We start from the raw sequence: 41206 nt of genomic DNA, 5'->3' as shown, positions 1-41206 counted from the left end.
TAAACAAACCGACCTTACTAACTGACGGTTGTATCTAATCCTGGGGGCAGGTCACGGGGACTGGTACCATCATCCATGCTGATGGTACCGGTCGCGGGCCATCTGGCATTGAACTGCAACATCGCGCTGACATACTTCAATATCGGCAATTGCTCGGTAAGCAATGGCCCCGGCCTGGTACGCCGTCTCGATGGCCTCCCAGTCGGGCTTGCTCATACACCATTCCTTATTGTATCTCTACGGTACCAACCCTCAGAGCCCCACCATTACTGCTTTCTTTTCGCCTAGTGGCGTTAGTGAATTTGTCTCCTATAAGAGACAAAGACTACTCAGAAGCTATTAAGACTCACTATAGGAAGGACTTGTCCAACGCGCGGCGGATTCAATAGTGGCGAGTATTGAAGGATAAGTCGCCGCGCAGGAATTTAATGTTACAGGAGTAGGAGCAGTGACAAGGAGACTTAAGTAACACACTAGAGATAACGATATTCACTCACAACCAAGGAGAAACCATGTTGGCAATACTGATTGCTTTATCCCCTTTCGCCATATCGATTAACCGCATCATCTTTCTGATTTGCCTTCTGATCGCAAAACGTTACGGCGTTCTTCAATACTTCTAATCCCCGCCTTATCCATATTGCACTGCCCCAGCGCAGAGTAAAGCTTCGCGTTTAACTCCAGACTAGCCTGCCACGTGAACGGAACCTCCATTCCGGGGATCGGCGTGTCTGCAGTAAGGTCAGTAGCTAAATTGCCACCACGCGGTGGCCTTTTAGTTCATTGGAAGAATGAGAGGACTATCTCAATCAACTTTAAAACCCCGCCCATGCCCATACAAGCAAGCCCAAAAACCATTAACTTTAAGCCTTTGTCTTTGCTGAAAATATCTAAAGGATTTGTGGCCCCAGTGAAACCAAAACTTATGGCGTCTGGATCATTACTAAGACGAATTAGTTTATTAATTGAATCTTCATGAACATTAAGAGCCAATGTTACATGTTTCATTATGATGTATAGGCGAATAGCTAAAATGATGCTGCCCACTGTAGTGAGCAAAGCAGAAAACAGATCTAACATTTTAAACCCCATAATGACTTAAAAAGTCACTCTATCATTATCGAAGCCCATCAATGAAGGGCTTCGATAATGCAGGCTCTTATCTCAGCGCAGCCCCTTGCTGCGTGCCGGATGCTCATCTTCGAGCGCCAGCATTGAGATAATATGGCTGACCTTAAACCAGCCAGGCCTCTCCGACAGTCGACAGAGCCAGATCGACAGGAGAATGAAGAGTATCAGCATCATTACCTCAGACACTGCGTGATGATGTATTACTGCTATTGGCTGATTGCCCGGTAGTAGGCCTGCCAGCGGTACTTATCCAACCGCAGTTGGCGCAGACATTCAGCGGTTTCGACGTCCGATTGCAGGTCTTCGTCGGTATCCTTCCCTGCGTCACTTGCTTTGCACGGAGGGCTCATCAAATCCTGGGATGGTGTTGGCAGCGTCGATAGCTCGCTGGCGCAACTGCACAGCATCATCGTCAAACCGGCACACAGTACGATTCGGAGACTGGACATATTTCACCACGTCGCGGGTTATGGTTCGGTAGATGACCTTGCCCTCTTCTGTAGCGGCAGCGGCCTTTTGCTCAACTGGCTGGATAGTCTTTTCGGCTTTCTCTTTCTTCTTCGCCGCGAGGGCGTTGATATGGTCAGCGTGAGAATTCCAGCCAGAACGCCACGAGAAAAAGCAGGTAAGCAGCAGGATGACTACAGCGCTAATGATTGCGGTTAATCGGCTCATTTCTGGCCCCACTCGCAGACTTCACGCTCAATCTCACGCCTGGTTATCAGCCCCTTCCACTGCTTGCCACCGGCATACGTCCAGCGCTGCAGTTCCTTGCATGCGCCCGGCACGTCTCCAGCATTCAGTTTCTTCAACAACGTGGAGCTGGTGAAAGCGCCAGAGCCAACGTTATAAGTGAATGAGTAAAGCGCGGCGCGGGTAGGATCAGGAATGCGGACTTTGATGAGTGGGTCAACAGCGTTTGCCACCTTTAGCAGATCTGCTTTCAGCAGGCTGTCGCATTCCCTGTCGGTGTAACGGTGGCCGCGGCGAATATCGGCGCCAGTGTGACCATCACAAACAGTCCAGACGCCGACAACATCCTGATAGGCGTAATAACGCCTTCCTTCCAGGCCGTCGGCCTTACCAAGCATGATAGAAGCAATGGCGATCGCGCCAGAACCGCCGGCGATCGCACCAATCAGCTTATTCCTCAGCGTCGGGTTCATCTCGGCTCCTGCTACGTCGGTTGTCTTCGCGAATTTTGAAATACAAATTCGTCAGATACGTAAGTACGGCGATGACAATGCCCACCAGTACGCCGATGGCATTCCACTGCTCGGGGCTGTAGGCATTTAGCATGCCGTTTAGGATGCTCCCGGCTGAAGCGCCACAGGCAGCACCAGTGGTTATCTTTTCCATGCGATACATACTCTCACCTCGCGTTGCTAGCGAGTGCTGTGCGTGTTTGAAAGGGTCAGGCCCGTCGGGCTGGATTTAACAACGAAGCGTGTCGATGATGATTCCCGCGAGGCCTGATAATAAAAAAGCCTGCTGTTAGGCAGGCAATAAGCATGAGGGCAATAGCAATGTCGGTGATGACTGAAAATACCCTGGCTGGGCCTGGTTAGCTTGGCTGGATTCGAAGCAGCGAGCAACCGCTTAGACAGTAGCTGGTCTTACCTCTGAGCTACAGGCAAATAAAAAGCCCCAGCATTTCTGCTAGGGCTCGAAATAATGAGCGGTTTGGAGAGTTTGTCTTGAGAGATAGCGCGCGAGGTCTCGCTTTCCGTTAACTTCCCTCAGTGCTGGCACTTCCATTTTTCATTCGTTACCTCTGTTTCCAGCAGAAGCCATCGACACTCGAATCACGAACTAGCTCGGGGTCACGCACCAGCCAGACATTAAAATCTGGAAATATTAGCAGACACTATGCTGTGTATATCAAGTGGCTCATAGAGACTCTCCTTACACACCAATTGGCGTGGCCTACGATATTAATGCCATCCTGAAACAGAACATTGACCATGATCACTGTTGTGAGCAGTATATTGCCATTCTATGCAATATTGGCAGAATATCAATTTCACACGAAATATACGCCTTTCAGTTCGATTTTTCAAGACTTACATATAAATTTGTCGCTTTTTGTTGTGAACGTGATCGCGTTACTGATATGAGAGCATCGCTGTCAAGTTTCACAAAGCTACTTCGCATCGCCAGCCAATGAGGGAGGTAGGTTTCTGTCCACGTGGATTTTGCTACACCAACCAGCTCCGCCAGAGACTGGTATTCATACGTCTCTCGCCATGCCAATTCGGATTTGACGTCCTGTGCCGCCAGCCATATCAGTTTCTTCAGGCGCTCCATCGTCTTGCCGGCCACTTTCTTAGCGCCGAGCTGGTCACGGAATTCTGCCCATGCCCAATGTGTTATCGATACCTGATACTCAAAGCGGGTGTTCTCGCTGTAGTTCCAGAGCAGCCAGGCTTTCTGGTGGTCTTCCAGCGACAGCAGAGCCCGGCGCCAGCTGGCCGTCGAGTACTCAACAGGCAGAACGAGGGCAATCGAAGAACTCTTGGCGCGGGACTGCTGCCCAGGGATTGGAGGGCTTGATGGGTTAACCATACGACCAGTGACCGGATCGGCGACTTTCTTTCTTCCCCGGCTGCGCGCTGTAGCGGTGAAATGCGCGTTCTCTGCAAAAGCTACCAGTTGCCCTTTCGTCGCACCACTCAGATCAGCGGTGGCCGCTATTAGTTGCTGGCGAACAAATTCCAAATATTGCGCTGTCATGCTGACTCTCCCAGAATCTGATAGATGCGGACGAAATTATTCAAAATGCGGTAGCCGACCAAAAAGGTGCCGCGGTGCCGGAGATCATGTATGTGGCACTCAATGCGAAATGAAATACGGTACTCGTTCACGCTTTAACCATCCCTTCTTCTCGCCAGATCGCCAAAGTACGCATTACACCTTCCGCATGCATCAAGCGCAGTTCGTCGCGGGTGTAATTGTTGGTTTTAATTCTGCCATCGATGAGATCGTGGCAAGCAATGCAGGCAATTGCTCCCTGGGTATCGTCCGGCTTGCATCCAGTTCCGCAGGTACCCGCCAGGCGGTAATGCGCCAGAACACTGGTTTCCGGATTGCCATTGCAATACCCGGGGATCCGTACTGTGCATTCGCGGCCTCGGGCCGCTTTGTGAAGGTTCGCCATACTCACCCCCACATCCTGTTGCGCCAGCGAGAGTCTGGCCGCGGCGGATTTTTGTCCTCCACCAGCTGCGCGCTGACGGTCCATGTCATAAAGTCAGGGTTTAAGCTTCGTTCGACCTTTACGCCCCGCTGGCGATATCTCGCCATTAGTTCGTCGGCCTGCTGCGTTGTGCATTCGAGATGGTGAAACCATGAGTGTTTCATCGGCATCACCCCGCGAAGCTTAAAAGCTGGTTTGCGGCGTTCTCGGCGTCCTGCAGACTGTTGAACGAACGAGAGAGGATCCATCGCCAGAGAACATCGAGCGATGCTTTGTACAGTTCCTGGAACTCGCATTCGTCCATGCTGGCGAAAGAAATACTGCGAGGATGTTTTTTCAGCGTGCCGTCCGGCAGCTGTATGGCGTCATAGTGGCCAGCTTCAACGATGACCCACGCCCGGTAAGCATCGAAAGATTTGCAAATACTGATATAGCCGGATCGCTTCTCGGCTATTCGGTCGAGATATTGTCCGGCGGCATCAAGTAACGCCGATTCACTCCCGCCATATGCAGCAAGGTATTTGGCGTAACCTGTGATAAGCATGCGCTCGTTAGACGAAATCGCCCCGCCGGTAGGTTCCCAATATTCAAAACCGAGATTGAGTAAAGCAAAGTAACGGCGGTGAAACGCCGGATTGCGGACAAGCTTAAAGTCGGCCTCCAGAACGGAACCGAGCTTGCATTTTGATTGCAAGAAATCGCTGGTCTCCTGCGTGGCAGGGATCAGTAAACCTTGTGACTGCTTTATTAAGTGCAATTGCGCCATGGTTTCTCTCCGTGGCGCAGTAGGTCAACGGTTGTTCAGGCCGTTGATTTCATATTATCAGAAGGCGGGATAACCCGGTAGCCGAGGCGATGCAGAAAACTGGTCATTGCGTTGAGATTAAATACTCCCTCGTCCTCAAGCAGTGGTCGCATAGAAGTTATACCATTTGCCGTGTATACCAGAACCCGGCCTGCTGCCCTGATGCTGCCAACAACTTCACCTGTAGAACGTTTAACCAGATCGTAGTACTCATCACTCTCACTGCGCATCCCTACCTCCCGGAAGCAAAATCATATACTGTGTTTTTATACAGTATAAATTAATGTTAAATCACTTACATGTGAAAATTTCACGGTAGCTGAAGATATGATGGCAGATGAAGATCGTCCTACAAGCCCCTATTTTCAAAGGAGATAATCAAAACCGAAACTTTGGTGCTTTTGTTTATTTTTACCGGTTGACGGAGGTAAAAGCTTTGCACGTTGGCCAAAGGCATATTTTGTGTGTTGTACAAGTCCCTATTTGATCATTGCAGTGATGAAATAGCAAAATATGATACTTAGTTAAAATAACAGAAGATTTTGCAGCATTAAAATCCAAATTATTTGGAAATATCCATATGACATATTGCACCGCCCTTCTGACAAAAGATGAGTAATGTTTAATGACAAGGAACAAGTGTTAATAAACACCGGTGCAGGTTTGGATAATTAGGTGGAACTTCTGATGTTCTGACTGGCCTCCTCCTGATAGTGTGCGCCAGGACGAAAGCGACCCCTTATCGCAGGTAAGGTGGAAGTGGAACTTAAGAAATCGTCGTGGTAGTTGTTGTCGCACGCGTCACTTCCTGAAAGCTAAAGTGCTGCATGCAGAGCGCACAGGTCACCGGAATTGCTCAGGCTCCGATAGCATGTGCCATACTCTCAAAATCAATCATTTATCTCAGAGCCTATTGGAAAAGTTACAGGAGTTGATACTTCGCAAGAGTAGCTTTAACCTCCTTGCGCAAACCATCTGAATCCAGCTCGCTCTCTCTTCTCACGGAATCCGATGTATAACACTCAGCAAGAATAAAAAGTTCAGCCGCACACTCTCCAATATCCTTACTGTCTTTTGTAAGTTGACCAGTTCTCCCTTCATTTCGCCACATATTGAAAAAATGGGTTTCGAATTCATCTGCAGAAATTTGTAAGGACACTAGTTTCCTTGCAAGTTTTATCAAATTCATACTCATTACAGAACTCCTTCTTCAATATTGTTAACGTGATATGGACAGCCTTGCATAAAATATCAGTCCGAATGTAATCACCGTTCTTATCTCATACAACTTAATGATCAGTTTTCGGATTATAATACAACCTTAAGCGTTTTCTCATTGGTAAGTGCCCTTTCGATGGCATTTTTCGGCCAAATGAGCTTCAGTTGCCCACTCGAGTGTGGTAATAATTCAGGGAAATACTGGTGGGGGTTATTGGGGTTGTACAGTGTTAAGATAGCCCGGAGATAATATCTCTGGCATATTTCATGTCACGATTCGAGAATCAGTGGGGAGGTAAGGCAATTGGAAAGAAACAACTTCAGGTACTGACCCATAGCTACGAAATTTCCGTTATTCAACCCTTATGCCTTCATGAGGGAAGTTCACTATTTATCTCCAGAGAGGTAAAACGATGAATGAAGAAAATAGCCGGTGACGGAAGCCATCAGTCACAGCCACTGCTTTAAGTTTTGTGCGTCATGTGCACAGTTGGCGCCGAAATCTAGTACTTAGTTTCTCAGGTTGACATGGATATAACGGCTGCTCGATCATGAAAATCAAAGTTTGTTATTGCATTCATTACTGATACCAGGATGTCTGATTTAGCGTTAGTAGTTGCAACCGCCAATTCTGTTTTGGCATATCGCATTCCTTACCTGTATGGCATTTTGCCTGTCGGCCTCTTCTTTTCTTTCCTCTCTATCGTTAGCCGCAGCTATAGCCAGTTGCTGCTGATATTGTGCAATTTCGTTTTGTGCTCGGTTTTTATCAATTTCGAGCTCTGCTTGCGTCATTGTTCCGCTTTTCAGTCGTGAATTCATTTCATTAACACAAATGCCGCTTGTATCCTGATATGAGTTTCCTTTGTCATCAAGCATCGTAATGCCAAGTGAACATTCAACTAAAGACAGATTTGTTGACTCGCTTGCCAAGACCTTGGTCATTGATAACACAGGCTGGCTTTGCGGTTCTGCGCAGGCAGCAAGCAGCAATACGGTTCCAGTTACAACGATTTTCAATATGCGCATGATAGGTTCAAATATAAAATTTGTAACCATACTAACGGAATAAAAAAATGACCGTTAAGTCTTTGGTGCTCAATATAAATATATTAATGATGCTTAAACGACATTGTAGTAAAGGTTACTTTTTATTTTCTTCTTCCATTTTCTAATAACGAGGATCGCTGGCGCATGGGAGTTGGACGCTTCGCTCGCGGTTGTGGCGGACGCGCTCCATGAAAAAATCGCGCAGGTGTTCAGGCTGTTCTCTGGCTACCTGCTCCGCTATCACCGGCATGTTCGGGCGCTCTTTGTACACGACGCCGGACGCTGCGAGGCCGACGTTGACCTTGTCCTGCTCGTCTTTCAGTTTAGCTGTAATGTTCCACTGTGACATAAAAAAAATCCCCTCTAAGCTGAGGGGATTATACAACTATTTTATTCGTTCAGGAGAACACAGACTCATTACAAATGACTGGAGAATACATAATTTGTTTCATCATTTTCGATGAAATATACATCAATGACCTCTCCATTTTTTTGGTCAAGTGTTAATACTTGTCCTTGTGCATAGTTGTTTAACAGTTGATGAGTTGTGCTTGTAATCGGGATTTTAACATCTCTTACAACCACTAACCCACCATTTTACTCTCTCTGAGAAGTTTCAATGAAAGCAAAGAAGAAATTACAGAACTCTTTAAAGATTATCATTTTTAACATGAGCCCCTCAAAACGCATAAATTACCGAAACTGTTCTTCCTCAGGTAACATGCTTATTGACGGCTTATGACAGAAAATCAAAATTAATTAACTTGATTTAAAATATTCTTAAACTCCCAATCATCCTTTTTTGGCACATTAGAAAGGATAGAATGAATTAAATCCCCTGCCATTGTAAGTAGTTCTTCTTGTCCTTTTAGATAATAACGCCACTTTGGTCCGTGGAAGAGATTGTTCCTTAACCTGAAACATACAAATAAGCAGAGTGCTAGCTGGGCTTGAGGATCGGTTGTCTTTGCCTCCATGACAGTATAATACTCAGTCTTGATTTCCTGGGGCGTATGTTTCAATTGCCCACACAAACTATCATATTTAATCCCATCCCCCAAGTAACGTTCAGAGAAAAAATCATAAGTTTTCTTGAGTAAGGCTTTATCTACCACACCCATTTCCAATAATTTTTTAGCATACTGAACACTTTTATATTGGCTACCAGCACAATCAAAAAGTAAAGACTCAAAGAATGAAAAATATAGAAAGAAGCGATTAACAGCCGTAAGTAATGAAGGAGTTATCTTTCCATGAGCGTTAATTAGGGAATCAAACTCTGCTGCAAAATCGAAAACCTGCGTTTCATTTTCCTGCGGTTGTTGCTGTTGCTGTTGCTGTTGCTGTTGTTGCTGCGTTTGATTTTCTTGCATTTAAATCTTCCATTTCAGTGAAAGGTGGTTCGGTTGCTCTGGGATGTTACATGCCCAGCTCAAATTAGTAACAAACGCGCTATACGGTAACTTCATCGGTACTCAAGTTGCTTCATACATCGCAATCATCGGCACATTCAGCCGCTCCTTATTGGCGACGCCGGATGCGGCAAAATCGACGTAGACCCTGTTCCGTTCGCCTTTCTGTTTGTTGGTAATATCTTACTGTAACATAAAAATCCCCTAAGCTATCAAGGGGATTATAGTTTATGCGACGCAGCGTGTCTGAGAAATTTCCGGCATGTTTGCGTAGACCAACGCCTCATCAAACGGCGGCAGCACTGCGTTACTGCAGCGTGCTACTAGAAAGAAAAACCCGCATGAAGCGGGTTGATTACAACCTTTTGAATCAAACAAGTTGAAGTAGGTTTTTAGGATTTGACAGTGGGCGGTTGACCGAGAATAACTCCCTAACCAATTCTTGGCTTAAACCAGTTTTCATGAGAATGTTCACCCATGTTGCATCATCCAGCATTTCGATCGCCTCAGTTAACATACCTGGTTCTTCCGGGCGAATAAACTCATCTCCAGGTTCAACTTTCGTATATCCTTTAGAGTTCAAATGCATATAACCCGTTCTTGCCTGCTCCTGGGTGAGTAGCCCTAGGGTTGTTGCTCGGTAAATGCACATTTTAAGGCTAATCTTCCACCGAAGCTTAAACTCAACTAAGGCATTCCAATCGAACTGTCTTCCTCTTATCCGGGGAAACTCTTTTATAAAGGACAGTCGCGGAATAAGCAATGCGCTCGAAAAACGATCCGCTTGCGATTCGGTCAGTTTATCGCCTGTAGTTATACCTTCATGCATAACCAAGTGCCCCAATTCATGACCTAAATCTGAACGGAATCTACATATACTCTTTTTAACGTTGTTTCGGATGATTACTGGTCTGTTGTTGTGGACAGTAAAAGCATCTACACGATCATCCACTCCTGTCACATGAGCAACAATAACCCCCAAACTCTCAGCCAGTTTGACCATTGACGATATAGGACCCAGTCCTAAATTCCATGCTCTTCTACACTCTTCCGCTACGCGTTCAATATCATTCGGAGTCAGTAATTCAGCACCGGGGTGCTCAGGTATGCAAACATCAGGGAACTCGATTTCAGCCTCAACGGCAGAGATTATTATGTTAAGAATCTCTGCTCTTGCCAGAACACTATTGGTTAATGTTTGGGTTCTTGATTTTTTACTCCGAAAATGGCAAACATCGCTTTCTAAAGCATATTTTCGCTCAGTGAAAAGGAAATCAGGTTTAATCATCAGTGCAGATGAAATTAGTTCTAACAACTGTTCTGATGGTTTGAACCCTTTTTCCATTTTACTAACAAATTGTTTTGTTTTTCCAATTTTCTCCGCTAACTCTTCGCAAGAAAGCCCAACAGCCATTCTGGCTAATTTGAGCTTATCCCCACGATACTCAGCAAAGTCATTCACCTGATGTTCCATTACTGCTCACATCCAAATCTTGATCTTTTTTACGACGGCGAAGAGAGGCCTTGCCAATCTCAGCTTCATCCGGAAGGGAGTTGGTATCAAGAGACATAAGCGGTACTGAAGCAGTAGATTGATGTGAAACCATACTGACTTGGGCGCCATATGCGTTAAACCCAACTAGAGCTACCTCCCAACGAGGCAGTGTTGATTCCAATTCGCCATCTTCTTCATCGGAAATAAATGGCTCTGCGATAATCCGCCATGTAATATCTTGCTCGGCTTCAGATTCACCAAACAATGAAAGTTGCTCATGCTCCACCCTATTTCGGAGAAGACGATACTTCTTCTTAGGGTTATTAATGCAATCTTTGGAAAACTGGAGTGGAACTTTATTTAACGCAACCACATAATCCAGTCCCTTAGAGACCATTTCAAGACCCGGAAGCGTGCCTTCGCTTTGAATAAGATGATTTCTTACCCAGTCATAAGCTCTTACGCCTTCAGACCAATTGCTGTCCAATGTGTGCTTGTGATAGTACAGCTGCTCGAGCACGTTTGCGATCTCTGCTAACAGTTGGCGAACACTGTTTTCAGCGAGGTAAGGCTGAAATTCCCAACAAGGCGCTAGCTGTTTTTCACTCATTTCAAGTTTCGCTTTTTTTTGAATTCGTAAACCATATATTTTCGCATTTTCTTGATTTTGTCAACCAATCTAAAACAAAAATCCGCAACAGCGGGTTCATGCAACTACAACCAGTACAGGAAGTAACCACGAAAATGCTTGCAGCCATTACCGACGAATATAAAGCCAAAGGTAAAGCACGAATGGCACAAACGCTTCGTAGCGTCTGGATCGATTTGTTCAGGGAAGCACAACATGCGGGCGAAGTTGAGCTAGGATACAACCCGGCACTAGCTACCAGAAAAGTCGTTGCTCGAGTAAACCGCTCTCGACTGAATTTTGAAATGTGGCAAGCGATCTTTGAAGCGGCCAGCGATATGGCCCCTTACGTTCAAAACTCCATGCTGTTGGCGATAGTCACCGGACAAAGGCGCGGTGATCTCGCCAAAATGAAGTTCTCAGATGTTTGGGATGGATACCTGCACGTTAAACAGCTAAAGACAGGTGTGAAACTTGCTATTCCACTCAGTTTGCGCAGTGAGGTGCTGGACATTAGCCTGGCACAAGTGATCAAGCGCTGTAGGGATCGGGTTGTTAGCCCGTGGCTTCTTCACCACGTAACGTCCAGCGGGAAAGTAAAAGCCGGCGATCAGGTTGGCGAGAACAGCCTTAGCGTTTCCTTCAAACTCGCAGTGAATAGCACTAACCTTTCCATTGAACGAGGGAAAACAATGCCTACTTTCCATGAGCAGCGCTCACTGTCCGAACGTCTGTATGAGGCTCAGGGAATCAACACCCAACAGCTGTTAGGACACTCATCAGAAAAAATGACAGCACAGTATCACAACGATCGGGGTCTCGATTGGGTGAAAGTAAAGGTGTAGCTACGTGAAAAATTGGGCCGTACCCCCACGCAAATTTAGCAAAATTTAAAAATTTATTTTGGGGAAAAGTTTTGGAGGGATTTTGGGGAAGAAAAAATTGGATAAAAAACCGGGTGCTGCACCCGGTCTTCTTCTACTCTAAAAAACGCTCGACTAGCTCAGCCCACGATTTTCCAGCATCGGCTCAATCTGTGGATCGTGTCCGCGCCACTGGCGATACAGTTCAGCTAAATCAGCGCTATTGCCGCGCGACAGAATCGCCTCCCGGAAGCGCTGACCGTTCTCACGGGTCAAACCGCCCTGCTCCACGAACCACTGATAGCCGTCGTCGGCCAGCATCTGGGTCCACAGGTAGGCGTAATAGCCTGCCGCATAGCCGCCGCCGAAGATATGGGAGAAGTAGCTGCTGCGATAGCGCGGGGGAACGGCCGCCAGATCGAGGTGTTCTTCCCGGAGTACCCTCTGCTCAAATGCATCCACCTCGTCCGGAAACGCGGTGGTCGACAGCGTGTGCCAGCGCATATCGAGCAGCGCAGCAGCCAGCAGCTCGCTCATGTCGTACCCTTTATTGAAGGTTGCCGCACGCAACATATTGTCGCGCAGCGCCTCCGGCATCGGCTCTCCGGAGCGATAGTGCTTCGCATAGTGGGCGAATACCTGCGGATGGCTGGCCCAGTGTTCGAAGATTTGCGACGGAAACTCGACAAAATCCCGCGGGGTATTGGTCCCGGAGAGGCTGGCATAGCGCTGGCTGGCGAACAGTCCGTGCAGGGCGTGGCCAAACTCATGGAACAGGGTGATCACCTCATCCCATGACAACAGCGCGCTCTGTCCGCTCTGCGGCCGGCTATAATTGCAGACGTTATAGATAACCGGGCGCTGCTCCCGCAGGGTCGACTGTTCGACAAACACGTCCATCCAGGCGCCGCCGCTCTTTGAATCGCGCGCGAAATAATCACCGTAAAACAGCGCCATCCCTTCGCCATTGTGGTCGAAGATCTCCCAAACCCGCACATCCGGGTGGTACACCGGGATGTCAAAGCGTTCCACGAAGCGGAGCCCAAAGAGCTGCGATGCCGTCCAGAAGACGCCGTCCTGCAGCACGCGCTCGAGGGCAAAATAGGGTTTGAGCTGCGCGTCATCAATGGCATAGGCAGCCCGCCGCACCTGCTCGCTGTAGTAGAGCCAGTCCCATGCTTGCGCGCGAAACTCCCCGCCTTCGTTGTCGATCACCTGCTGGATGTCCGCCAGCTCACGTTCCGCCCTCGCCCGCGCCGCCGGCGCGATCTGGCGCATAAAGCCCAATGCCTCCGCCGGAGAAGCCGCCATTTGATCGGTCAGCGCCCAGCTGGCGTAGTTTGCCGCCCCCAGCAGTTCCGCTTGCTGCGCGCGGATCGCCGCCAGCCGCAGCACCAGACTACGGGTATCATGCTCATCGTCCTGCTGATTGCGCGTCCAGCCGGCGGCGAAGAGATTCTCCCGCGTTTGCCGGTCGCGCAGCGCAAGCAGCTGCGGCTGCTGGGTGGTGTTGGTCAGCGTCAGCAGCCAGCGATCGCCGAGCCCTTTTTCCCGCGCCGCGTCGGCCGCTGCCGCTATCTCCTCATCGGTCAGGCCATCCAGTTGATGCCGGTCATCGACCACCAGGCCGCCGCTTTTCGCCGCCCCCAGCAGCCGCTGCTGGAACTGACTTTGCAAAGTGGCCGCTTCGGTATTCAGGGCGCGCAGCACCGCCTTCTGCGCCGGGGCCAGCGTTGCCCCGGCGTGAACAAAGCGTTGCCATGTCAGGGTCAGAAGACGCCGGGATTCGCCGTCAAGCGAGAGCGTCTCGCGCTGCTCGTAGACGCTGTTCACCCGCTGGAATAAAGCCTCGTTGAGCCAGATGTCATTCCCCAGCCCGGCGAGCTCGGCGGAAAATTGTTCATCCAGTGATTGCAGATAAGGGTTGGTATGAGCGCTGGCCATGGCGAAAAAGACCCGCGTCACCCGCGCCAGCAGCTGTCCGCTCTGCTCCAGCGCCTCGAGCGTGTTGGCGAAACTGGCCGGCTGCGGATTGTCGATAATGGCGCGGATCTCCTCGCGCTGCTGCCGGACGCCCTCATCAAACGCCGGCCGATAGTGACTGTCTTCAATCAGATCAAACCGCGGCGCCTGGTAAGGCAACAGACTGACGCTAAAAAAGGGGTTTTGTTCGGACATCTTTCTCTCCTGTACAGGCTTATCCTGTAAGATTAGGCTTCTCCTTAAGGGGTCGCAATGATTTCCGTTACCGGTCGCCGCCTGTGCGTGCTATGGTATGAAAACACAAAAAGCGTTGAGGAACAGTAAGATGATTATCATGGTCACCGGCGCCACTGCCGGTTTTGGTGAAAGTATTACTCGCCGTTTTGTCGCTAACGGTCATAAAGTGATTGCGACCGGACGTCGCGAAGAGCGCCTGAAGACGCTGAAAGACGAGCTGGGCGATAATCTTTATATCGCGCAACTGGACGTTCGCAACCGCGCCGCTATTGAGACGCTGATTGCCGACCTGCCCGCCGAGTGGCAGGCAATCGATGTGCTGGTGAACAACGCGGGTCTGGCGCTCGGTCTGGAGCCGGCGCACCGCGCCAGCGTGGTAGACTGGGAAGATATGATCGACACCAATAATAAAGGGCTGGTGTACATGACCCGCGCCGTCCTGCCGGGCATGGTGGCGCGCAATCGCGGCCACATCATCAACATCGGCTCCACGGCAGGCTGCTGGCCTTACGCCGGCGGTAACGTCTATGGGGCGACCAAAGCCTTCGTCCGTCAGTTCAGCCTCAATCTTCGCACCGACCTGCACGGCACCGCGGTGCGCGTCACCGACATCGAGCCGGGCCTGGTGGGCGGCACCGAGTTCTCGAACGTCCGCTTTAAAGGCGATGACGCCAAAGCCGGTAAAACCTACGAGAACACCGAAGCCCTGACGCCGGAAGATGTGACCGAGGCGGTCTGGTGGGTGGCCACCCTGCCGAAACACGTCAACATCAACACCCTGGAGATGATGCCGGTGAGCCAGAGCTTTGCCGGACTCAGCGTTCACCGCCAGGGCTAACCGTCAGCCACCCGGCCTGCTGGCCGGGTATGGGCGGAACCGCAAAAAACGCGTAAAATAGTGCGCATAACCCCATAAAAAGTAACCATCAATGGCCGCAGAATCGCAACTGAATCCGACGCAACCCGTCAATCAGCAAATTTACCGCATCCTCCGCCGGGATATCGTTCACTGCCTGATCCCGCCTGGCACGCCGCTGTCGGAGAAAGAAGTCTCCGTGCGTTTTGCGGTATCTCGTCAGCCGGTGCGCGAGGCCTTTATTAAGCTGGCGGAGAATGGACTTATCCAGATCCGTCCCCAGCGCGGCAGCTACGTCAACAAAATTTCCCTGTCTCAGGTGCGCAATGGTTGCTTTGTCCGCCAGGCGATTGAATGCGCGGTGGTCCGCCGTGCCGCTGGTATGATTAACGATGAGCAAGTCTATCAGCTGGAGCAGAATCTTCATCAGCAGCGTATTGCCGTCGACCGTCAGCAGTTAAACGACTTTTTCCTGCTTGATGATGAATTTCACCAGAAGTTGTCAGTTATTGCCGATTGTCAGCTGGCCTGGGATACGGTGGAAAACATCAAAGCCGCTATTGACCGCGTGCGCTACATGAGCCTCGACCATGTCTCCTCACCGGAGATGCTGCTGCGCCAGCATCATGAAATTTTCACCGCGCTGGAAAAACGCGACGCCGAGGCGGTCGAGAAAGCCATGAGTATTCATTTGCATGAAATCAGCGAATCCGTGCTGTTGATCCGCCAGGAGAATCGCGACTGGTTTAGCGAAGAGTAAGGACCAGACGGCTGCGAAATAAGGCAGACGCAGCCGTCGTAATGGAAAGGATTATCTGACCACCAGCACCGGCGTTTTGGCGTAGCGCAAAATGGATTCGGCGTTGGAGCCCAGCAGATGGGTGGAGATCCCCGGTTTGCGGGAGCCAATCACTATCACATCGAACGCTTCGTTGTTACTGATAGCCAGAATTTCATCGCGCACGTTACCAAAGACGACCCGGGTATGGATCCGCGACATCGGCATGTCGAACAGTCGCGCCACCTCGCGCATCTTTTTCTCCGACTCTTCCTGCATATAGGCTTCGAATTTACGAATATCCGCCGTAAACCCGCGTAATAACGAACGGCTGCTGTTCGGCAGAACGTTGAGCAAGGTGATTTCGCCATTTTCCGCCGACGCGAGAAATTCCGCGTGACGCACTGCCTTATCGCTTAAATCCATTTCAAAAACATCAACAGGCAATAAAATCTTTTTATACATGGCCCGCACTCCTTTTCCAGAGAAAGTGATTTTTCAATAACTTAACTATGCCATTTTTGCGGTGAATGACCAGCCTTTATTCGGAAAAATAACAGCTAATTATCTTTAGTAAATCAGGGAAATATAGAGTTATGTAAGGACATTGCGTTCGATCATATTTTTAGTCTGCTAAAAGCGATCGACAGCAAAAAAAGAAATATCGGCGGAACCGTGAGGAAACAGCAGAAGAGCCAGTGTCGATCCCATGACCGACACCGGGAATAAACGATTATTGCGCCGCAGCCCATGCGGCAACGGTGGCTTTGGCCCCCTGACGCTGCAGCGCAACATAAGCGCGGGTCACCGCCGAAACGAACCGCGCTTCCTGCGGCAGCTCACGGCCGAAGATGGCCTCAATGCCCAACAGCGTTTTGACGCGCTCTTCGCCATCGGCGCTGGCGGCTACCGCCTCCTTGATCACCGGCAGCAGCGGATCGCAAATTTCGATCGCCTGACCGGCGTCGGCAACACCGCCGACATAGCGCATCCAGCCCGCCACGCCCAGCGCCAGCAGCGTGAAGTCATGCTGGTGCGCCAGGTGCCAGCGTACCGAGTCCAGCATGCGCTGCGGCAGCTTCTGGCTACCGTCCATGGCAATCTGCCAGGTACGGTGTTTGAGCGCCGGATTGCAGTAGCGGTCAATCAGCAGACTGGCATAGTGTGACAGATCCACCCCCTGCACTTTCAAGGTCGGAGCCTGCTCGTCCAGCATCAGCGCCAGCGCCGCGCGGCGGTAATTGTCATCCTGCATACAGTCGTTGATATGCTGATAACCGGCCAGATAGCCGAGATAGGCGAGGAACGAATGGCTGCCGTTGAGCATCCTCAGCTTCATCTCTTCGAAAGGCACCACATCGGCGACCAGCTCCCCCCCCGCTTTCTCCCACTGTGGACGTCCGGCGACAAAGTTATCCTCAATCACCCACTGGCGGAAAGGCTCGCAGGCCACGCCAGCCGGGTCGCGCACGCCGGTCAGCTGTTCAATTTTATCGAGGGTTTCCGCCGTCACCGCCGGGACAATACGGTCCACCATGGTCGACGGAAAGGTGACATTCTGTTCTATCCATGCGGCGAGGTCCGCGTCCAGCGCCCGGGCGTAGGCGCAGACGACGTTGCGCATCACATGACCGTTTTCCGGCATGTTATCGCAGGACATCACGGTAAAGGCCGACAGCCCTGCCTCCCGGCGACGCGCTAAGGCCGCCACCACCACGCCCACTGCCGATTTCGGCTGGCGCGGGTTAGCAAGATCGGCGGCGATCAGCGGGTGATCGAGCTGCAGTTCGCCACTGGCTGGCGAATGGCAATAGCCTTTCTCGGTAATGGTCAGGGAGACAATGGCCACCTGTGGCTCACACATCGCCGAAAGCACGGCCTCGAGACCATCGACCTGGGCGTGCAGCGCCTGCTTCACCACCCCGACCACGCGCGCGGTCCACGCGTCGGCGGACATTTCTGCCACGGTGTACAGCAGATCCTGCTGCCGGAGATCGGCGATCTGCTGCTCGCCGCCAATCAGGTTGACTTCAGTGTAGCCCCAGTCGCTGCCGTGCTCGCTGGCCAGTATATCGGCGTAGACCGCCTGATGGGCGCGGTGGAACGCGCCAAAACCCAGATGGACGATACGGGGGACCAGCGCGCGGCGATCGTAGTCCGGCTGTATGGCGTTAGCGGTTAAGAGGGTGTTTTCCATGATGACTCTCGTTGTTATGTGGCTCATCAACCATTCTCTGGGAGAACTCTCGAGGAGAATGCCTTTGTGCCTCAACCATCTCACGCAATTGGTATAACATCTTTGATTTCTGTCAACTACCATACAAGAAGCTTTTACCGGGTTGTGGTCGCTGGCGAGCGATCACAAAATCTCTGGGATGGCAGGAGAAAATCCGCCGCGAAGCGGTAAGAGAAGATGAAGCATGGCGCAGGCCGCGCCTCCCTGCGGGCCTGTGGCTTCCTGGTTGGTTAATCGATGCGGGTTTTGACGATAAAGAAGTAGCACAGCGCCCCGGCGAAGGTCACCCCGGCGGCGATCACCAGCGCCAGATTGAAAGAATGGGTGGTATCCACGACCCAGCCGGTGACTATCGGCGCGAAGGAGGCAAACACAAAGCTGCCAAAGTTCTGGATCGCCGCCACCGACGCCACTTTATGCTCCGCCACCAGCACCTGTACCAATCCCCAGGCCGAGGTGCCAGCGAAATGGACGCAGAACAGCGCCATGGAGATAAACGCCACCGCCTGGGTCGGCGTGGACGATTGCACCACCAGCAGCGTTCCCAGCGCCGACAGCACCAGACCGGCAACGATCGCCGTTTTGCGGGTTTTCGCCAGATCGTAGCCTCTGCGCGCCAGGGCGTCGACCACCAGACCATTGACCCACATACCCACCGCCGCGGCGAGGAACGGGATCGCCGCCACCCAGCCGGTGCGCGCCAGGCTTAACCCCTGCTGAGCCTGCAAATAGCCGGGCAGCCAGGCGATATACAGCCAGCCGGTATAGTTCACCCCGGAGAAGCCGAGGATCATCCCCCAGGTGGTACGCCGTTTAAACAGCGCCAGCCATTCGCTCAGTTTCAGCGCCGGCCGGGCCGCCTCCTCGCTGGCCAGATAGCGTTGCTCCTCCTCCTGGAGAGTGAATTGCCGCCGGTTACGGTATCCCACATACCAGCACAGGCCGACAAGAATACCGGTCAAACCAATCACCACAAACATTGTCCGCCAGCCCCAGGCCAGCTGCATGATGACCAGGGCCGGCGGGGCAATGGCTTGCCCCAGCACCGTCGAGGAGTTAAATATCCCCACCGCCGTGCCGCGCTCTCTTTGCGCATACCAGTCGTTGATCGATTTCACGCCGGCGGGCATAAACGGCGCTTCACCGATCCCGAGGCCAATGCGCAGCAGAATAAAATGCGAGAACGAATTAACCATCCCGGTCAGGGCCTGCATCGCAGACCAGAATACCAGCCCGGCGCCCAGCACAACCCGCGGTCCGAGGCGATCCAGCAAAATGCCCGAGGGCAGTTGCGCGAAGCCATAGGAGAGCGAAAAAGCGGAGAGCAGCACCCCGAACTCGGTGGCGCTCAGACCCAGATCGGCGCGTATCGCCTCCCCGGCGACGCTCAGGGAAGAGCGGTCAAGAAAGTTAACGATCCCGGCGATAAACAGCAGCGTCAGGGTGATCTTCTGCACCCGACGGATGCGCAGCGGCGTCGCGCCCGCCTGTGGGGCAAATGTCTCAATAGCCATCGTGATTCCTTAGAGAGTCATAACCCAATATGATGTCTGATAAGTAAGGCAACAGGTCGACTACCATACAAGAATTAGGGTTTAAAAAAGTGGCAGGGATCACATAAGACGGGCTTACGCTCGTCCCCAGCCCGCCACGATAATCAGCATGCCGCACAGGGCGATGGCCGCGCCCGCCCAGTCATAATGGGTTAATTTGATCCCATCAACGACCCGCAGCCAGAGCAATGCGGTACAAACGTAGACGCCACCGTAGGCGGCATATACCCGCCCGCTGGCGGTCGGATGGAGCGTCAGGAGCCAGACGAACAGCCCCAGCGCCAGGCCGGCGGGGATCAGCAGCAGCGGCGTGGCCCCGCGCTTTAACCATAGCCACGGCAGATAGCAGCCGACGATTTCACACAGGGCGGTGGCAAAGAACAGCAGCGTTGTTTTGAGCATTAAAAGATTCGTAAAAGAGACAAAGCGTTGAACTATTCTACGCGATAATAGCCCTTTCCCTACGCTGTTTCGTCGGCTATGCCCGGCAAAAGAGCTGTAGTAAACTGAACCTGAGGGTTAACCCATCACTTAAAGGAAATCGTGATGAACATGACACTGAACAAACGCTGGTGCCTGACCGCCATTCTGGCGTTAAGCGCCGTCGTCTATACCTCCAGCTCGTTCGCGGCCACCGACCGGCTGGTGATTGAGTCCGGCGACAGCGCGCAAAGCCGTCAGCAGGCATCGATGGAAAAAGAGCAATGGAACGACACCCGCAGCCTGCGCCAGAAGGTGAACAAACGGGCGGAAAAAGAGTGGGACAAAACCGATGTCGCCTTTGACGCGCAGGATAACTGCCAGAAGAGCGCCAACGTCAATGCCTACTGGGAACCAAACACCCTGCGCTGCCTTGACCGCCGCACCGGCCGGGCGATCAATCCCTGAGCACGCTGGCGCCTGCGGGCGCCGCCTTTCAGTCCCCTCTTTTCCGCTTTGACCACAGGAATTCCCATGACCGACGCGCTACACGTCAGACTCCGCCCCCTTGAGCGCGAAGATTTGCGCTTTGTTCACCAGCTCGACAACAACGCCAGCGTGATGCGCTACTGGTTTGAATAGCCCTATGAAGCCTTCGTTGAGCTTTCCGATCTGTACGACAAGCATATTCACGATCAAAGCGAGCGTCGCTTTGTGATCGAATGCAATGGCGATAAAGCCGGACTGGTGGAGCTGGTGGAAATCAACCATGTGCACCGCCGGGCCGAATTTCAGATCATCATCTCAACCGACTTCCAGGGAAAAGGCCTTGCCACCCGCGCCGCACGGCTGGCGATGGACTATGGCTTTACCGTGCTCAATCTGTATAAGCTGTATCTGATTGTGGATAAAGAGAATGAAAAAGCGATCCATATTTACCGCAAGCTCGGCTTTATGGTCGAGGGTGAACTGATCCATGAGTTTTTCATTAACGGCGAGTACCGCAACACCATCCGCATGTGTCTGTTCCAGCATCAGTATCTGGCGGAACACAAAACGCCGGGCCCGTCTCTGCTGAAGCCGACGGCTCAGTAATAATCAATGCGGTTTTTAATCGTGTAGTGACGGGTCAGCGGCGGCTGGACGCTTTCATCGATCACCTGCAGCTCACAGCTCAGCGGATTGTCATGGCGATCGTAGTCGCAGGTCTGGCGCACCGTGCCCAGCGTGCGGTCGTTGAAGGTGCTGATGGCGGTATAGTCCATTTTCTTGCGCGGATCCTTCGACGGCGTGGAGGCGACGGTAAATCGCTCCTCTTTGGCGGTGGTGGTTTTCCCCAGCGGATAGCCATCGCTGTCGTAACGGTAGGTGGCGGTAGTCTCTTTACCGCGGGCGCTGATAATAAAGCCGTTATCATCCGTTTCCCAGCTCACGCCGGTGGCGGGCATCTCCGCCAGCTGACATTTCCCCTGCAGACGCAGCCGCTTCTCATGGGTGCGGCCATCGACGTAATAGTTGGCGTCCAGCAGCAGCGTGGCGCCGGTGTTATTCTCCACATCCTCCAGCGTCAGCAGATCGAAACATCCCTCTTTTGACAGCTGCGCGCTCACCTTCTTGACCACCACATCGTGTTCGTCCAGTAACGTCTGGCTAAAATCCTTCACCGGACCGCGCAGCGGATCGAACTCAAACTCATTGGAAAAACTCGCCATCTCCGGGGTGAAGGCTTCCGGGGCGCTTTCGCGGTCGCACGCCGTCAGCAGCAGCGCGGTCGGGATTAGCCAATACAGTCTTTTCACAGATGATTCCTTTTGTGTACATCCAATCATATTAGCAAATACAATTGTTTACACCAGTTCTGCTATGCTTAAATCTGGATACCATCGATAAGGAGCGTAAGATGAAACTATCCCTCTGGACAGGCGCCGCGCTGCTGCTGTGCTCCACGACCGTGCTGGCGGCCCCCGACTCCTGTGAACGGGTCAAAAATGATATTCAACAGAAGATCATTAACAATGGCGTACCGGAAACGGCCTTCAGTCTGGCCATCGTGCCAAACGACCAGGCGGACCAACCCGGCGCTCAGGTGGTGGGTCATTGCGCCAACGACACCTTCAAAATCACCTACACCCGTAACAGCGACAGTCCCGCCGAAAACGACGCTCAGTAAACCCGCCTCGCTTTCAAACGAAAGATCTTATCCCTGCATTGACCAGGGATAAGATCTGCCGGCTACCCATAACGTATTATCGCTCACCCCGGCGTCTGTTAATGACGCGGCGGCCCTTCTCCGCCCAGCATAACTATCATGGAGTGAGCAATGTCGAATCAGGAATCTTCCGGCGGCGTCACCCGACGCGCGCTACTTAAATCCACAGCCCTCGGTACTCTGGCGCTGGCCGCCGGCGGGCTTCCCCTGCCCTTTACGCTGCGCAACGCCGCGGCGGCGGTCCAGCAGGCTGCCGGCGACAACACCCGGATTGTCTGGGGCGCCTGTTCGGTCAACTGCGGCAGCCGCTGCGCCCTGCGGCTGCACGTGCGTGATGATGAAGTGGTCTACGTGGAAACGGATAACACCGGCGACGACCGCTACGGCGATCATCAGGTCCGCGCCTGCCTGCGCGGGCGTTCGATTCGCCGGCGCATCAACCACCCGGATCGCCTTAACTATCCGATGAAGCGCGTCGGCAAACGCGGAGAAGGCAAATTTGAGCGTATCAGCTGGCAGGAAGCGCTGGATACCCTTGCTGACCGTCTGAAACGCGTCGTCGCGCAATATGGCAACGAAGCCGTGTACATTAACTACTCATCAGGAATCGTCGGCGGGAACATGACCCGCTCCTCGCCTTCCGCTTCGCCGGTGGCGCGGCTGATGAACTGCTACGGCGGCTCGCTTAACCAGTACGGTACCTACAGCACCGCGCAGATCGCCTGCGCCATGCCCTACACCTACGGCAGTAACGACGGCAACAGCACTTCGGATATTGAAAACAGTAAGCTGGTGGTGATGTTCGGCAACAACCCGGCGGAAACCCGCATGAGCGGCGGCGGCATTACCTGGTATCTGGAACAGGCCCGCGAGCGCTCCAACGCGCGGATGATCGTTATCGATCCGCGCTACACCGATACCGCCGCCGGTCGCGAAGATGAGTGGATCCCCATTCGCCCCGGCACAGACGCCGCGCTGGTCGCCGGTATCGCCTGGGTGTTGATTAACGAAAATCTGGTGGATCAGCCGTTCCTTGATAAATACTGCGTCGGCTACGATGAGAAGACGCTGCCGGCCGGGGCGCCGGCAAATGGCCACTATAAAGCCTATATCCTCGGCGAGGGCGACGACGGCGTCGCCAAAACGCCGCAGTGGGCTTCGCGTATCACCGGCATCCCCGCCGATCGCATCATTAAGCTGGCGCGCGACATCGGCATGAGCAAACCGGCCTACATCTGCCAGGGCTGGGGGCCGCAGCGCCAGGCCAACGGCGAACTCTCCGCCCGGGCGATCGCCATGCTGCCGATCTTAACCGGCAACGTCGGCATCAACGGCGGCAACAGCGGCGCCCGCGAATCGACCTACACCATCACCATCGAGCGTCTGCCGGTGCTGGAAAACCCGGTGAAAACCGCCATCTCCTGCTTCACCTGGACCGACGCCATCGCTCGAGGCCCGGAGATGACCGCCACCCGCGACGGCGTGCGCGGCAAAGAGAAGCTGGATGTGCCGATCAAGTTCCTGTGGAACTAAGCGGGCAATACCCTCATCAACCAGCACTCCGACATCAATAAGACCCACGAGATCCTGCAGGACGAAAGCAAGTGCGAAACCATCGTGGTCATCGACAACTTTATGACCTCGTCAGCGAAATACTCCGACCTGCTGCTGCCCGACCTGATGACCGTTGAGCAGGAAGATATTATTCCCAACGATTACGCCGGCAATATGGGCTATCTGATTTTCATCCAGCCCGCCACCTCGGCGAAGTTTGAACGCAAACCGATTTACTGGATCTTAAGCGAAGTGGCGAAACGGCTCGGCGACGATGTCTACCAGCGTTTTACCGAGGGACGTACTCAGGCGCAGTGGCTGCAGCATCTGTACGCCAAAATGGTGGCGAAAGATCCGGCGCTGCCGGCCTACGATGAGCTGAAGCGAATGGGCATCTACAAGCGCAAGGACCCGAACGGCCACTTCGTCGCCTATCGCGACTTCCGCCGCGATCCTGAAGCGCATCCGCTCAAAACCCCGTCCGGCAAAATTGAGATCTACTCCAGCCGGCTCGCCGAAATTGCCGCCCGCTGGCAGCTGGAGAAAGACGAAGTCATCAGCCCGCTGCCGGTCTATGCCTCCACATTTGAAGGCTGGGACGATCCGCTGCGCAGCCAGTATCCGCTGCAGCTGTTTGGATTTCACTATAAGGCGCGCACCCATTCCAGCTACGGCAACGTGGACGTGCTGCAGGCCGCCTGCCGTCAGGAAGTGTGGATCAACCCGCTGGACGCGGAAAAACGCGGGATTAAAAACGGCGATCTGGTGCGGGTGTTCAACCAGCGCGGCGAAGTCCGGCTGCCGGCGAAAGTGACGCCACGCATCATGCCGGGCGTGTCGGCGATGGGCCAGGGCGCGTGGCACGACGCCAATATGGCCGGGGACCGGGTTGACCATGGCGCCTGCATGAATACCCTGACCACCCATCGCCCCTCGCCGCTGGCGAAAGGGAATCCGCAGCATACCAACCTGGTCGACATCGAGAAGGTTTAAGGAGTAAACCATGAGCACGCAATATGGATTCTTTATCGACTCCGCTCGCTGTACCGGGTGCAAAACCTGCGAGCTGGCCTGTAAGGACTATAAGAACCTGACTCCGGAGGTCAGCTTCCGTCGCATCTATGAGTACGCCGGCGGCGACTGGCAGGAGGACAACGGCATCTGGCAGCAGAACGTGTTCGCCTATTACCTCTCCATCGCCTGTAACCACTGCGCCGATCCGGCCTGTACCAAGGTCTGCCCGAGCGGAGCGATGCACAAGCGCGAAGACGGTTTTGTGGTGGTGGATGAAGAGGTGTGCATCGGCTGCCGCTACTGTCATATGGCCTGCCCGTACGGCGCGCCGCAATACAACGCCGATAAAGGCCATATGACCAAGTGCGACGGCTGTTATCAGCGCGTCGCCGAGGGGAAAAAGCCGATCTGCGTCGAATCCTGCCCGCTGCGGGCGCTCGATTTCGGCCCCATTGCCGAACTGCGCGCTAAGCACGGCCAGCTGGCGGCGGTGGCCCCGCTGCCCTCGGCGCACTTCACTCAGCCGAGCATCGCGATCAAACCTAACCGCAACGCCCGGCCGTGTGGCGATACCACCGGTTATCTGGCAAATCCGAAGGAGGTGTGAGATGGGAAGCGGATGGCAGGAATGGCCGCTGGTGCTGTTTACAGTACTGGGGCAATGCGTGGTCGGCGCGACCCTCGTCAGCGGTCTGGTCTGGCTGGCGCTGGCTGACCAGCGCGAAGCGCGGCAGCGGCTGGTGCGCAGCATGTTTTTTATCTGGCTGCTGATGGGGATCGGTTTTCTCGCCTCAGTGATGCATCTCGGTTCGCCGCTGCGGGCGTTTAATTCGCTGAACCGCGTCGGCGCCTCGGCGCTGAGCAACGAAATCGCCAGCGGCGCCTTGTTTTTCGTCGTGGGCGGATTCTGGTGGCTGCTGGCCGTGCTGGAAAAAATGCCGGCGGCGCTGGGGAAAGTCTGGCTGGCGATCGCCCTGCTGTTGGGGCTGGTGTTTGTGCTGGCGATGACCCGGGTTTATCAAATCGATACCGTGCCGACATGGTACACTGGCTACACCACCAGCGCCTTCTTCCTGACGGTACTCCTCAGCGGGCCGCTGTTCGCCGCCCTGCTGCTGCGAATAGCGAAAGTTGACGTTAACGTCTGGTTTATTGCCGGGCTGAGCGTGGCCGCGCTGGTCATCAGCGCCGCGATTATCGTGATGCAAAGCGCCGGGCTCGGCGCCATTCACAGCGCCGTTCAGCAGGCGGCCACCCTGCTGCCGGATTACGGCAGACTGCAGGCCTTACGTCTGATCCTGCTGGCGCTGGGACTTGGCTGCTGGCTGTGTCCGCTGATCCGCCGTCAGCCGCCGCGCGCTGCGGGGCTGCTGGCCGGTCTGTTGCTGGTCCTGATCGCGGAATGTATTGGCCGCGGCCTGTTTTATGGGCTCCATATGACCGTCGGTATGGCGGTTGCCCGTTAATGAGACGGCGCGCCGGCGCGCGCCGCAGAAAGGAATAAGTGATGATGCCGTTCCCTCACCGCGACGCTGTCGCCTTAAGCGCCCGTACCCTGGGCGCGTTGTTCTCTTATGCGCCGAATAGCCCGCAAATCGCGCCGCTGGTGGCCGCCTTCCAGGACGGCAGCTGGCAGCAACAGTGGCCCTTCCCGGTTGCCGCCCCGCTGGCATCGGGGTTTGCCGCGTCGGTTGAAGAGTCGTGGCCGGAAGCCTGGCAGCGCCTGTTTATCGGACCGTGGGCCCTGCCGGCGCCGCCATGGGGATCCGTCTGGCTGGATAAAGAGTCGGTGCTGTTCGGCGAATCCACACTGGCCCTGCGCGAATGGATGCGCACGAACGGCATCGCACTGGACGCCGAACGCAACGAGCCGGAAGACCATTTCGGCACCCTGCTGCTGCTGGCGGCGTGGCTGTGCGAAACGGAGCAGGAGGCGCTGTTTGCCCAGCTGCTGGCCTGGCATCTGCTGCCGTGGTCCGGGCGCTTCCTGAGCGTCTTTGTCGAACATGCCGCCCACCCCTTCTACCAGGCGCTGGGCCAGCTGGCGCAGGCGACCCTGGCGCAGTGGCAGGCAGGTCTGCCCCTCGCGGTGGCGGAAAAGCCGCTCTATCGCTAATCCCTTTGCCGCGCCGGGAGTCGGCGCGGTTTCCTTGCTGGCTTCGCTCTCCGTAACCCGCACTTATCGCTTTTGCATATAAGTTTATTCCCTATCACAATAAGGCCATGTTTTCCCAATCTCGCTGTGACCGATGCATCGTCTTCATCCCTATCCTGATGTGCAGGTGATTTTTCGTCGCCTGCTGATCGCCACGCTGATTGGCCTTCTCGCCGCCCTGGCGGTGGCCCTGTTTCGCCATGCCATGGTGGTGCTGGAAACGCTGTTTCTCGGTAACGACAGCGGGAGCCTGGTCAACGCCGCGCAGTCGCTGCCGGCGTGGCGACGGCTGATTACCCCGGCGCTGGGGGGACTGGCGGCAGGGGCACTTCTCTGGCTGTGGCAACGACGCCGCGTTGCCCGTCCGCATGCCGCCACCGATTATATGGAAGCCCTGGAGACCGGAGACGGTTGCTTCGATACGCCGGCAAGCCTGGTGAAGTCGCTGGCCTCGCTGCTGGTGGTGGTCTCCGGCAGCGCGATTGGCCGGGAAGGCGCCATGATCCTGCTGGCCGCGCTGGCGGCCTCACTGTTCGCCCGCCGCTTCACGCCGCAGGCCGAATGGAAACTGTGGGTCGCATGCGGCGCCGCCGCCGGGATGGCCAGCGCCTATCATGCTCCACTGGCCGGCAGCCTGTTTATCGCTGAAATTCTGTTTGGCACGCTGATGCTGGCCTCGCTTGGGCCGGTAGTGATCTCGGCAGTGATCGCCCTGCTGCTGACCCAGTTTCTCAACGGCGGCGCCGCGCCGTTGTACCATGTCGTCCTGCAGCAGGATCTCAGCGCGCTGCACTATGGCCTGATGCTCGCCACCGGACTGCTGGCCGGACTGTGCGGGCCGCTGTTTATCTGGCTGATGGAATACAGCCACCGCGGGTTCGTCAGGCTGAAACTGGCGCCGCCGTGGCAGCTGGCGCTGGGTGGTCTGATCGTCGGCGGCTTATCGCTCATCACTCCGGCGGTGTGGGGCAACGGCTACAGCGTGGTGCAAAGCTATCTGCTGCTGCCGCCGCCCGGCGCGCTGCTGGTGGCGGTATTCCTGTGCAAACTGCTGGCAGTGCTGGCCAGCAGTGGCTCCGGCGCGCCGGGCGGGGTGTTTACCCCCACGCTGTTTGTCGGCCTGGCGATGGGCATGCTATTGGCCCGCTTCAGCGGGCTGTGGCTACCGGGGGGGCAGGAGATGGCTATGATGATGGGACTGACCGGCATGGCGGCGTTTCTTGCCGCCACTACCCATGCGCCAATCATGTCGACTCTGATGATTTGTGAGATGACCGGGCAGTATGTGCTGCTGCCCGGCCTGCTGATCACCTGCGTGGTGGCGTCGGTGCTGTCGCGGACGTTACGCCGGGATTCGATCTATCGCCATCACGTTGCCGAGCATGTCTAAGTCGACGTAGCGGCTTAGCTCACGCTGTTCGGCGCGCGGCAGATACGGTAGCTCGCCAATGAGCGGCGCCGGCAGCTTTTTGCTGAGCACATCGATGATTTCGGCGTAGTGCGCCAGACCGGGGTTGATGCGGTTGGCCACCCAGCCGATCAGCGGCAGCCCGTCATTGGCGATCGCCTGGGCCGTCAGCAGCGCATGGTTGATGCACCCTTCCTGGATCCCCACCACCATCAGCACCGGGAGCTGCTCCTGTACCACCCATTCGGAGAGCGGTCGCAGGTCGTTCATCAGGCTGCGCCAGCCGCCGGTGCCTTCAACCACCACGTGTTCAACTTGCCCGGCCAGCCGCTGCAAACCATCCGACAGCAGACCGTAGTTGATCGGGCAGCTGTGCGCCACGCTGCTTTCGTCTTCGCTTAAGGCGATGGGATTGACAGCCTCATAGGGTAACGCCAGCGTGGAGACGCTCTGCAACACCAGCGCGTCTTTATTACGCAAACCGTCCGGCGTCTCTTTGCTGCCCTTCGCCACAGGCTTGTACCCGGCCACGCTTTTGCCTCTGGCAGCAAGTGCCTGCAACAGCGCACGGGAAACCACTGTCTTCCCGACAGAGGTGTCTGTACCTGTAATAAAGAAACGCTTAAACATCACTAACCCCACAGTTTTGTCGATGAAATATACGGGAGAGAAATAATCAACAGTGGGCAAAGTCTACGTGAAGCCGCTGGGGGTCAGCTTGAGATAGCGCAATTTTTGGTGTGACTATGAAAAAATGTTAACCCTGTAACAGTCGTATGAGTAAGGATCCGTTATAGAGCGCATCCTTGACCAGCGCCGCGCCAGCCATCGTTCCGCGGTTGGAGAACTGGGTGCTTTCAACCGCGATATGCTGGCTGTAGGCCGGGAGTGATTGTTGCCGAATGCAGCTGGAAATTGCCGGAAAAAGAATGTCTGCCGCCAGGTTAAACGGCGAGCCGATCAGGATTTTCTGCGGGTTAAACAGATTGACCATGATCGCCAGAATGCGACCGACGTGATGACCGACGCCGCTGATAATGTCCCGGGCCAGCAGGTCGCCCTGCAGCGCCGCCTGGCATAGCCACTCCACGCTCAGCGGACGCTGATGCAGCAGCGAGCTCATCGACTGCGCCATCCGCATCTGCGCCAGCTCCAGCACGCTCTCCACGCTGGCGATCGTTTCCAGACAGCCATGGTTGCCGCAGTAGCAGCGTTTGCCGTAGGGGTCGACCTGGGTATGACCGATCTCCACGAGGCTGCTGCTGCCGGCGTGCAGCAGACGTCCGTCGGTGATAACCCCGGCGCCGACGTTATGATCGATCACCACCTGAATGACGTCCCTGGCGCCGCGCGAGGCGCCAAACAGCGATTCCGCCATGGTCCAGGCGCTAATGTCATGCTGAATATAGACCGGCACCCCGGTATGGTTGGCCAGCGTTTCGCCCAACGGGACGTCTTTGACCTCTTCATAAAACGGCATGCGATGAATAATGCCGTTTTCGGTATCAATGATACCCGGCATCGTTATGGCGATGGAGGTGAGACGTTCCAGCTTCTTCTGGTGGCGAATAAAGAAGCGATCGATATGGTCGATAATCCGCGTCAGAAACGGCGAGCTGTCGGTAAGCGCCAGCTCCAGCTGCTCCTCCACCACCAGCTGGCTGCTTAAATCGCGCAGCGAAAGGTGGATCTCGCCGCGGCTGATACGCACCGCCAGATAGTGCCAGGCCTCGGTTTCCACCATCAGACCCACCGCCGGGCGCCCGCGGCTGCCGGGCTCCTGAATCTCGGTCTCCTGCACCAGATGCGCTTCCAGCATCTCGCGGACAATTTTGGTGATGCTGGCGGGCGCCAGTTGCGCAAATCGGGAGAGGTCGATACGCGATACCGGGCCGAGCTGATCAATCAGGCGATAGACGGCGCCCGCATTGGTCTGCTTAATTTGATCGATATGGCCTGGTTGACTATCCGCTACCACCATTGACTCCCTTTATTTTCGCGCTTCGAAATAAACTTTCGGCTATGGTGAAGCACTTCGATGGTGAACGTCAAATTTTTGCTTAGCCTTGTGATTTACCGCACATTTCCAGCCCCTTTTTGCCTCAATTGCGCTCGTTTTTCCAGGCCAGCAACGTGTCACGAAAGCGTTTTGCCAGCGCCCCCTGCTCATGGTGTTTCGACCACACCAGCCACATCTCCGACACCGCATCCTGTTCGTCAATCGGCAGCCAGCGCATTTCGCTGAGCTGCACGCGCTGAAAGGAGGCCGGCAGGATCGACACCCCCAGCCCGGCGGCCACCAGGCCAATAATGGTCATCGCCTCCCCCACCTCCTGGGCAATCACCGGCGTATGACCGTAGCGGCGCAGCAGGCCAAGGATATCGTCATACAGGCCGGTACCGACGTGCGGGTCGAAAAAGACGAACGGCTCCCGCGCCAGCGCCGCCAGGCTGACCGAGGGCTGGCGGGCCAGCGGATGGTCCGCCGGGACCATCGCCAGCAGCGGCTCGCGCAGCACTCGCTGCCACGCCAGGGTGTCCGGCAGTTGGGTATTGCGCAACAGGCCGAGGTCGAGGGCTCCCTCGCTCAGCGGGACAATCTGTTCGCGGGTATTGGTCTCGCGGGTGAGAATATGTACATCCGGGTAGCGCTGACGAAACAGGGACAGCGTATCGGATACCGCCTTGATAAAAGGAGCCGAGGAGGTAAAGCCGATACGCAGTTCGCCCGTTTCCCCATGGTGCAGACGGGCGGCGCGGGCGGCCGCGTCCTCCACCTGGGCGAGAATTTGTCGGCTGTCGGCGAGAAACTGTTTTCCCGCCGCCGTCAGGCTGACGCTGCGGTTGGTGCGGGCGAACAGGCGGGCGCCGGTCTGCTGCTCGAGGATCTGAATTTGCTGGCTTAACGGCGGTTGAGAGATGTTCAGTCGCGCCGCGGCGCGGCCAAAATGCAGCTCCTCGGCGACGGCGACAAAGTAGCGCAAATGACGCAACTCGATATTCATATTTAAAACGTCTTATTTGAGATTATTAATATATTAGACAGAATATTTACATTTTCATACCCTAAAAATGTGAGCTGAATGGTCACAACACTCTGTTGGTAAGCAGCAACTTCTACCCAAGGAATTCTCTGTGAGTCGTACAACAACCGTTGACACCGTGCCGGCGGGCGAGGTCAGCGTCGCTGGTGCATCCCGCCCGGATCCGTTTATTAAGCGCGGCACCCCGCAGTTTATGCGCGTCACGCTCGCGCTATTCTCCGCCGGTCTGGCCACCTTCGCCCTGCTCTACTGCGTGCAGCCGATCCTGCCGGTGCTGTCGAACGAGTTCGGCGTATCGCCGGCCAGCAGCAGTATCTCTCTCTCCATTTCCACGGCGATGCTGGCGGTGGGCCTGCTGTTTACCGGCCCGCTGTCGGATGCCATAGGCCGCAAGCCGGTGATGGTCACCGCGCTGCTGCTGGCCGCCTGCTGCTCGCTGTTGTCGACCATGATGACCAGCTGGCACGGCATCCTGATTATGCGCGCCCTGATTGGCCTGTCGCTGAGCGGCGTGGCGGCGGTCGGCATGACCTACCTGAGCGAGGAGATCCACCCCAGCTTTGTGGCCTTCTCTATGGGACTCTATATCAGCGGCAACTCCATCGGCGGCATGAGCGGCCGCTTGCTCACCGGGGTCTTTACCGATTTTTTCGGCTGGCGCGTGGCGCTGGCGGTGATCAGCGGCTTCGCCCTGGCCGCGGCGATTATGTTCTGGCGAATCCTGCCCGAGTCGCGCCATTTCCGCCCGACCTCGCTGCGGCCAAAAACGCTGCTGATTAATTTCCGCCTGCACTGGCGCGATCGCGGCCTGCCACTGCTGTTCGTCGAGGGTTTCCTGCTGATGGGGGCCTTTGTCACCCTGTTTAACTACATTGGCTACCGTCTGATGATGTCGCCGTGGTCATTAAGCCAGGCGGTGGTGGGTCTGCTGTCGGTGGCGTATCTCACCGGGACCTGGAGCTCGCCGAAAGCGGGCGCCATGACCGTACGCTATGGCCGCGGTCCGGTGATGCTCGGCTTTACCGGCGTGATGCTCTGCGGCCTGCTGATGACGCTCTTTTCTTCCCTGTGGCTTATTTTCCTCGGCATGCTGCTGTTCTCCGCCGGCTTCTTCGCCGCGCACTCCGTCGCCAGCAGCTGGATTGGCCCGCGCGCGCGCCGCGCCCGCGGTCAGGCGTCATCGCTGTATCTGTTCAGTTATTATCTTGGCTCAAGCCTGGCGGGGACATTAGGCGGGGTGTTCTGGCATCGCTACGGCTGGAACGGCGTCGGCGGATTTATCGCGCTGCTGCTCCTTGCCGCGCTGTTGACCGGCACTTGCCTGTATCGGCGACTCAAATAATCGCGCGTGACGTGGCCTGCGGGCCACGTTTCACCACATGCCCATGATAGATGACAAGCCCATCAGCTCTCTGACGGCATCAACGGACAGTAAGGCAATAAACAGCCAGGTGAACGGATTCATAAACCACCCCCGAACCTCCAGACTTGCGTTATCGATCACAGTTTAGTCACGATGCGTTACCGATTTCTGCAATAGTGCTCACAGAGCCACGCTTTTTTTCCTGCTATCACGCGGCTAATGCTTTACCCCGCCCTCTGCGCGCCACGCTCGACCCGCCAGGCGTATCAGGATAGTGTAGAGGCATACCGATAATCTGTTCATTCACCTGTCACGGACCGAACGCTACTATGACTGAAAATACGCCTTATCAGCAGCTTACCCGCACCTTTCAGCGCCTGTCGCGCTTTTCGCATCTCTCCGCCATCGCCGGCTGGGATATGTTCGCCATGATGCCTCCGGGCGGTAGCGCCGCCCGCGGCGAAGCGCTGGCGGAACTCGGCGTGCTACAGCATCAGATCCTGACCGATAAAAAAGTGGGCCAATGGCTGCAGGCGGCCCGCCAGCAGGATCTCAACGACCTCGAACAGGCCAACCTGCGGGAAATGCAGCGCCAGTACGATCAGGCGGCGCTGCTGCCGGAGAGCCTGGTGGAGGCCAAATCGCTGGCCGGTAGCCGTTGCGAACATGCCTGGCGCAGTCAGCGGCCGGCTAATGACTGGGCTGGCTTTGCCGATAATTTGCGCGAGGTGGTCAGGCTGAGCCGCGAGGAAGCGCAGATCCGCGCCGACGCCCGGGGCGGTTCACGCTATGACGCGCTGCTGGATATTTTCGAACCGGATATGACCAGCGCCCGGCTGGACAGCCTGTTTGCCGACCTCAAGTCCTGGCTGCCTTCCCTGCTGCGACAAGCGGTCGATAAGCAGGCGACGCGAACCTTGATCGCCCCGCAGGGGCCGTTCCCGATCCCTGAGCAGCGCGAACTGGGTCTGCAGGCGATGCGCATCCTCGGCTTTGACTTTGACGGTGGGCGTCTGGACATCAGCGCCCACCCGTTTTGCGGCGGCGTCCCTCAGGATGTGCGCATCACCACCCGCTACAACGAAAACGACCTGCTCAGCGCTCTGTTCGGCGTGATCCACGAGACCGGCCACGCCCGCTATGAGCAGAATCTGCCTCGCCCGTGGGTCGACCAGCCGGTAGGACTGGCCCGCTCTACTGCTATCCATGAGTCGCAGAGCCTGTTCTTCGAAATGCAGCTGGGACGCAGCGAGCGCTTCCTTAAACGCCTGTTGCCGGCGGTGCGCGAACGCTTTGGCGATCGGCCGGCCTTTAGCGAGGAGAATTTCATCGCCTGGAACCAGCGGGTGAAACCAGGCTTTATTCGCGTTGATGCCGATGAGGTCAGCTATCCGGCGCATGTGATCCTGCGCTATGAAATTGAACGCGCGCTGATCGACGGCGAGATAGAGGTGGAAGATATTCCGTCGCTGTGGGATGAGAAAATGCAGCACTGGCTGGGACTGTCGACCACCGGCAACTACCGGGACGGCTGTATGCAGGATATTCACTGGACCGACGGCGGCTTCGGCTACTTCCCTTCCTACACGCTGGGGGCGATGTATGCCGCGCAGCTGATGGCCGCCGCCCGTCGCGCGCTGCCGACGTTAGACCGCGATATCGCGGAAGGGGATTTCAGCGCCCTGTTTGACTGGCTGCGGCAGAATATCTGGCAGCATGGCAGCCGCTTCACCACCTCGCAGCTGATCCAGCAGGCCACCGGCGAGGATCTTAACAGCCGCTACTTCCGCGACCACCTTACCGCCCGCTATCTGTGATCGTCCGCGCCGGGCTGCCCGGCGCGTCCTTCCACTCCCCGCCTTGTACATTCGGTTACACGCCGATACCAAACACTCACGGAAAGCCCGAAAAGACAAGCATATAGTGATTTCACCGGCCCCGCAGTGGGGTTGAAATTAAGAAAACTTTTCGAGGATATCAGAATGAAAAAAGTATTAGCTCTGGTCGTTGCCGCTGCTATGGGTCTCTCTTCCGCCGCTTTCGCTGCTGACGCAGTAAGCACCACTCAGGCGCCAGCTGCTACCCACAGCACTGCTGCCAAGACCACCCATCACAAAAAACACCATAAAGCCGCGGCCAAACCAGCTGCAGAGCAGAAAGCTCAGGCTGCCAAAAAACACAAGAAAGCAGAAGCTAAACCAGCCGCTGCCCAGAAAGCCCAGGCCGTTAAAAAACACAAAAAAGCAGAAGCCAAACCCGCCGCTCCGCAGAAAGCCCAGGCCGCGAAAAAGCACCACAAAGCTGCCGCTAAACCGGTAGCCCAGAAAGCTCAGGCAGCGAAAAAACACCACAAAACCACCAAACACCAGGCCGCTAAACCTGCTGCACAGCCGGCAGCCTAATTCCTCCCGGTGAACCAACCTTCTTAAATAATCGGCGCTGCTTCAGCGCCGTTTTTTCTGGAGAGCACTATGCTGCGGCGTTATCGTTTTGAGCTCATCCTGATCCTGTTAATCATTTGCGCAGTGGTTGCGACCCGCTTTTTCCTCTATTAATCATTTCGTCTTTCTCTCCCGTTTTGCCGCCTGGCTCAGACTTCACGGAAGGTGAATGTCGCGCAAATATTGTTGCCCACCCTTATCACTCTCTTTTACCCTGCCGCTGCCAGCGGCGCAAATCATGCCCGGCGCCCGAAGACGCCAGACACGTTAGCAATAAACCATCGCGCGCCTGGCCCCCACGCGGCGGCCAGACTCATCACAACGCACGTACCGCTTCCATCACCAGATAGCCGGTTGCGCCCCAGATGGCCACCGAGACCAGGGAAACATAGACCAGTGCGCGAATACCTTTTTTAGACATATACCCTCCGAACGCCGGGGAAATAGAATTCAGGCTATCATCGCCGGTATTACCTCTCTATTTACTCAACGGCCGGGTGACGGTAACAACGTTTTCGGTGAGAAAATGTTTCGCATTGAAAATAATTACGTGAGGCGTAAAGAAGTGCGAATTCTGGTGAAGTTCTGGCGGGTAAAAGTATTATTTTTGCGCATTATGCTGCCAAACCAGTAATAACCTCAAAGAGGTATTGCTGCATTATTCGCCAATTTCAGTACGTTCTGATACACGAATGTGCTTGCGCCAGACCGTGCTTTCTGCGGAAATAGCAGCAGAAGGTTAATGGTATTAACCGATTGAAATCAGAAGGTTTTACCCGCGCCAGAGCCTGTCGCGCGCAGATGAGACATGCCGTTTGGCCTGATTAGAATTATTGTTTACTTTCAAAAACTTAAATCTCCTGCTACTGTCAATAGACATCATAGCCTCCCCCAGAGAGTGATATGCGTAGAGACGTTCTGTTATTACTGTGTTCATTTTATCTGTTACCTCTGGGCGCACATGCCGAAGATAGCGGACTGAGCGCCAAAGATATTAAGACGTTGTTTTTCGGCCACGATGAGCGTAAAGCGGTGAGCCGCCCGGAGGAGAGTCCGTGGGACGCGATTGGCCAGCTGGAGACCGCCAGCGGCAATCTGTGCACGGCGACGCTCATCTCCCCCAATCTGGCGCTGACCGCAGGCCACTGCCTGTTAACGCCCCCGCGCGGCAAGCCGGACAAAGCGGTCGCTCTGCGCTTTATTTCCCGCAAGGGCAACTGGGTGTATGAGATCCACGGCATTGACGGACGCGTGGATCCCGGATTAGGCAAGCGTCTGAAAGCCGACGGTGACGGCTGGATCGTTCCCTCCGCCGCGGCGCCCTCGGATTTTGGCCTGATCGTGCTGCGCTATGCTCCCTCGGGCATCACGCCGATCCCGCTCTTCCCCGGCAGTAAGGCCGATTTAACCGCCGCGCTGAAGGCGGCGGACCGGAAAGTGACCCAGTCAGGTTATCCTGAAGATCATCTGGACAATCTTTACAGCCATCAGGATTGCATCGTCACCGGCTGGGCGCAAAACAGCGTCCTGTCGCACCAGTGTGATACCCTGCCCGGCGACAGCGGCTCGCCGCTGCTGCTGAAAACCGCGGACGGCTGGCAAGTGATCGCCGTGCAAAGTTCGGCTCCCGGCCCGCAGGATCGCTGGCGGGCGGACAACCGCGCCATCGCGGTGACCGGCTTTCGCGATAAGCTGGAGGCGCTGGCCGGAGAGTAATTACTCCTGCTGCCGACGCCGCTGCAGCAGGTCGGCGATCGGCATCGGTTTACTGAAGTAAAAGCCCTGTAGCCGGTCGCAACCGGCCCGCCGCAGCAGCGCCAGCTGTTGCGGATCTTCAACCCCCTCCGCCACGACCGTCATCCCCAGCGCGCGGGCGATGCGCACCGTGCCGCGCACCATCTCCGCCGCCTGCGCATCGCAATCCACTCGCCCGGCGAGGGATTTGTCAATCTTCAGGCTGTCAAAGCGAAAGCGGCGTAAATAGCCGATGCTGGAGTAACCGGTGCCAAAATCGTCCAGCGCCACGGCGATGCCCTGAGCCTTCAGATTCTCCACCACCGCCTGCGAACGTTCCGGATTTTCCAGCACATAACTCTCCGTCACCTCCACCTGCAGGCGCGACGGCGGAAAGCGGCAGGCAGCGACCGTTTCCATCACCCGGCTTTCAAACGCCGGATCGCGAAATTGCGCCGGCGAGATGTTCACCGACAGCAGCAGATCGCCCACCGGCTGCAGGTCGCTGCAGGCGCGTTGCAGGACGAACTGGCCGAGGGTGTCAATCAGGCCGCTACTCTCGGCAATGGCGATAAACGCATCCGGCGCCAGCGCACCCTGCGGGCGACGCGGCCAGCGCAGCAGCGCTTCAACGCCGGTCATCGCCAGCGTATCGGCATCGACCACCGGCTGATACCAGACCTCAAATTCATCCTGCTCCAGCCCCTGACGGATGCCATTCTCAATCATCAGCTGATGACGTCGCACGGCATCCAGCGCATCGTCATACCAGGCCGTCCGCCCCTTGCCGCTCTTCTTGGCGTGGTACATGGCGATATCCGCCCGGCGAAACAGTTCGGTACTGGAGCATTCCGCCGGAGTACCGCTGGCGATGCCGATGCTGGCGCCGATATAAATTGTGCGTTTGCTCAGCGCCACCGGCGCTTTAAGCAGCTCCAGCGCCGCCCACGCGAACGCCGCGGCCCGGTCGATCGCCTGTTCGCCGCTCACCGCCATGGCGAACTCATCCCCGCCCATTCTTGCCAGCATGGCCCCCGCCGGCACCCGTTTTTGCAGCGCGCTGGCGATATGGCGGATCAGAGTGTCGCCCACATCGTGGCCATAGTTATCATTCACATCCTTAAAACCGTCCAGATCGATAAACACCACGCACTGCATATCGTGCTTACTCGTGTCGCACACCTGGCTGAGCCGCAGCAGCAGCGCACGCCGGTTGGGCAGGCGGCTAAGCCAGTCAATCAGGGCGATCTCCCGCGCCTGACGTTCGCCGCGGGCCAGCTTATACATGCCGAGGCTGCTGAACAGAATAAACAGCAGGATCAGGCTCGCGGCCACCCCGGCGATCAGCCGCATACTGCCTGACGAGGCCAGGGCCGCTTCGGCGCCGGGCAGACGCGGCTGCCACGCCAGATAGCCCAGAATCTCGCCTACCTGCGTGCGCAGCGGGATCCGGTGTTCGCCTGGGCCGTCGCTGAGATGCAGATGGCTTATCTGGAAGGTGTCGCCTAAACGCTCCAGCAGCTGAGGGCTGATGTGCCGGGTAATGACCAGATAGCGTCGGGTCTCGTCAGCCACCTGCAGCCGGCCGCTCGTCGGCCGTATCAGGCCGATGCCGACGAAAGCGATCCCGGCCTCGGTACGTGTGATGCCGGCGAAGGCGTTTTTCCCCTCGCGCAGAGCCTGTGCATGATAGCGGATCAGGCTGGTCAGCCCGGCGCCGAGAAATGAGAGGTCTGCGCGGGGCATGACCTGACTCTGAAAGGCGCCCCACAGGATGTGATAATGTTCATCAAGGACAAAGGTGCCGTCATACAGGTTATTGATTTTGAAGCCGGATCCCCAGGAGTCGTACAGCCATTTTTGATCCAGGCTGGGAGCGTAAGTCTGGGTCACGGCATCGTCCCAGATGGCATTGTCCAGCACCAGCGACAGCACCCGGTTGACCGAGGTCTGCACCGCCCCTTCCACCGACAGGACCGAGCGCTGCTGATCAATTTCATTGGATTTGCTGGCAATGAGGTGTTGCGAGAGGTAAAGCAGGGAGATCACCGACGCGGTGAGGCCGAGCCCGGCGAGAAAAATCATTATTGACAACGTCCTGGCGGAAGGAATTTTCCGCCAGCCGAAAGCTGTGAGCATGCGCAGTCCTCATCGTCACCGGGCACAATACCTGCGGGGCCGGTCTTGAGTAAGCATACTACAGCGAACCCGTTTTGCCGCCTGGCTTTGCAGGCGGCGCGACGTCAGGCGAGTTTAATTAACACCATGCCGGCAACCAGCAGGATGACTCCCGCCCAGCCTTTGTTATTCAGGCGCTGGCCAAACAGCACCCAGCCGGCGGCGATGGTCGCCGCGATACCGAAGCCGCCCCACAGCGCATAGGCGACCGACAGATCGATGCCTTTCACCGCCTGCGACAGGGCACTGAACGCGCCCAGCACCGCCGCCAGCGACAGAATGCCATAGACCTTGCGGCGGAAACCGTCGGAAAACTTCAAAAAGACGTTGGCAATAATTTCCAGAACAATGGCGATAGCCAGCCAGATGGCGTGTATCCACTCAAACTGCTGCATGAGCCACCTCCTGCTTCGACGACGCTTTTTTCTGGGTGCCGGACTTAATTAAGACGATCCCCACCACCAGGGTGGTCAGACCGGCTATTTTCAGCAGCGACAGGCTTTCATCAAACAACAGTACGCTGAACAGGGTGATCAGCAGAATACCAATTCCTTCCCATAACGCGTAGGCCACGCCGAGGGCAATTTTTTTAACCGCAAAGGCGAGAAAAATATATGACAGGGCAATCATGGCCAGCATTAAAATAAAGCCGGTATGCCCACCGCTAATGCTTGCCCATTTCATCGACAAGGTGCCGGTAATTTCAGCAATAATCGCTAAAGCTAATAAAATCCAATAAAACATGATCCCTTCTCCTGCTTGAGAATATAATCCATTACCGTTTACGCGACGCGTAAACAGGAAAATTTCTGACGTAGATTTCGCTGTGCGCTTGGCGCCAGCTCAGGCAGAAAGAAGGTGACTATAGCGCCGAATGCCAGTGCTGTTCGCCGGCAAAACGGGAAAAAGTGAGGGATACTGCGGGGTGATTTAAAATATACATCCTGAACTGATTGTCCATAAAATTACAATTATCCGCGGTGTTGCTTCTCGTCCGGTGCGGATGAAAATTGTCCTCAGTAGTTAAACACAGGTAGATTTGTAGCATAGTGCTACATTTTATTCAAAGACTTTGCAATTCTTTACGACGCGGTTTTGCTGCAATGCGTTTTTTCTGAAAAAAAACGTCATTATGCTAATGTAACGCAACCTGTTAACAGGCAAGGAAGATTGAGGACGGGATCCTATGGCTAAACCTATTATTACACTTAACGGATTAAAGATGGTCATCATGCTGGGCATGCTGGTGATCATCCTGACCGGCATTCGCTTTGCGGCAGACATTATTGTCCCGTTTATACTCGCGCTTTTTCTGGCGGTGATTATTAATCCGCTGGTCCAGTTGCTGGTCCGCTGCCGGGTGCCACGCGTGCTGGCGATCTCATTGCTGATCGGCCTTATCGTCATGTTAGCCGTTGTGCTGCTGGCCTCGCTGGGAACCTCGCTTAACGAGCTGGCGCGCACCCTGCCGCAGTACCGCAACTATCTCTACGAACCGATGCAAACCATCGCTCCCTGGCTGCAGCGCCTGGGCTTTACCGTCTCGGTGGTGGAGCTTAACAAATACATCGACCCCAACGCCGTGATGACCCTGGTCACCGGTCTGCTCACTCAGCTGTCGAACGCCATGTCCTCGATTTTTCTGCTGCTGCTGACGGTGGTGTTTATGCTGCTGGAGGTTCCGCAACTGCCCGCCAAACTGCAGCAGCTGATGTCCCGCCCGGTAGAAGGCATGGGGGCCATTCAGCGCGCCATTGACAGCGTGTCGCATTATCTGGTGCTGAAGACCGCGATTAGCCTGGTCACCGGGCTGGTGGTCTGGGGCATGCTGGTTCTGCTGGACGTGCGTTTCGCCTTTATGTGGGGGCTGCTGGCCTTCGCGCTGAACTATATTCCCAATATTGGCTCCGTGCTGGCGGCCATCCCGCCGATCCTGCAGGTCCTGGTATTCGGCGGTCTGTACGAGGCGCTGGTGGTGCTGGCCGGCTATCTGATCGTTAACCTGGTGTTCGGCAATATTCTCGAACCGCGGATCATGGGGCGCGGCCTGGGACTCTCCACCCTGGTGGTATTCCTGTCGTTGATCTTCTGGGGCTGGCTGCTGGGTCCGGTCGGGATGCTCCTGTCGGTGCCGTTGACGATCATCGTCAAAATCGCCCTCGAGCAGACCAGCGGCGGCCAGAGCATCGCATTCTTATTAAGTGATGTGAGCAAAGAGTAACCCTTCCCCGGGCCGGCGACTGGC

General features: G+C 55.5%; 45 protein-coding genes and 3 pseudogenes. 17 read left to right on the top strand and 31 right to left on the bottom strand.

Features of this window, described 5'->3' with window-relative positions:
• Window positions 1-69 precede the first annotated feature (69 nt).
• From ABLV54_RS22115 to ABLV54_RS22030, 18 genes and pseudogenes are all read right to left on the bottom strand, one after another.
• Window positions 70-216 (bottom strand): hypothetical protein, encoded by a 147-nt coding sequence (locus tag ABLV54_RS22115; protein WP_171009818.1) that lies wholly within the window; start codon window positions 214-216, stop codon window positions 70-72.
• A 564-nt stretch (window positions 217-780) separates the two neighbouring features.
• Window positions 781-1080 carry a hypothetical protein gene (locus tag ABLV54_RS22110; protein WP_117241126.1) on the bottom strand — a complete coding sequence of 100 codons (300 nt, stop codon included), beginning with the start codon at window positions 1078-1080 and terminating at the stop codon, window positions 781-783.
• 84 nt (window positions 1081-1164) lie between these two features.
• Window positions 1165-1305: a hypothetical protein gene (locus ABLV54_RS22105; protein WP_180960491.1), complete on the bottom strand. Its 141-nt coding sequence runs from the start codon at window positions 1303-1305 to the stop codon at window positions 1165-1167.
• Between the two features lie 150 nt (window positions 1306-1455).
• Window positions 1456-1806: a hypothetical protein gene (locus ABLV54_RS22100; protein ID WP_101516495.1), complete on the bottom strand. Its 351-nt coding sequence runs from the start codon at window positions 1804-1806 to the stop codon at window positions 1456-1458.
• Complete coding sequence (locus tag ABLV54_RS22095) at window positions 1803-2297, bottom strand: lysozyme (protein ID WP_101516494.1); 495 nt, start codon at window positions 2295-2297, stop codon at window positions 1803-1805. Before ABLV54_RS22095 ends, ABLV54_RS22100 begins: the two co-directional genes overlap by 4 nt.
• The gene (locus tag ABLV54_RS22090; RefSeq protein WP_248860842.1) at window positions 2275-2499 is read right to left on the bottom strand and encodes a class II holin family protein; all 225 of its coding nucleotides are present in this window, start codon (window positions 2497-2499) and stop codon (window positions 2275-2277) included. The genes ABLV54_RS22095 and ABLV54_RS22090 overlap by 23 nt, the downstream gene beginning before the upstream one ends.
• Window positions 2500-3174: 675 nt before the next feature.
• A complete protein-coding gene (locus tag ABLV54_RS22085) occupies window positions 3175-3864 on the bottom strand; it encodes a bacteriophage antitermination protein Q (RefSeq protein WP_151373837.1) in 690 nt (229 codons plus the stop codon).
• Window positions 3861-3944: pseudogene (locus ABLV54_RS22080) on the bottom strand (YlcG family protein); the annotation flags it as partial. The pseudogene ABLV54_RS22080 and the gene ABLV54_RS22085, both read right to left, overlap by 4 nt.
• Window positions 3945-3991: 47 nt before the next feature.
• Window positions 3992-4288 carry a DUF1364 domain-containing protein gene (locus ABLV54_RS22075; RefSeq protein ID WP_248860843.1) on the bottom strand — a complete coding sequence of 99 codons (297 nt, stop codon included), beginning with the start codon at window positions 4286-4288 and terminating at the stop codon, window positions 3992-3994.
• Between the two features lie 2 nt (window positions 4289-4290).
• Window positions 4291-4497, bottom strand: coding sequence for a hypothetical protein (locus tag ABLV54_RS22070; protein WP_071787216.1), 207 nt, complete (start codon window positions 4495-4497; stop codon window positions 4291-4293).
• A complete protein-coding gene (locus tag ABLV54_RS22065; protein WP_248860845.1) occupies window positions 4497-5093 on the bottom strand; it encodes a DUF1367 family protein in 597 nt (198 codons plus the stop codon). Before ABLV54_RS22065 ends, ABLV54_RS22070 begins: the two co-directional genes overlap by 1 nt.
• A 35-nt stretch (window positions 5094-5128) precedes the next feature.
• Window positions 5129-5362, bottom strand: coding sequence for a hypothetical protein (locus ABLV54_RS22060; protein ID WP_102009259.1), 234 nt, complete (start codon window positions 5360-5362; stop codon window positions 5129-5131).
• A 692-nt stretch (window positions 5363-6054) separates the two neighbouring features.
• Window positions 6055-6327, bottom strand: coding sequence for a colicin immunity domain-containing protein (locus ABLV54_RS22055; protein ID WP_023304766.1), 273 nt, complete (start codon window positions 6325-6327; stop codon window positions 6055-6057).
• Between the two features lie 632 nt (window positions 6328-6959).
• The gene (locus ABLV54_RS22050; protein ID WP_142928161.1) at window positions 6960-7379 is read right to left on the bottom strand and encodes a hypothetical protein; all 420 of its coding nucleotides are present in this window, start codon (window positions 7377-7379) and stop codon (window positions 6960-6962) included.
• Window positions 7380-7521: 142 nt separating this feature from the next.
• Window positions 7522-7749 (bottom strand): DNA polymerase III subunit theta, encoded by a 228-nt coding sequence (locus ABLV54_RS22045; protein ID WP_121936095.1) that lies wholly within the window; start codon window positions 7747-7749, stop codon window positions 7522-7524.
• A gap of 406 nt (window positions 7750-8155) precedes the next feature.
• Window positions 8156-8773, bottom strand: coding sequence for a hypothetical protein (locus tag ABLV54_RS22040; protein ID WP_192242358.1), 618 nt, complete (start codon window positions 8771-8773; stop codon window positions 8156-8158).
• Window positions 8774-9182: 409 nt separating this feature from the next.
• Window positions 9183-10286: an XRE family transcriptional regulator gene (locus ABLV54_RS22035; protein ID WP_192242360.1), complete on the bottom strand. Its 1104-nt coding sequence runs from the start codon at window positions 10284-10286 to the stop codon at window positions 9183-9185.
• Window positions 10267-10917, bottom strand: a complete 651-nt coding sequence (locus tag ABLV54_RS22030) for a hypothetical protein (RefSeq protein ID WP_348814225.1) — start codon at window positions 10915-10917, stop codon at window positions 10267-10269. The genes ABLV54_RS22035 and ABLV54_RS22030 overlap by 20 nt, the downstream gene beginning before the upstream one ends.
• 134 nt (window positions 10918-11051) lie before the next feature.
• Here ABLV54_RS22030 and ABLV54_RS22025 point away from each other — a divergent pair, with 134 nt between their 5' ends.
• Window positions 11052-11780 carry a tyrosine-type recombinase/integrase gene (locus tag ABLV54_RS22025; RefSeq protein ID WP_248860847.1) on the top strand — a complete coding sequence of 243 codons (729 nt, stop codon included), beginning with the start codon at window positions 11052-11054 and terminating at the stop codon, window positions 11778-11780.
• Window positions 11781-11933: 153 nt separating this feature from the next.
• Here the strand turns inward: ABLV54_RS22025 and dcp are convergent, their stop codons facing one another.
• Entirely contained in the window at window positions 11934-13976 is a 2043-nt protein-coding gene (gene dcp / locus ABLV54_RS22020; protein ID WP_050534313.1) for a peptidyl-dipeptidase Dcp, read from the bottom strand.
• Window positions 13977-14106: 130 nt separating this feature from the next.
• Here dcp and ydfG point away from each other — a divergent pair, with 130 nt between their 5' ends.
• Complete coding sequence (gene ydfG / locus ABLV54_RS22015; protein WP_050534312.1) at window positions 14107-14856, top strand: bifunctional NADP-dependent 3-hydroxy acid dehydrogenase/3-hydroxypropionate dehydrogenase YdfG; 750 nt, start codon at window positions 14107-14109, stop codon at window positions 14854-14856.
• 91 nt (window positions 14857-14947) lie between these two features.
• A complete protein-coding gene (locus ABLV54_RS22010) occupies window positions 14948-15634 on the top strand; it encodes a GntR family transcriptional regulator (RefSeq protein ID WP_004206025.1) in 687 nt (228 codons plus the stop codon).
• 51 nt (window positions 15635-15685) lie between these two features.
• Here the strand turns inward: ABLV54_RS22010 and ABLV54_RS22005 are convergent, their stop codons facing one another.
• The 4 genes from ABLV54_RS22005 to ABLV54_RS21990 all read right to left on the bottom strand — a co-directional run bounded on the left by ABLV54_RS22005 (window position 15686) and on the right by ABLV54_RS21990 (window position 19879).
• A complete protein-coding gene (locus ABLV54_RS22005; RefSeq protein ID WP_023289558.1) occupies window positions 15686-16117 on the bottom strand; it encodes a universal stress protein in 432 nt (143 codons plus the stop codon).
• A gap of 268 nt (window positions 16118-16385) precedes the next feature.
• Complete coding sequence (locus ABLV54_RS22000) at window positions 16386-17849, bottom strand: fructuronate reductase (protein ID WP_101881572.1); 1464 nt, start codon at window positions 17847-17849, stop codon at window positions 16386-16388.
• 269 nt (window positions 17850-18118) lie between these two features.
• On the bottom strand, window positions 18119-19402 hold the full coding sequence (locus ABLV54_RS21995; RefSeq protein WP_050534311.1) for an MFS transporter: 1284 nt from the start codon (window positions 19400-19402) through the stop codon (window positions 18119-18121).
• A 114-nt stretch (window positions 19403-19516) separates the two neighbouring features.
• A complete protein-coding gene (locus ABLV54_RS21990) occupies window positions 19517-19879 on the bottom strand; it encodes a YnfA family protein (protein ID WP_072096719.1) in 363 nt (120 codons plus the stop codon).
• A 108-nt stretch (window positions 19880-19987) separates the two neighbouring features.
• On the opposite strand from ABLV54_RS21990, the gene ABLV54_RS21985 reads away from it, so the two are divergent.
• A complete protein-coding gene (locus ABLV54_RS21985) occupies window positions 19988-20329 on the top strand; it encodes a DUF1283 family protein (RefSeq protein ID WP_004206035.1) in 342 nt (113 codons plus the stop codon).
• Window positions 20330-20395: 66 nt separating this feature from the next.
• Window positions 20396-20956, top strand: a pseudogene (gene speG, locus ABLV54_RS21980) (spermidine N1-acetyltransferase).
• Here speG and ABLV54_RS21975 read toward each other — a convergent pair.
• Window positions 20950-21660 (bottom strand): YnfC family lipoprotein, encoded by a 711-nt coding sequence (locus ABLV54_RS21975; RefSeq protein ID WP_023289554.1) that lies wholly within the window; start codon window positions 21658-21660, stop codon window positions 20950-20952. The pseudogene speG and the gene ABLV54_RS21975 overlap by 7 nt on opposite strands.
• Window positions 21661-21761: 101 nt before the next feature.
• Between ABLV54_RS21975 and ABLV54_RS21970 the strand changes: the two genes are divergently transcribed.
• From ABLV54_RS21970 to clcB, 6 genes and pseudogenes are all read left to right on the top strand, one after another.
• Window positions 21762-22031 (top strand): DUF1161 domain-containing protein, encoded by a 270-nt coding sequence (locus ABLV54_RS21970; protein ID WP_004206039.1) that lies wholly within the window; start codon window positions 21762-21764, stop codon window positions 22029-22031.
• 150 nt (window positions 22032-22181) lie between these two features.
• A pseudogene (ynfE, locus tag ABLV54_RS21965) lies at window positions 22182-24617 on the top strand (selenate/tellurate reductase subunit YnfE).
• A 10-nt stretch (window positions 24618-24627) separates the two neighbouring features.
• Entirely contained in the window at window positions 24628-25245 is a 618-nt protein-coding gene (locus ABLV54_RS21960; RefSeq protein WP_023289552.1) for a DMSO/selenate family reductase complex B subunit, read from the top strand.
• A gap of 1 nt (window position 25246) precedes the next feature.
• Entirely contained in the window at window positions 25247-26104 is an 858-nt protein-coding gene (locus ABLV54_RS21955; protein ID WP_050534307.1) for a DmsC/YnfH family molybdoenzyme membrane anchor subunit, read from the top strand.
• 41 nt (window positions 26105-26145) lie between these two features.
• Complete coding sequence (gene dmsD / locus ABLV54_RS21950; protein ID WP_050534306.1) at window positions 26146-26754, top strand: Tat proofreading chaperone DmsD; 609 nt, start codon at window positions 26146-26148, stop codon at window positions 26752-26754.
• Window positions 26755-26887: 133 nt separating this feature from the next.
• Window positions 26888-28183, top strand: coding sequence for a voltage-gated ClC-type chloride channel ClcB (clcB, locus tag ABLV54_RS21945; protein ID WP_348814224.1), 1296 nt, complete (start codon window positions 26888-26890; stop codon window positions 28181-28183).
• Here clcB and bioD read toward each other — a convergent pair.
• The 3 genes from bioD to ABLV54_RS21930 form a co-directional block, all read right to left on the bottom strand.
• A complete protein-coding gene (bioD, locus tag ABLV54_RS21940) occupies window positions 28136-28831 on the bottom strand; it encodes a dethiobiotin synthase (RefSeq protein ID WP_023289548.1) in 696 nt (231 codons plus the stop codon). The genes clcB and bioD overlap by 48 nt on opposite strands.
• A gap of 127 nt (window positions 28832-28958) precedes the next feature.
• A complete protein-coding gene (gene mlc, locus ABLV54_RS21935) occupies window positions 28959-30179 on the bottom strand; it encodes a sugar metabolism global transcriptional regulator Mlc (protein WP_032429145.1) in 1221 nt (406 codons plus the stop codon).
• 124 nt (window positions 30180-30303) lie between these two features.
• On the bottom strand, window positions 30304-31206 hold the full coding sequence (locus ABLV54_RS21930; protein WP_023289546.1) for a LysR family transcriptional regulator: 903 nt from the start codon (window positions 31204-31206) through the stop codon (window positions 30304-30306).
• A gap of 130 nt (window positions 31207-31336) precedes the next feature.
• Between ABLV54_RS21930 and ABLV54_RS21925 the strand changes: the two genes are divergently transcribed.
• The gene (locus ABLV54_RS21925; protein WP_023289545.1) at window positions 31337-32587 is read left to right on the top strand and encodes an MFS transporter; all 1251 of its coding nucleotides are present in this window, start codon (window positions 31337-31339) and stop codon (window positions 32585-32587) included.
• A gap of 30 nt (window positions 32588-32617) precedes the next feature.
• Here the strand turns inward: ABLV54_RS21925 and ABLV54_RS21920 are convergent, their stop codons facing one another.
• Complete coding sequence (locus ABLV54_RS21920; protein WP_004206050.1) at window positions 32618-32710, bottom strand: hypothetical protein; 93 nt, start codon at window positions 32708-32710, stop codon at window positions 32618-32620.
• A 227-nt stretch (window positions 32711-32937) separates the two neighbouring features.
• Here ABLV54_RS21920 and ABLV54_RS21915 point away from each other — a divergent pair, with 227 nt between their 5' ends.
• The 3 genes from ABLV54_RS21915 (at window position 32938) to ABLV54_RS21905 (ending at window position 36765) form a co-directional block, all read left to right on the top strand.
• Window positions 32938-34425, top strand: coding sequence for a carboxypeptidase M32 (locus ABLV54_RS21915; protein WP_023289544.1), 1488 nt, complete (start codon window positions 32938-32940; stop codon window positions 34423-34425).
• A gap of 165 nt (window positions 34426-34590) precedes the next feature.
• Complete coding sequence (gene asr, locus ABLV54_RS21910; protein WP_072096718.1) at window positions 34591-35010, top strand: acid resistance repetitive basic protein Asr; 420 nt, start codon at window positions 34591-34593, stop codon at window positions 35008-35010.
• Between the two features lie 942 nt (window positions 35011-35952).
• Window positions 35953-36765 carry a serine protease gene (locus ABLV54_RS21905; protein WP_044522790.1) on the top strand — a complete coding sequence of 271 codons (813 nt, stop codon included), beginning with the start codon at window positions 35953-35955 and terminating at the stop codon, window positions 36763-36765.
• On the opposite strand, the gene ABLV54_RS21900 is transcribed toward ABLV54_RS21905, so the two are convergent.
• Window positions 36766-38922 carry a bifunctional diguanylate cyclase/phosphodiesterase gene (locus tag ABLV54_RS21900; RefSeq protein WP_050534303.1) on the bottom strand — a complete coding sequence of 719 codons (2157 nt, stop codon included), beginning with the start codon at window positions 38920-38922 and terminating at the stop codon, window positions 36766-36768.
• Here ABLV54_RS21900 and ABLV54_RS21895 point away from each other — a divergent pair.
• The gene (locus tag ABLV54_RS21895) at window positions 38882-38971 is read left to right on the top strand and encodes an ArsR family transcriptional regulator (protein WP_258315333.1); all 90 of its coding nucleotides are present in this window, start codon (window positions 38882-38884) and stop codon (window positions 38969-38971) included. The two genes, ABLV54_RS21900 and ABLV54_RS21895, sit on opposite strands and share 41 nt — an antisense overlap.
• Before the next feature lie 55 nt (window positions 38972-39026).
• Here the strand turns inward: ABLV54_RS21895 and kpnF are convergent, their stop codons facing one another.
• Both kpnF and kpnE read right to left on the bottom strand, forming a co-directional pair.
• Window positions 39027-39356 carry a multidrug efflux SMR transporter subunit KpnF gene (gene kpnF, locus ABLV54_RS21890; protein ID WP_023289540.1) on the bottom strand — a complete coding sequence of 110 codons (330 nt, stop codon included), beginning with the start codon at window positions 39354-39356 and terminating at the stop codon, window positions 39027-39029.
• Window positions 39343-39705 (bottom strand): multidrug efflux SMR transporter subunit KpnE, encoded by a 363-nt coding sequence (gene kpnE, locus ABLV54_RS21885; protein WP_023289539.1) that lies wholly within the window; start codon window positions 39703-39705, stop codon window positions 39343-39345. Before kpnE ends, kpnF begins: the two co-directional genes overlap by 14 nt.
• 442 nt (window positions 39706-40147) lie before the next feature.
• Here kpnE and ABLV54_RS21880 point away from each other — a divergent pair, with 442 nt between their 5' ends.
• On the top strand, window positions 40148-41182 hold the full coding sequence (locus ABLV54_RS21880) for an AI-2E family transporter (protein WP_023289538.1): 1035 nt from the start codon (window positions 40148-40150) through the stop codon (window positions 41180-41182).
• Window positions 41183-41206 lie beyond the last annotated feature (24 nt).

This window comes from Klebsiella sp. JB_Kp042 (assembly GCF_040065275.1).
In the GTDB taxonomy this organism is placed as follows: Bacteria; Pseudomonadota; Gammaproteobacteria; order Enterobacterales; family Enterobacteriaceae; genus Klebsiella; species Klebsiella quasipneumoniae.
The sequence above is the reverse complement of the archived record's forward strand: the minus strand, read 5'-3'. Positions and strand labels throughout refer to the sequence as shown.

What these genes read in the sequence shown, in the direction of transcription:
- ABLV54_RS22115 (WP_171009818.1), bottom strand. Translation starts at nt 216, where the DNA reads ATGAGCAAGCCCGACTGGGAGGCCATCGAGACGGCGTACCAGGCCGGG.
- ABLV54_RS22110 (WP_117241126.1), bottom strand. Translation starts at nt 1,080, where the DNA reads ATGTTAGATCTGTTTTCTGCTTTGCTCACTACAGTGGGCAGCATCATT.
- ABLV54_RS22105 (WP_180960491.1), bottom strand. Translation starts at nt 1,305, where the DNA reads ATGATGCTGATACTCTTCATTCTCCTGTCGATCTGGCTCTGTCGACTG.
- ABLV54_RS22100 (WP_101516495.1), bottom strand. Translation starts at nt 1,806, where the DNA reads ATGAGCCGATTAACCGCAATCATTAGCGCTGTAGTCATCCTGCTGCTT.
- ABLV54_RS22095 (WP_101516494.1), bottom strand. Translation starts at nt 2,297, where the DNA reads ATGAACCCGACGCTGAGGAATAAGCTGATTGGTGCGATCGCCGGCGGT.
- ABLV54_RS22090 (WP_248860842.1), bottom strand. Translation starts at nt 2,499, where the DNA reads ATGTATCGCATGGAAAAGATAACCACTGGTGCTGCCTGTGGCGCTTCA.
- ABLV54_RS22085 (WP_151373837.1), bottom strand. Translation starts at nt 3,864, where the DNA reads ATGACAGCGCAATATTTGGAATTTGTTCGCCAGCAACTAATAGCGGCC.
- ABLV54_RS22075 (WP_248860843.1), bottom strand. Translation starts at nt 4,288, where the DNA reads ATGGCGAACCTTCACAAAGCGGCCCGAGGCCGCGAATGCACAGTACGG.
- ABLV54_RS22070 (WP_071787216.1), bottom strand. Translation starts at nt 4,497, where the DNA reads ATGCCGATGAAACACTCATGGTTTCACCATCTCGAATGCACAACGCAG.
- ABLV54_RS22065 (WP_248860845.1), bottom strand. Translation starts at nt 5,093, where the DNA reads ATGGCGCAATTGCACTTAATAAAGCAGTCACAAGGTTTACTGATCCCT.
- ABLV54_RS22060 (WP_102009259.1), bottom strand. Translation starts at nt 5,362, where the DNA reads ATGCGCAGTGAGAGTGATGAGTACTACGATCTGGTTAAACGTTCTACA.
- ABLV54_RS22055 (WP_023304766.1), bottom strand. Translation starts at nt 6,327, where the DNA reads ATGAGTATGAATTTGATAAAACTTGCAAGGAAACTAGTGTCCTTACAA.
- ABLV54_RS22050 (WP_142928161.1), bottom strand. Translation starts at nt 7,379, where the DNA reads ATGCGCATATTGAAAATCGTTGTAACTGGAACCGTATTGCTGCTTGCT.
- ABLV54_RS22045 (WP_121936095.1), bottom strand. Translation starts at nt 7,749, where the DNA reads ATGTCACAGTGGAACATTACAGCTAAACTGAAAGACGAGCAGGACAAG.
- ABLV54_RS22040 (WP_192242358.1), bottom strand. Translation starts at nt 8,773, where the DNA reads ATGCAAGAAAATCAAACGCAGCAACAACAGCAACAGCAACAGCAACAG.
- ABLV54_RS22035 (WP_192242360.1), bottom strand. Translation starts at nt 10,286, where the DNA reads ATGGAACATCAGGTGAATGACTTTGCTGAGTATCGTGGGGATAAGCTC.
- ABLV54_RS22030 (WP_348814225.1), bottom strand. Translation starts at nt 10,917, where the DNA reads ATGAGTGAAAAACAGCTAGCGCCTTGTTGGGAATTTCAGCCTTACCTC.
- ABLV54_RS22025 (WP_248860847.1), top strand. Translation starts at nt 11,052, where the DNA reads ATGCTTGCAGCCATTACCGACGAATATAAAGCCAAAGGTAAAGCACGA.
- dcp (WP_050534313.1), bottom strand. Translation starts at nt 13,976, where the DNA reads ATGTCCGAACAAAACCCCTTTTTTAGCGTCAGTCTGTTGCCTTACCAG.
- ydfG (WP_050534312.1), top strand. Translation starts at nt 14,107, where the DNA reads ATGATTATCATGGTCACCGGCGCCACTGCCGGTTTTGGTGAAAGTATT.
- ABLV54_RS22010 (WP_004206025.1), top strand. Translation starts at nt 14,948, where the DNA reads ATGGCCGCAGAATCGCAACTGAATCCGACGCAACCCGTCAATCAGCAA.
- ABLV54_RS22005 (WP_023289558.1), bottom strand. Translation starts at nt 16,117, where the DNA reads ATGTATAAAAAGATTTTATTGCCTGTTGATGTTTTTGAAATGGATTTA.
- ABLV54_RS22000 (WP_101881572.1), bottom strand. Translation starts at nt 17,849, where the DNA reads ATGGAAAACACCCTCTTAACCGCTAACGCCATACAGCCGGACTACGAT.
- ABLV54_RS21995 (WP_050534311.1), bottom strand. Translation starts at nt 19,402, where the DNA reads ATGGCTATTGAGACATTTGCCCCACAGGCGGGCGCGACGCCGCTGCGC.
- ABLV54_RS21985 (WP_004206035.1), top strand. Translation starts at nt 19,988, where the DNA reads ATGAACATGACACTGAACAAACGCTGGTGCCTGACCGCCATTCTGGCG.
- ABLV54_RS21970 (WP_004206039.1), top strand. Translation starts at nt 21,762, where the DNA reads ATGAAACTATCCCTCTGGACAGGCGCCGCGCTGCTGCTGTGCTCCACG.
- ABLV54_RS21960 (WP_023289552.1), top strand. Translation starts at nt 24,628, where the DNA reads ATGAGCACGCAATATGGATTCTTTATCGACTCCGCTCGCTGTACCGGG.
- ABLV54_RS21955 (WP_050534307.1), top strand. Translation starts at nt 25,247, where the DNA reads ATGGGAAGCGGATGGCAGGAATGGCCGCTGGTGCTGTTTACAGTACTG.
- dmsD (WP_050534306.1), top strand. Translation starts at nt 26,146, where the DNA reads ATGATGCCGTTCCCTCACCGCGACGCTGTCGCCTTAAGCGCCCGTACC.
- clcB (WP_348814224.1), top strand. Translation starts at nt 26,888, where the DNA reads ATGCATCGTCTTCATCCCTATCCTGATGTGCAGGTGATTTTTCGTCGC.
- bioD (WP_023289548.1), bottom strand. Translation starts at nt 28,831, where the DNA reads ATGTTTAAGCGTTTCTTTATTACAGGTACAGACACCTCTGTCGGGAAG.
- ABLV54_RS21930 (WP_023289546.1), bottom strand. Translation starts at nt 31,206, where the DNA reads ATGAATATCGAGTTGCGTCATTTGCGCTACTTTGTCGCCGTCGCCGAG.
- ABLV54_RS21920 (WP_004206050.1), bottom strand. Translation starts at nt 32,710, where the DNA reads ATGAATCCGTTCACCTGGCTGTTTATTGCCTTACTGTCCGTTGATGCC.
- ABLV54_RS21915 (WP_023289544.1), top strand. Translation starts at nt 32,938, where the DNA reads ATGACTGAAAATACGCCTTATCAGCAGCTTACCCGCACCTTTCAGCGC.
- asr (WP_072096718.1), top strand. Translation starts at nt 34,591, where the DNA reads ATGAAAAAAGTATTAGCTCTGGTCGTTGCCGCTGCTATGGGTCTCTCT.
- ABLV54_RS21905 (WP_044522790.1), top strand. Translation starts at nt 35,953, where the DNA reads ATGCGTAGAGACGTTCTGTTATTACTGTGTTCATTTTATCTGTTACCT.
- ABLV54_RS21900 (WP_050534303.1), bottom strand. Translation starts at nt 38,922, where the DNA reads ATGCTCACAGCTTTCGGCTGGCGGAAAATTCCTTCCGCCAGGACGTTG.
- kpnF (WP_023289540.1), bottom strand. Translation starts at nt 39,356, where the DNA reads ATGCAGCAGTTTGAGTGGATACACGCCATCTGGCTGGCTATCGCCATT.
- kpnE (WP_023289539.1), bottom strand. Translation starts at nt 39,705, where the DNA reads ATGTTTTATTGGATTTTATTAGCTTTAGCGATTATTGCTGAAATTACC.
- ABLV54_RS21880 (WP_023289538.1), top strand. Translation starts at nt 40,148, where the DNA reads ATGGCTAAACCTATTATTACACTTAACGGATTAAAGATGGTCATCATG.